Below are 57,581 nucleotides of genomic sequence, written 5' to 3'. Positions count from 1 at the left end.
TACTATCGCTCAAGCGATGGAAGAGTAGGTCGTCGCCAGGCATTGAAGCCCGTGCGACATGCATCACACGATATCAAAACCCATTCACAATCTCATCTACCCTTACGTCCCTAACAGGACCGTCGCGGGGTGGAGCAGCCCGGTAGCTCGTCAGGCTCATAACCTGAAGGTCACAGGTTCAAATCCTGTCCCCGCAACCAACTTCTTACACCACAATCGCCGCCCTCACGGGCGGCGTTGTCGTTTGTGACAAAGGTGATCATGCCTGGAACCTTTGCTACGTCCACCGCTTCCGGGCTACTCGGGTTCGTCAAGATAGATCGTTACGCTCTCAATGAGCGTCGACAAGATTGAAGCGGGTTCCGTTCGCATCATTCAGCGACGTCCGCAGTTCTTCCGACCGAACTGCTCCTGCAGCGACGAGGGGGTAGGCATTCGTATCGCCGGTGCGCCGTACGTTTCGTTGCGCGTGCGGCCACTAAGCTGCGCCATCTCCGCCTCGCGAACGGCGATCATCTTCCGCAGCGAGGCGTTCCACTGTCCGCTAAGGGGCACGGCACACGTTCTTGATTTAGTCGCATAGCGATATGGATCGACGACACTCCGCCGGCGAACCATGTGAAGATCCGCCGGACGACCTCGGCCTGCGCTTCGTCGATTTCGAGCAGTTCGCGTTGCACCTCCTCGTTCGCGTCAAGTCGGACGATGTGCTTGTAACCATAGGCCCGCCCTCAAGCGAAGCGCTCGGCCAGCACGGCGGCTTGCATGTGGCGCAGCGTCTTGTCGACGAGATGCTTCAGAAAGATCGAACCAAGCAGGCCGGTCCACCGCGAACTTGATCTCGTCAACATGGCCTTCGCTCACGGTATGGAACGGGATGCGGTAATAGGCGAGCTTCTTGCCCGGCCAGGCCACGTCCTTTGCATTACGCGCGAGCCAGTCGAGTGCCTTGCAAGCGATCATGTCGATCTCGCCTGCTTCCACTGCGCGCAGAAAGTGCTGCAACCCCAGGCGGTCGCGGCGATAGCCCGCCAATTCGGGATCCGCCAGGTCGCCACGACCGTATCGCCGAGATAGCCGACCAACGGCGCACAGGATGCAATCTAATACGCGCTTGATGAGGCAGCTTGGATGGCGGTCGAATGACGACCGTACAGCGTGATACGGCGGGGCAGGGAGGTGAGCATGGGTTATTGTTTCACAGCTTCGACGGTACGGGAATCCCGCATGCATACACGATGTTCGATGGCCGCTTCCCTTGCCAACAGGCGCACAAGCTCGGCGAGCGCCTGTTGCGCTTCTGTCCCTGTGCCAATATTATCCGTGCAGCGGCCTTAGGGCCGTTCAGTCAGGAAGCACGTGCCTTCAGTGTGGGAATGACCCGCGTTGCCGTGTCGCGGATCGAGAATGGCCGCACCTGGCCGCAGGCGCAAACGCTCGACCGCATTATCCTCGAGTTAGACATTGATTGTCCGACGTGGCAGTGCGAGGGGTCGGTTCCGCGCCGTTGCGACAGTTCGATGGCACGCGGCAAGACACTCGAGTCTTTGAATTATGCCAGCGATTGCGTGCGGAACGTCGGGCGCTCGGATCGAGCCTTCCCGAACTGTCGCGGCAATCCGCGGTGTCGGCCTCGCACCTCTAGGATCGAGCACGCGGAAGCTGGTTGATCAAAGCTCTTCACATGGCACGACGATGATCTCGATCGTCCGCGCGAAGATCGCCGCGTCGCTTTCAGCAACACGGTCCTTGCCGATCGCGCCGCTGGTCGGTCGCGCAAGGATGAGGAGGAGTAGCGCGGTGCCCGATGTCGTGCGGTCGTACGATCTACCGCCGCGTAGTTTTTTTTTGAGCCATCCCGCGGTTTTCGGCAACATCAGACCTTCTGCATGCAAAACTGGAAGAGAGCAGCCAGTCTGCTTTCGGCCGGCGATCTGCATAAACGGACGTTCGTTCAAGAGACGGGGCGGGGGACCGAGTGTCGCTCCTTGGTGGAAAGCCGGCATTCCGCATTAGGTGGCACTTTTAACGTAGAGCGCCGTATATTCAGGTGTGCCCCGTCGCCCTTCAAAGCGTCCTGATCCGGACGTAGTTCTGAACATCAGGGGCGGCGACGCAGTCGCGCCCCATCATGACCTGCGTACGATCAAACGCGCTATCGTCCGATCGGACGCGTCATTTCCGGGAGGTTCCAGCCTCGTAACGTCACCGCCGCCGGTGCCGCGCCGACCGTCTTTGGATAGCGGATTTCAATGCGCCGGGTCTCACCGGGCAGGAGCGCGACATAATTGTCGTTGTAGAATGCCGGCAGGATGCGCTTTCCCGCCGTATCGACCAGCGTCAGCTTCGCATTGAGCGCGGGCACCTTGGTGGCATTGGTGAGCGTCACGGCAACCATCATGTCGTCACCGACCGATATCGGGGCGGCAACCGAACTGCTCAGGGTAACGCTCTGCAGGCTGTTGAGCATCTGATAGGCAGCCTCGTCCTTGCCGCGCCAGTAGAAATTCTCCGCAACCGTCGTGCCGGACCGATCGGTCATGTCGAGCTTGACCAGAACCATCGGATGCGATGCGAACAGGCGGTCGAGTGGTACGGCGGCAAGCGGGGTTGCCGCATTCGCCTTTGCATCGAGACGATCCTCGCGGCTGAACAGTTCGGCATTGTCGAGCCCGACGACCCGCGTGCGTACGAGAAGGCCGGGGCGTGGCTCGCGGGTGGTATTGAGTACGACCAGTTCGTTGCCCGGCAAGTTCAGCTGAACGTGGAGCGGCTCCGCGGCCTTTTTCGCCCCGTAATATGCCGCATGAGTATCATAGTCCCAGCTGTAGATCTGCCATGCGTTCGACGGCCAGGCCGGGTGGGTCATCCACAGGAGCCGACCGGAGTTCTTGGTCCAGAGATGGCCCAGAAACCCTTCATACATCGCCTTGTGCGTCTCGAGATTCATCATCTGTGCTTTCCGCTCGAAATCGGCGAAGCTCGTCGCAGGCCCGAACATCGTCGCCAGCGTCGTCATGAACGTCTTGGTGTCGCCGTTCCCGGCAAAATGCCAGTCGTGATAGGCCAGCGTGTCGCTGAGCGGCCAGGTCTCGCTATCGGGCATGGTGGCGCGGACGGATTCAAGCGTCGAGAGCGACGGCGTTCCCGTTTCGACTGAGAAGCCGCTGGCCAGATCGGTGAAATAGCCCACCGGTGGCCGGTAGTTGTACGGCCCCGATCCCTGCAGATTGACGACGTTCGAGCTGCCCGTGAACCAGCGCGTGCCATCCTCGCGCGCGATGAGATCGTCGAGCCCTTCGTTCAGCGTGGGATAGGGCACGCCTTCGTTGCGGCCGAACCACAGGATGATCGACGGGTGATTGCGATAGCGCCGCACGACGTCGTCCGCATTCTTGAGGAAGAGCTCTGGGTCCTGCGGCTCGACCTGGAAATTCTGCGTTGATTGCCAGAAATCGTTGAGCACCATCATGCCGGTCTCGTCGGCGAGGTCGAAAAACTCGGCTTCGGTGTTATTACCCATCCAGTTGCGGATGACGTTCATGTGCGCCTCCTTCTGGAGACGGAAATAGGGTGCCAGCCGGTCCCGGCCGACGCGTTTCATCGCATCGTCCATGCCCCAGTTGCCGCCGCGCGCCGCGATCTGCACGCCGTTCACGCGGATGGTCAAATGCGGCTCGGGCATCGTCTCCTCGACAGGCGTCACCGCCGGTGAGGTTTGGCCGGCGACGGTCAGCGACTCGGTCCACCCGTTCGGCGACTGCTTGATCGCTTCGTGACGGACGTCGATAAGACGTTCGCCGCGCAGGCTGCCATCGGTGAACTGCAGATTGACCCGCCGGAGCGCGCCCGCGGTATCGAACAGCGACAGGTCGTAGCTCACCTCACGGATCCCGAACCGGTCGGTACGCGTGTCCGACAGCCGGCCATCAGCCAGCGCCTCGAGCGACAATTGGTACAGCGCCTGCTCGCCATAGCCGTTCGGCCACCAGAGTTTCGGATTTGCGACGCGCAGCTGGGCGAAGTCCTTGGGCGAGAAGGCGACCTTCGTCTCGCCGGGCGATACGGTCACCGTCTTCTCGACATGCACATCGCCAAACGCCGCGCGAACGGTGACGCTGCGCGGCGTGGTGCCGTCGTTGCGAACGGGGACGGTGATGTAAACATCGGCACGGTCGGTCCGTGGCAGCGGCAGGTCGGTGACGACCTGTGGGTCGAGCAGGCGGACGTCGCCATGCGCCAGCAGTTCGACCGGACGCCACAGCCCGGTGTTGCGGTCGCGGATGCCGGGAATCCAGTCCCACCCTTCGGTGGCGACGAAGGTCGGACCGTCGATGGCGAGCTGCCCGCCATTCTCGCCGACGCCGGCGCTGATCGACTGTTCGTGCGGAATGCCGGGATGGGGCGGCGGCGACACGCGCACCGCGACGACATTGTCACCGGCGACGGGGATGAGATCGAATTGGCCGCGGATGAATGCGCCGCGTGTGCTGCCGAGCTTGCGGCCGTTTGCCCAGACGTCCGCGGCATAGTTGATGCCGCCGAAGACGAGCGTAAGCCGCTTTCCGGCGGCTTCGGGCGGGACTGTGAAGCTGGTGCGGTACCAGTAATCCTGCCGGGCGAGGCTTTCGGGAATCTTGAGGTTATTCAACCCGTAATAGGGGTCGGGATAGACTCCGCGATCGACCAGCGTGGTCAGCACGGTGCCCGGCACGGTTGCGGCACGCCAGGTGCCGCTGGGCACGCCCGGACGTGACAGCGTCGCACCATCGTCGCGCACGTCCGGCGCGGCGGCGAGCTGCCAGCCGTTCACCAGCCAGCGGCCGTCGCGTGCCGGCGCCAACCCCGTTGGCGGCAAGGGCATATTTAAGACCGGCGGCGTGGTGGCGTCGCCGCGTGCCTTTGGCAGCGTCCACGGATCCTGTTGCTGCGTCAAACCGATATTGGCTTGTTTCTGGAGCGGCCAGCCGACGCCGACCTGCCAGAACTGGACGAGCGCGAAGTCTGGCTGCGCGCGGGCTTCGTCGGCCAGTGCCGCGGCGCTCCGCGCGCGCGCGTCGAACGTCGCGTTGGCCAGCGATCCGCCGAAATGCTGCTTCGCGCGGCCGGTGCCGGTAACGGGTGCCAGTGCCAGACGGGGCGTGACGGCGACCGAGCGGCCGGCGCGCGACGCGACCGGCCGGCCGTCGACATAGAGCGTCAGCGTGCGACCGTCCGACACGGCGGCGACATGCGTCCAGCGACCGGCGGCGAGCATGCTTCCGCCGGTGACGCGGACGCTGCCGTCGGCGCCGGTGACGCGGCCATCGACGAGCGAGAGACAGCGGCAGGCCCCCAGCGGACCGCCGACGGCCAGCAGGGTGCCGGTCATGCGCGTTGCACCGGGCCGGACCCAGGTCGACAGTGTCCAGGGCGCATCGGCGGCGACCCCTGCCTGCGCGCCGGTCAGGTCGCGCTCGACGCCGATCCCGCCGGCGAGGATGTCGACGTTATAGGGGCCGGCGTTGCCGATCGCTGCTGGCGCGTCGGCTGGCGTGGTTTGCGCTGCGACCGCGCCCGACAGGGCCGTTCCTAGCAGTAACAGGGTGGTGAGTGTCGCCAGTCGCATGAATAGTCCCTCCTGAGGTGCCGGCTTGGCAGTGCTGCCGGTCAGTTTTGAGCCGCGGTATGCCGGGTCAGTGACCGACCTGCGGATCTTTTGTCCACAATCTTGCGGCACCGCGAACGCCGGAGGCGTCGCCCCAGCGTGCGGGCACGATACGGCCGTCCCACAGGTCGGAAAATGTGTGGTGGCGCACGACATCGGGCAGGCCGGCGTAGATTTCGGTGACGTTCGACATGCCGCCGCCAAGGACGATCACCTCGGGGTCGAGCAGGTTGACGACGAGCGCGAGCACACGCCCGAGGCGATCGACATAGGCACTTAGCGCGGCGCGGGCCGCGGGGTCGCCGGAGCGCGCCGCGGCAACGATGTCGGGCGCGCTGAGCGCCAGCCCGTGTTCGGTGGCCGCGGCCCGCGCAAAGCCGGTACCCGAAACCCAGCTCTCGATGCAGCCCGACAGCCCGCACCAGCATGTCGGAGCATCGGCCTCGCGTCCGCCGGGCCAGGGCAGGGGCAGATGGCCGATCTCGCCAGCGATCCCGTGTGCACCATCAATCGCGGCGCCGGACAGCACAACGCCACCACCGACTCCGGTACCGATCACCAGCGCAAAGACGCTCTGCGCACCCTCAGCGGCACCATCGATCGCCTCCGACAGGGCCAGGCAATTGGCATCGTTGACCAGCCGTACGGGGCGACCGAGCGCCCGGGCGAGGTCCTCGCGAAAGGGGCGGCCATTGAGATAGGTAGAGTTGCTGTTGCGCATGATCCCGGTTCGCGGTGACGGCGAGCCCGGTGCACCGATCCCGACCGTGCAGCGCGCGCCCCCGGCGTCGTCCGCCGCGGCGACCAGGTTCGATATCGCGGTCAGCGCGCTGTCGTAGCTGCCGGGATTGGGAATGCGTTGCCGCCACGCAGCCGCGCCGTCTTTCGAGAGCAACACGGCTTCGATCTTCGTACCGCCAAAATCGATACCGAGCGCCGGCGCGGCATCTTCGCATACCAGCCCGCCGATGTTGGCAATGGTACCACTCTCCCCCACGATATCCTCCCCCCATGGTCGTGACCGCTGCACGGCCATCCCGAACGACAATGCCAGTTCGAAAAATAAACGCAAATTGATTATCCAATTGACGGCGCTTTGCGGCGCGGTAGAACACGGGTGGCAAGACAACGGTAAGTTGCGGCTGGCACGTGGGAGAGGGGTAGGGCGCCGCGGCGCCGATCAACTTCATTCTCGCAGGCTAAAGCGTTCGCCAATCGCTGGCGGTGTTGATTGTGAGGGAGAGGGTCGGAATGTTGCGCGCAAAATCCAAGAACATGTTGATGGTCGCCGCGTCGGTGACGGCGTTGGTCAGCAGCAGTACTGCGCTCGCGCAGCAAACATCGACGACGCAGGGGGTGTTGCAAAGCGCGCCCACAGATCAGGCTGCATCGCCGTCCGCCGCTGCGGCCGATCAGGCGAGCGAAACGCAAACCCCGACCACCCCGACGAGTGATGCCGCCGCAGAAAGCGAGGACATCGTCGTTACCGGCATTCGCGGCGCGCAGCGGCGTGCGGTCAACCTGAAGCGCGATGCCGCGTCGGTCACCGATTCGATCTCCGCCGAAGACATCGGCAAGCTGCCCGACGTGACCATCTCGGATTCGCTCCAGCGTATCCCTGGCGTGCAGATCCGCCGCGACGCGGGTGAGGGGGCCGCAATCAACATTCGCGGCCTGCCACAGGTGACGACGCTGCTCAACGGCGAGGCCTATCTCGGCGCGCAATCGATCACGACGATCCAGCCGAATTTCAACGACATCCCGTCGCAGCTGTTCGCCGGCGCCGACGTCATCAAGTCGAGCACGGCGGACCTGCTCAACGCGGGCATCACCGGCACCGTCAATCTGCGCACGCGCCGTCCGTTCGACCTGAAGAAGGGCTTCACCTTCGCGGCTGCCGCCGAGGGCGCGTACGGCGACAAGACCAAGGAATTCGATCCAAACCTGAATGGCTTGTTCGGCTTCCGTGGTGAGAAGGTCGGCTTCCTCGTGTCCGGGGCCTATTCGAACCTGCATCTGTCGAACTCGCACAACGGCATCCAGGAAGGCTATGGCGCAGCGCTCCACAACGAGCAGTTCAACACCGCCGCCAACCCGACTGGCGACGTCAACCTGAGCAGCGGCTTTTCGCCCGCCAATCGTCCCAAGGGCACGATCGTCGGTACCGGCCGCGACGTGAACGGCGATGGTGACTCGAACGACGCGTTCATCGTCCCACAGGGTTTCACCGCCTGGGACAAGGTGAACCAGCGCGAGCGGATCGGTATCAATGCCTCGGCGCAGTGGGAGATCAGCGATGCGCTGACCTTGAACGCCGACGCGTTCTTCACCCGCCAGAACGAGAACGACCGGACTGCCGGCATCCAGATGCAGAACGTGAACTGGCAGGCGGCCGAATTCGTCCCGGGACAGTCGCGTAACACCGGTTCGGTTGTTTCGCTCAGCAACGGCGGCGTGACTCGCGACTATGACCTGAACACCACACAAGTCTATAATTACGATCTCGGCAACTTCGACTCGTACGCGCAGAATGATCGCTTCAAGTCGCAGTCGCAGAACTACAATGTCGAACTCAAGTACGACAATGGCGGTCGCTTCAAGGCAAGCCTGCGCGGTATCTACGGCAAGGCCTATTCGAACTACGACCAGAGCTATCTGCAGTTCAGCCCGTCCAACGGCGCGCAGTGGCAGCCGGGCGGGATCGGTCATTATCCGACGGGAGACGTCGCGTTCAATCCCGGCGGCTATGTGGTCAACACCTTGGCGGGCGCGGCGTCGCTACCAGCGACGGTCGATTTCACCGGCAACCAGCCCGTGTTCACGCTGCCATCGCAGCTGACGAACGCGCTCGGCAATATCGACAGCTACACGATGAAGACGACCTCGTCGGAGGGCAATTACCGGCGCAAGGGCGACCTCAAGCTGATCCGCGGTGACGTCTCCTACGAGGCGAACGACAATGTCAGCCTGGCCCTGGGTGGCCGGTATAGCGAGCGCACGGTCGACGATTTCGAATTCGATCGCGCGGCACCGCTCTATGCCGGGCAGGCGTCGCAGGCGGGTGGCTGCCTGGTCAAATGGAAGGCATTCGACGTCCCCCTGAACGATGCCTCGTGCCGTGCCGGTACGGGCACGTTCGGGACCGCCAGCTTCGCTCCCTACACCGCAGGGCAGGTCCGCAAGGCGAGCGATCCGATCTTCAACGGGCAGGTCAAGCAGTACAACCTGCCGGGCGCTGGCCTGCCGCCGATCTACGTGCTGGATCCCAAGGTGATGGACAACGCGCTGGCGTTCCAGAACAGTTTTTATCCCGGCAACGTGGAAGTGCAGAACCCCGGCGCGTCGTTCAACGTCGGCGTGAAGCAGATTTCGGGCTACGCGCAGCTCAACGTCAAGGGCGACGTGTTCGGCATCCCGGTGTCGGGCAATGCAGGCCTCAAGGTCATCAACACCAAGCTCGACATCACGCAGTTCGTCACCGGTTCGCCACAGCCCTATGGCCTGGCCAATCTGAGCAACGGCACCGTCGAGACCAAGCGCAGCTTCACCGACTTCCTGCCCGCCTTCAATCTCGCGTTCAACCTCGCCGAGAATGTGAAGCTGCGGCTTGCCTATTCTAAGACGATGACGTTGCTCGACCTCAACCAATGGGGCGGCGGCCTTAACCCGACCTATGCGATCGACACGAGCAACCCCGGTTCGCCCGTGTTCCGCGTCACCGGCGGCAGTTCCAACGGCAACCCGCAGCTCGATCCGTGGCGCGCCACCAACGTCGAGGGATCGCTCGAATATTATATCGGCGCGAGCAGCCTGATCAGCGTCGGTGCCTTCTACATCGACGTTGCGAGCTTCATCCAGTCGGGCAACATCGTCCGCACCGACCTGCCCGACAATGACGGCGTCGTCCGCAACCGGACGGTCTCGATCAGCACCCCGGTGCAGGGCGATGGCGGGACGCTGAAGGGCGTCGAGGCAGGCTGGAAACAGTCGTTCAGCGACCTAGGCTTCATGCCGTCGATCCTGACCAACTTCGGTATCGACGCGAACATCACCTATTCGCCGTCCGACTCCGGCGCGGTCGATCTGAAGGGCGATGCGATCCCGTTCCAGGATAATTCGAAGATCCAGACCAATCTGGCGGGCTTCTACCAGGACGATCATTTCCAGGCGCGTGTCGCGTGGAATTATCGCTCCAAGCGCGCGGTGCAGCAGAATTTCGGCGGTATCCAGGGTCTCGAACTCTATCAGCAGCCAACCAACTATGTTGACGCGTCGATCAGCTACGACTTCACGCCGAACCTGACGCTGTATGCGCAAGGGTCGAACCTGACCGGAGAATACGAGAAATACTATCTGACCTTCCCGGACGAGAAGGCCTACAACAACATTTACGAGCGCCGGTTCATGGCGGGTGCACGCTTCAAGTTCTGAGGCGTAATGTGTGACGCAGATGCCCGCCGGCTTTCATCGGGGTGGCGGGGACCTGTACGCCGGACAGCGTTGACGGGGAGTTGGTCATGACGGGCAGAACACCGGGTCCGGCATCCGCCCGCGGGCCGCTGCGCTCGATCGTCATCGTCGGGGGCGGCACGGCGGGATGGATGGCGGCAACGTTGCTCGCGCGCCGGCTCGAGCGACAGCCTGTCAAGATCACGGTCATCGACTCCAGCGCGATCGGCACGGTCGGCGTCGGCGAGGCGACCGTGCCGGGCATCCGCGATTTCTTCCGCGAAATCGGCGTCACCGAGCAGGAGGTGATGGCGGCGACGCAGGGCACGGTCAAACTCGGCATCGAGTTCGTCGACTGGAAGCGCGAAGGCGAGCGCTTCTTCCACCCGTTCGGCCTGTACGGCATGCGATCGCGCGGCGTGGCGTTCCATCATTACTGGCGCAAGATGAACGTTGCCGGCCACGCTTCGCCGCTGGCCGATTTCTGTCTCGCGACCGCGCTGGCGGAGCGCAACCTGTTCATGCCGCCGACCGACCGGCCGGTTCATGATCTGCTGTTTTTCGACTGGGCGGTGCACTTCGATGCGGGGCTATTCGCACGGTTCTTGGCGCAGAAGGCGATCGCATGGGGCGTCGAACACATCGATGCCACTATCACCGATGTGCGCGTCGACGGTCGTACGGGGTTCATCAGCGGGGTGGACACCAGTTGCGGCAAGGCGATCGATGGCGATCTGTTCGTCGACTGCTCGGGGTTCCGGTCGCTGCTGCTCGGCGGCGCGCTGGGCGTGCCGTATGAAGACTGGACGAACCTGCTGCCGTGCGACCGGGCAGTGGCGATGCCGTGCACGCGATCGGGGCCGCTGACCCCGTATACACGCAGCACCGCGCTCGAAGCCGGTTGGCAGTGGCGCATCCCGCTCCAGCACCGCGTCGGCAACGGCTATGTCTATTCGAGCCGTCACATCTCTGACGACGAGGCGGTCGCTACGCTGAAGAGGAGGCTCGAGGGCGAAGGGCTAGGCGAGCCAAACATGATCCGCTTTCGCACTGGGCGGCGTACGGCCTTCTGGCAGGGGAACTGTGTCGCACTTGGTCTCGCCGCGGGCTTCATGGAACCGCTCGAATCGACCAGCATCACGCTGATACAGACGGGTATCGAGAAGCTTCTCGCCTTGCTGCCCGATCGCGGGTTTGATCCCGCGCTGGCGGAGGAATATAATCGCACGACCGGATTGGAATATGAGCGGATCCGCGATTTCCTGCTGCTCCATTATTTTGCCAATGTCAGGCGTGGAGAGCCAATGTGGGATCGCTGCCGCGACACGGCGCTTCCCGAGGCGCTGGCGCACAAGCTCCGGTTGTTCAAGGCGCGCGGCCATCTGGTCCGGTATGAGTGGGAATCGTTCCAGGATCCGAGCTGGCTGTCGATGTATGCAGGCTTCGGGATCGACGCGGCCGCGCATGATCCCGGTGCCGACCATTTCTCGATTCCGGCCCTGGAATCGGCGTTTGCCCGCATGAAGGAGTCGATTGCACAGGCAGTTGCGCTCGCGCAGCCGCACGACGCGTTCCTCGGCCTGTCGGCGCGCCATCCGGCGCGCGCGCAGGCTGCCGAGCCCGGCGGCGCTCCCGATCGCCTGATGATGCCGGCGCGTTAGGGAATGTCGCGCAGCGTGCAGATTGGCCCGCGCAGGTCTCGCCGCGCAGCCGGGCCGGTCTGTTCGAACGCCATGTAAGCGCGCGTGTCGGCCGAATAGCGCGCCCATAGGGGCAACCCGCCGCTGTTGGGATTGCCGGTTCTGACGAAGTTGACCCAATAGCGTTGCAGCGGCGGCTGGCCGGGTTGCGGCGGGTTGAACACATAGCCGATCTCGCTTGCATGGCTGACCGTGCGGCCAGTCGGCGCGTAGTCGAACTGATACTGCCACACCGGTACGCCTGCGCGTGCGAATGCCCTCGAGACGGCGATCGTCGGACAGCGAAAGGTCACGTCATCGGCGATCTGCGTGGTGACGTCACCCAGGCGCGGGTCGTCGACAGGTATGCCGCCGCGCTGGAGCCCGTAGAGATCGAGCGCCCGGTCGGCGCCCGCACCGAATTCGCGTCGAACCGTCGCCTCCGCCGCAGCGCCACCGCCATGCAGGGGCAGTTCCTTTGCGTTGACGCCGATGACGAGCGGCGTGCGCGCGAACCGGCCGCTCGCCAGCAGCTTGGCGGGCGTATCGGTCAGGACGCGACCGTCGATTATCGCCTGCAACCAGATGAAGCTGTCATCGTCCAGATCGGGAACATCGACTGCGTCTTGCGCCTCCAGGATTTTGGCGACGGACAGGTTGCGGAGCTGGGCGGTCGGGGCCGTATCCGGCAGTCCGGCGGCCCTTATGAGACGTTCACCCAGGCGTTCGTTCTGCACTAGCGTGCGCGGAGCGACACCGAAGCCGGGCGTTCCGCTTTCCTGGATCGCCTGCGCGAACAACCCGCGCGAAGCCGGGGCCAGCTGGTGAAGCGCGACGTCCTGCGCGCCGGCAGATTCCCCCGCAATCGTGACGCGCTTTGGATCGCCGCCGAAGCGCGCGATGTTGCGCTGGACCCAGGCGAGCGCCGCCTGCTGGTCCATCAGCGCGTAATTGCCCGAATGCCCGCCCTGTTCACGGCTGAGGGCGGGATGCGACAGGAAGCCTAGCGCGCCGAGGCGGTACTGGACACTCACCAGCACGACGCCCGCTTCGGTGATCCGCGATTCGACGGTGCCGCCCCCGGCGCCCGCGCGATTGCCACCGCCGTGGATCCATACCAGCACCGGCAGCGCCGCGGTCGCGCTCGACGGCGGCGTGCGTACGTCGAGGAACAGGCAATCCTCCGAGCTATTGATCGCCGCGTCCCGGTTCCAGTCGCCATAGACGGGTTGCGGACAGGCCGCATGGGTCGCAATTGCCTCGACAGGTTCAGTCCAACGCGTCGGCCGTTCGGGCGCGCGCCACCGCAGCGGTCCGGTCGGCGGTTTGGCGAAGCGGATGCCGCGGAACACTGCACCGCCGTTCGCAAGCGCCTCGCCGCGGACCGGACCATCGTCGGCGCGCACCACCGGGCCGGCGGTGACGGCTGCGAGCGCCAGCGCGAGGACGATCACTGGGCGAGCGCCTTTGGCGCCGGCTTGGCGAGCGACGCGCGGATCGCCGCTTCGGCAACCGGTCCCATGACGGCATATCCCGCCTTGTTCGGATGGACGCCGTCATAGGTCAGGCTCGCGCGGAACCCCTTGCCGTCGTGTAGCGCCGTCCAGTAATCGGCATAGGTAGCGCCGGTCTGCGCAGCATACCCCTTCAACCAGCTATTCATCGCCACGATCTTGTCGGCGGTTTCGAGGCCGGGCCGCCACGGAAAATTCGCGGCGGGCGGGATCGAGGCGAGGATCACACGGATCCCGTGCGCGCGCGCAAGTTCCGCCATCGTCATGATATTGGCCTTCGACTGGTCGGGCGTCATCGGCCCGGTATTACCGGCAATGTCGTTGGTGCCGGCCATGATCTGTACGACTGCGGGTTTCAGATCGATCACGTCCTGGCGAAAGCGCAACACCATCTGCGGCGTGGTCTGCCCACCGATCCCGCGTCCGATGCGGTTGTTGTCGGTAAAGAAGGTAGGGGCCATGTCGAACCAGCCCTGTGTGATTGAATCGCCGATGAAGACGACGCGTGGGCCCGCCATGCCGGCCGGCAACTCCGCATTGGCCTCCGTGTAGCGGCCGAGCCATGCCCAATCGGTATGCAACCGCTCCTCCGCTTGGCGCGCGGCGCTGGCCTTCACATCATCCGTCTTCGCGATTGTCGGTGCGGCCACTGCTGCCAGAGACAAGCTGAGTAAGATCGTTTTCATATTGCGCTCCGGAACTCTCGCAGCGCTATCGCATAATGAGACGGCAAAGCTAAATTTTGTGCGACCGGCCAACTATGGGTTGTGGTGCCTTATCCTCACACTGATCCAGGGCAGCGTGGGTTTCGCAGAGCGTGGGGCCACGACGGTCTCCAACTTGTTGCCTGCAATCTGGCAGCACGCTTGGGGCGGCGGTGCTGGTCATTGAGCTCAATGACAGCCTAGCACGCTGACCCGCTGGGCCGCTGCAACAGATTCAGTAGATACTCGTAGGGCAGGGGTCGGCGGCAAGCACAGTGGCGAAGTGGGCAGGGCTAGCGCGCGGCCTGCACCTGACGTTCTAAGGCGTCCTGATAATCGTAGGCGTCACGCTCGCGCTCTCCGTGTTCGTGCCGCAAGCGACCAAGGAGCACAGCGTGCCAACCTAAACCGATGTCTGTTTGCGGGCCGCGGAAGGAGCGGCTTGAAAGTCTGCCCGTGGGTCGCCGCAGCCGCAGCTGCTGAATATGACGTTGTTGAGCTGACTTCCGATACTGGAATGGGCAAAATATGCGAATTAAGCCCTAGCTTCAATCGCCGCCAAGATTGCGGATCCTGTACGGTCCTGAGCGCTTTGCAAGCGGCTGTCCCTTCCAGCTGAGCTGTACCAGCCCGTTGCTCACTAGCTCGTCTATCGCTTCATGGACTGCAGGCATTGCGCTACGCCAATCCTGTGCAATTGAACGGGCCACTTCGCTTGGGCATATCGTCGCCCCCGGTGCGCGGCGCTCGAGCAGGGAAAGTGTGGCTGCCTTCGGATCCGTCATTCAGACTGCGTCGACCGGGCGCTCCGGCTGGTCAAGGTGCTATTGGCATTCGGTGCCTTCCTCGGGCAGCTTATCCGTGCAGAACGTGGCAGGATGGTCGTGAGAAACTCGCGGCAAGCGGAAATACCTCTGGTCGACGGATTCGACGAAGAACCGGATATTACCGACTGCGCGCGCCGATGTGATCTCGGGTCCGTTCTGGAACGACCTCCGCGCGGCAGCTGCAGCGATGGGTGTGTGGAGCTTCTATCGCAAAGAGCGGATGGGACCCCGGAGCGAGCTTGGCCAAGATCTCCGCCTGCGGGTGCAGGCTGGGTTAGACGTCTCGGCGCCAGTCCGGCGGTTGTTCGCCGTCAAGAAGGACATCTCGGCGGAAGTACTCGGCCGGTTCCAGCGGAACTGGTCGGACCGGGCCGACAAGGAGCATTCTCGCCTATACTTTGGGCCGAGCATCACTTTCGGGACGAGGTTCTAGCCGATCGGATGCAGCCGGCGTGGTCGACGAGGGCCCCATTGGGCCGCCTGCTCGGCTAGCCTGTCGCGGCGGGCGCGTCGGCTAGAATACGAAGCTAAACGAACGTCGCCTCTTCGGGCGAAGGTAGGACGGTCTGAGCGTCGCCTTATGGGTCTTTGCGGATTCGGTGGGAAGGCGTCGCCGAGCTCGGCGTCTACCGGATCGATATCTTGTTCGGGCGTTCCAAGGATTGGCGGCGTATCGGCACCCGCTACGACCAGTAACCGACGGACTTGCTCTCCGCCGTCGCTCTCGCGGACACCGTCATTTTGGCTATGATCAACGTCTCATAACCTTAATGGCGCAGCGCACCGATCAGAGCGAACAAGCGCCGTTGTTTGGGTCAGAAAATCAGACGCACAATGTCGCGTTGCCCTTCTGATGCGGTCTCGCCATTATAGCAAGGACTGGGGAGAGTGACGTGCGCAAAAGCATCTCGAGAGCGTGTGGTTTGGTGATGCTGCTCGGGTCGATTTCGGCAGCCGCTCAGCAATTGCCGCCCCCTGCTGATTCCCCGACCGCCGGAACGGCGCAAGGCGACGTGTCGGTCACCATCTACACCAACGACGTCGCCCTGGTGCAGGACATCCGTCCGCTGAACCTGGCGAGCGGGCGGGTTCGCCAGAATTTCCCCGACGTGAGCGCAGCGATCCGACCGGAAACGGTGTCGCTGACCGTGCCCGATGCCGCGATCGTCGAGCAGAATTTCGACTATGATCTGCTCAGCCCGTCGAGCCTGATGGAGAAAGCGATCGGCGAGACGATCACGCTGGTGCGGACCAATCCGGCCACCGGCGCGGAAACCCGCGATCGCGCGAAAGTGCTGGCGGTGAACGGCGGCGTGGTCATCGAAGTGAACGGTCATGTCGAGGTACTGCGCGACGACGGCCTGCCGGTGCGCGCGGTGTTCGACCGGGTGCCCGACGCGCTGCGGGCGCGCCCGACGCTGTCGGTGACACTGACCAGCACGCGCGGAGGAACCCGCCCGGCGACGCTGTCCTACCTGAGCCGCGGGCTCGGCTGGAGCGCCGATTATGTCGCGCTGTTCGACGACAAGAGCGGCACGGTCGATATCCAGGGCTGGGTAACGCTGAAGAATAGCAGCGGGACGACGTTCGCTAACGCCAAAACGCTGCTGGTCGCCGGCGAGGTCGGCAGCGCCGACGATGACGGCAGCGGCGGCTATGCGCCGCGTCCGCGCCACCGAACGACGAAACGCCCCGGCACCGAGAGCGCCGCGCGCGAGCAGCTCGGCGACTTCTACCTCTATCCGCTGGCCGAACGCACCACGATCGCCGACAAGCAGACCAAGCAGGTCAGCTTCCTCGATGCCAAGGGCGTGGCGGCGGGCGCGGGCTATCGGTTCGAGAATGGCTGGCTCGGCAGTTCGGACGAACCACGCAGCGCGCAGTCGGTGCTGCGGTTCAGTAACTCGGGTGCAGCAGGCTTGGGCGACGCGCTGCCGGCGGGGGTGGTCCGGGTCTATGTCCGCGATGCACGCGGGCAGCCGCAGTTCACCGGCGAAAACCGGATCGAGCATACCCCGCAAGGGTCGACCATCGCGCTTCCCACCGGCGACGCGTTCGATGTGAAGGTGCAGCCCGTCACCGTGTCGCGCACGCGGCAGGGCGACCGCCGCTGGCGCACGGCGATGCAGTACAAGCTGACTAACGCCCGCGCCCGTCCGGTCACGGTCGAGCTCATCCAGGGCGGGCTCGACTGGGGCGACGTCCGGGTCGTCGAGGACAGCGCGAAGGGTGAACGTCGCACCGCCGGCACGCTGGCGTGGCAGGTATCGGTGCCGGCCAATGGCAGTACCACGGTGACGGCGACCTTCGACACGCGCTACTGATGCGCCATCTGCTGCTCCTGGCGGTCGCGCTGCTGGCGGGCAGGGCGGAGGCGCAGACGACCGTCACCTCGTCCGCGCCGGACCGCGTCTCGCTCACGGTGTACCGGGCACCTTATGGCCGCGGGGCGATGACCCTCCAGTATCTCGGTGGCTTTGCACTGGTGACGGAGACGCGTCGCGTCCGGCTGCCGCGCGGACCGGCGGTTCTGCGGTTCGAGGGCGTGGCGCATGGGATCGTGCCGGTCAGCGCAGTCATCGACGGCCTGCCCGGCGGCACGATCGAGAAGAACCGCGACGCCCGCCTGTTGTCGCCGGCCTCGCTTGTCGACGGTACGCTGGGTCGTGACGTGACGCTGACCCGAACGGACAGGGCGACCGGACGACCGACCAGCGAGCCCGCGACCATTGTCGCCGGCCCGGCACCGGGCGTCATCCTCCGCACGGCGACGGGGATCGAGGCTTTACGCTGTTCGGGTCTCGCGGAGCGGCTGGCGTTCGCCGGCGTCCCAGGCGGCCTGTCGAGCAAGCCGGTGCTGAGTGTAACGACCATCAGCCCGGCGGCGCGCACGGTCACGGTGCGTCTGTCCTATCTCGCGTCCGGGTTCGACTGGCGGGCGAGCTACGTCGCTGCGCTCGCCGCGAACGGGCGAACGGTCGACCTGTTTGCCTGGCTGACCCTCGCCAACAGCAACCCGGAAGTGTTCCCGAAGGCCGAGGTGCAGGCCGTCGCGGGCCGGCTCAACCGGGTGGCGTTGCCCGCGGTTCCGGCGGCGGCGGGCGGGCTGCGGCTGGTCTGCTATCCGCTCGGCACGACGACGTCGGATCTGCCCGAAACGGAGTTTGAGCCTGCCGACGAGATAGTGGTGACGGCGTCGCGCGCGATGGCGCCCCCCCCGCCGCCGATGATGGCGCCCCCGGCACCACCCCCGCCGCCGCCCCCTCCCGAAGATCTTGGCGATCTCAAGCTTTATCGCATACCGACGCCCACGACCGTCGCCGCACGCGCGCAAAAGCAAGTTGCTTTGCTCTTTCAAAAGGGCGTGCCGGTTGACCGTCGCTACCGACGCGCGGTGTATCCCGGCCAGCAGCTCGACGGCGTGCCGACGTCGATCGTGCTCGTGATGAAGAACGATACACCTGGCGGCCTGGGCGTGCCGCTGCCAGCCGGCAGCACCGCACTCTACGCCGAGCGGGCTGGCGGACGCCTGCTGCTGGGATTGGGCGCGGTCACCGACCGCACGGTTGGCGAGACGGTGCGCCTAGCGGCAGGTATCAGCAGCCAGGTTATGTTGACCCAGGCTATCGTTGCGTCGCGCGTGCCGGTGGCGGCTCCGGGGGAAGCATTGTCGCGAGAGGTCGTGCTGACGGCGACTAACGCCAACCCGTTCCCGGCGACGCTCGACGTCCCGATCGGGGCGGCGGGCCAGGCGATCGAGGCCGATGACAAGGCGCTCAACCGAACCGACGGGATCCTCACCTGGTCGCCGACCCTGCCGCCGGGCGGTCGCGCCAATTTGCGTTACCGTTACTGACCGGCCCACTTCGACCTCCCAGGTCGGGCGATACCGCATACGCCTGATTTCAAGATCTATATAGGGTCAGGAAGCCTGTACTGGTAGCAGCTACGATGCCTCGCCGTCCCCGCCAGTTGCGGCACATGAATGGATGACAGGTTTCGGCGAGCGGAAGGGGCGTTCGGAACGTCGCCTTTTGGGTCGTGACCGCCGAGACAGCCATCGACCAGTTCAAGCCATCGCTGCGTTAGCCGGCGAACGGCTGCTCCCGACAGATCCTTCCGTTCGCGTGGCACAAACCGGACAGGCAGCAACGGGCCCGAATTGGCCGCTCGCGACGCTCTCGATCGTTCCTGCATGCGGTCGTCCGTGCAAATCGGTTGGCGCCACCGATGGGTAAGCTGGAGCGAACAGCGCCCGGTCGACCGTGATGCAGTGGTAGTCCAGTTGGTTCTACCGCAGGAAAAAGCCTCCTGGGCTGGCGTTGGCCCGGCGGGCATCCATGCCGCCGAATAGTGATGCGAAGCCGTCGCCTGCTAGAATCGAAAGCCCAGCGTTGCCATAACGTTGCGCGGTGCGGCCATGAAGCAGTCCCCACGCACGAGGCAGGAGGCGAAACCACGGTTGTCCAGCAGGTTGGTCGCGTTGATGGCCAGGCGCCATTTGTCCCAGCTGATCTCCGCCAGCGCATCGACCGTCGTCCGCGACGGGGTGACGATCGTGTACAGCGTGCCGGGCGCGATCCCGGGGTTGAGACCATAGGGGTCGAGCGGCCCGGTCGACTTGCTCTTGCCGCTATACACCACGCCCGCACCGAACCTTAGCTGCGGCCCGCTGGTGTCACCGAAGGTCTTGGTCGACCAGACCGACGCGGTGTGGCGCGGCATATAGTCGAGACTGGTGTTAACGTCGGAATCGAGCTGGCTGTAGCCATAGTTCAGCAGCAGCTCGAAATTGCCCGGCAGCACGCGGCTCGCCTCGAACTCGATGCCCTTGGTGGATAATTCGCCGGATTGGGTCGTCACGTTGTTGGCTAGATAGAGGACGCGGTTGCGCTCCTTGATCTTGAAACCGGTCACGGTGACCAGCGTCCGGGGATCGGGCTGCCATTTTACACCCGCCTCGTATTGCATGCCCATCTGCGGTTTGAAGGGGTCGGTCGGGACGCCGCCAGGCCCCGTCAGCCGGCCGGCGATCGGCAGGAAGCTTTCGGTGTAGCTGAAGAAGGGCGAGACGCCTGCGCCGAGCTCTCCAATGATGCCGGCGCGGAAGGTCGTGGCATTGTCCTCCTGGCCCGAGGAGTTGGTCACATGGTCGCGGCGGGCGCCAACAATCACCGACATGCGATCGAAGAAGCGGATCTGGTCCTGGACATAGACGCCGAGCTGCTTCTGCGAATCATAGGCAAACGGGCCGCTGGGGTCGTAGGTCTGCAGCGACGCATAATCGATGTCGTAGAGATCAACCGTCTCCAGCGCCGTGGTCGCGAACCTCTTGCCGACCTTGTTCCAGCTATAGTCGAGGCCGGCCAGCAGCGTGTGCTCGATCTCTGCGCCGGTATTGAACTTGAGCTGGACGTTGTTGTCGGTCGAGAAGACGTTCATCCGCGCATCGCTGGCGTCTGCATACAGCCCGATAGTGCGGCCATCGGTGCCATAAACCGCGAACGGATCGGTCGGGTTGGTATAGCTGTCGGCGTAATGGGTAAAATATTCGAGGTCGCTGTCGATGTATCGTGCCTTCAGGCTGATACGAAGATTGTCCGAAAAGCGGTGGACCAACGACCCGCCACCCTGGAGCGAGCGGCCGGCATAGCGGTCCCAGCCGGCCTTGCCGACGAATGTATAGGAATCGAGCTGCCCGCCCGGATTGCCGGGATTAGGTACGAAGGTACCGACGATCGGCAGGAACTGCGAGGTCGAGCCGGTGTCGTCCTTCTGGTACAGGCCGGTCAGGATCAGATCGGTATCCGGCGTCGGCTGCCAGCGGATCGACGGCGCGAACATCACGCGGTCGTCGGGAACATGATCGATGAAGGTGTCGGAATCGCGCACGCGTCCGACTGCACGAATCGCCAGCGTGTCACTGAGTGCCAAGTTGATATCCCCTAGCGCCTCCTTGCGGTCATAACTGCCATAAACGAGGTTAAGCTCGCCGCTGGTGTGGAACTCGGGCGTCTTGGAGACGAGGTTGATGAGACCGCCGATCGAGCCCTGGCCGAACAGCACCGATGCCGGGCCACGTACGATCTCGACCCGCGAGAAATTATACGGGTCCGAGGGGATGCTGGCATAATAGGAGAAAATGTCTCGCATGCCGTCGCGGAACTGCAGCGCGCTGATGCCGCGGACGTTGAAGCCATCGACTCGCGTATCGCGGCCATAGGGATTGGCGAGGACGCCGGCGGCGTACTTCACGGTGTCGCTGATGTTGATCGCGCCCTGCGACAGATACTGGTCGGCCGGGATGATGGTGAGCGGCTGCGGTAGCTCGATCAGCGGGGTTTCGGTCTTTGTGCCGGCGATGGTGCCAGTCACCACAATGTCGTTTTCCGGTGCGGGCGGCTCCGCATCCTGAGCCCAGGACGCAGAACTGGCCAGCATGCTCGCCACCCCGGCCGCAACGATCAACTTCCCCATATTCCGCCCCTTCGTCTCACTGCAGTCCGATTGTGGGCGCTCTTATATATTTGCGAAAGATTATCAATAGCATTAAGATTGCCTTCCTTGACGCGCACGTACCCAATCCAGTCGTCGTCGATGGGCGCGAATTCTGCTGGCCGGGCCAGGCGCGTTCGTGGTGACACTGATGTTGCTTGCCGGCATGCCGCCGCACCCGCCGCTGCGCCCGCCTTGGGGGAGGCCCAATGGTCCATCTGAAGAAGGAAGAGACCAAGGCGATGGTCGCGGTGCGCGGCTGGTCTGGCATCCTGCTTGGCCTACTGCTCTATGCCGTGGTGCTGACGGGCGCCGTGGCGGTCTTCGCGCACGAAATCGGCGCATGGTCGGCCGGCCATCTCGCCACGCGCTTGTCGTTCCAGCAGCCGATCGACGCGACGATGCGCCGCCTGACCGCGCAGACCCCGCCGCACTATCGCGAGGCGGTCAATCTGTTCGAGATCGGCGATCACGGCCTGGGCGTGTTCTTTCACCGCCACCAAACCAATGCGAAGGGCGTCCCCGCTGAGAAAGGCGTCCCAGGCCAGCTTTAGTGGCCGGTCGAGCGACCGTCTGGCTAAGATTAACGGGCGTCTGAAGTTGGGAAAGCCGGGGAGGGCATTTAACGGCGACTTATGGGTCTCGCCCGACTTCCCCACGGACTAGAACGTATAAGCAAGTCCGATCGTCCCCAGCCACTGATTGCGCGATCCGGCGATCGCAACGAGCGGACTGCGGGCGATGTCGCCTTCCATGCGTCCATAGGTGCCGCCCGCGACGACCTTGATACCGTGCAATAGGTCGCCGGTGAGCGAATAGCTGCCGATCGCGCCGAACGTCCAGTTCTTGAGCCCACCGCGGGCTGTGTAGACGGGGAGTCCACTCGCCGCGCTCTGTGCCGCGGACACGCTGTAATAGGTCTGCGCATAGCCGCGTTCGACGATGTCGGCGGAGGCGAACACGCCGATCGCGGCCTTGCGCGACAGCGGCGTGACATAAGTGATGCCGGGGCTCCAGATGCCGCTGTCGTGAACCCCGCTGACGTCGTGGCGATAGCCGAGCGTCACCGACAGCGTGTCGTAGGGGCTGGTCAGCACGCCGGTCTTGCCGAGGCCGACATAGCCGCCGAGTTCGACCGCGACGCCAAGCTTGCCGAGCGCGCGGATGCGGCGGTCGTCGATGCTGCCGAGGGCGCTACGGTTGAGATTGAGCTGTGCGATCGGTCCGGCCTGGACGTCCCAGACCGCGCCTGGCGCGTTCTTAATCAGATCGACGCTCAGCTGGTTGCCCGCCAAGGCGAAGCCATAGCCCTTGATCGTCCCGATCGCGGCGGGTGCCGGGGTGATCCGATAGTCGATCGAGCCTTCGTAATCCGGGAGTGCGGCGACCCCGACACCGACGGTGACGGTATCGCGGTACGGATCGGCGGGTGCGTCCTGCGCATGGGCAGGTAGCGTGGTGAACGCCGCCAATGTGCTGCCGAGGATGAGCGACGAAGTTCGGATATAGGGCATGAGAAGGTCCGTGATTAAAATGTGATCGGCGCGGCGAGCGGTCAGCCGCCGAGCGCGCGGTGGAGCTGGACGTTCGCGAGCGCGGCGGCGACGCGCTGGCGAACGACGGCCAACTCCGCGGACAAGGCCGCTTGGCGGGCGTCGAGCAGCGGCGCGGCCGCGATGTCGCCGCGGGCGTAGCGGGCCTCGACCATCGCCACCGTCCGGTTACGCGATGCGAGGTCGCGGTCGAACAGGCTGGTGCGGTCGGCGTCGGCGCGGCTCGCCGACAGCGCGTCGTCGACTTCGCGCCAGGCATTGAGGACGGTCTGGCGGTACGCGAGCGCGGCGGTGCGCTCCTCCGAGCGGCGCAGGTCGAGCTGCCGCTGCAACCGGCCGCCGGAGAAGATCGGCAGCGACAGGCTGGGGCCGATGCTCGTGCTGCGCGCGTTCCAGCCGAAATCGGCGAGGTTCAGCACGTCGATATCGAACAGGCCCGTCAGGCTGATCTTGGGATAGAAATCGGCCTGCGCGACGCCAATCTGCGCGGTCGCTGCGTGGAGCCTTGCTTCGGCTTCGACGATGTCGGGACGTGTGCGGGCAACCTCGGAGGGCACGCGCACCGCCGCCGCCGGGAGCGGGCTTTGCGGCCGCAGCGTCGTGCGATCGAACCGGGCGGTATCGGGCGTGCCACCGACCAGTATCGCCAGCGCGCGCTGGGTCGTGGCCGCCTGGTGGTCGAGCTCGACGATATCGCCGTGCAGAGCGCGTAGCTTCTCGTCGATCGCGGCGAGATCGATCGGTGTGGCGAGACCGCGGGCCAGCAGCACACGCGCGATCGATGCGTTGTTCTCGGCGAGTGCGACCCCGTCCTGCGCGATGCGGCGCTCGTCCCAGAGGCCGCGCAGTTGAAAATAGGTGCGCGCCACCTCGGCCTCGACCGACAGGCGCACGGCGCGCGCGACGGCTTCGGTGGCCTCAACCGAGGCCTGCGCGGCCTCGGCCTGGCGACGATGGCCACCCCAGAGATCGATTTCCCAGCTAGCGCCGACGCCGACGCTGTAGAGATCGAAGTCGACGCCCTTGGGCGGGGTCGTCGTCGGGGTGAGGCCGAGCAGCGTCTGCGTGACCGAGGCGATCCCCGCGGTGCCGATGCGCTCGCGGTTGTACCCCGCCTGCAGTTCGAGCTGCGGCGCACCGGCGGCGCGAGCTTGGCCGCGCTCGATCCGCGCGGCGGTGATCCGCTCGATCGCCGCGGCGATATCGAGATTTGTCGAACCTGCGCGTGCCTCCAGCGCGTCGAGCACCGGATCGTCGAAGCTGCGCCACCAGCGCGCATCGGTGGTAGCCTGCACCGGGGTCGTGCCCTGCCAGACCGGCGGCAGGATTGCTGCGGGCGGTGCAAAGTTCGGGCCGACCGTACAACCCGCCAGCGCGACGGCAAGCAGCAGCAGCGCCCGCCAGAGTTTCGGATCATGCATTTTCGTGGTCCTCCTCGGGAAGGCCGGATGTGCGATCGAACGCGAGCGCGTAGAGCGCGGGGAGGGCGACCAGCGTGAGGATCGTCGCGCCGATCAGCCCGCCGATCATCACGATCGCCATCGGCCCCCAGAAGATGTTGAAGCAGAGCGGGATGAACGCGAGTACCGCCGCCAGTGCGGTCAGCACGACCGGACGCGAGCGGCCGATCGTCGCGGCTCGGATCGCCGCGTGCAGGTCCATGCCGTCTGCCTGGTTGTGCGTCACCTGATCGACCAGGATGATCGAGTTGCGCATGATCATCCCCGCCAGTGCGATCAGTCCAAGCAGCGCGACGAACCCAAACGGCGCGCCCGTCAGCACTAGCGCGACCACCGCGCCGATCAGCCCGAGCGGTGCTGTCGCGAGCACCAGCAAGGTCCGGCTGATGCTCTGCAACTGGATCATCAGCAGCACGAGCATCAGCGCGAAGGTGACAGGCAGCAGCGCATAGATCGCGTCGTTCGCCTTGGCCGACAACTCGCTGTCGCCGCCATCCTCGATCCGGTATCCGGCGGGCAGCGATGTCACGATCGCGGCGACACGCGCGGCGGCGGCGTCAACGACTTCGGACGCCTGCACGTCGCCGGTCATGTCGGCCTGCACGGTCATGCAGAGCTCGCCGTTGCGCGTCCATAGGATCGGCTGCTCGGTGGTCGCGCCGATCTGCGCGACCTGGCCGAGCGGGACCGGCCCGCCCGGCGTGCTGACCGCCATATCGGCGAGCCGCCCCGGATCGGCGCGATCTGCCGCTGTGCCGCGCACGACGATGCCGATCCGCTTGGTCCCACGGAGCACGTCACCCGCCGGCTGGCCCGACATCATGGTCGCGACGTCACCCGCCAGCCCCGCGCGATCGAGCCCCAGCCGCGCGACCCGCTCGGCGTCGAGATCGAGCCGCATCGCGACCGACGGCGTCCCCCAGTCAGCCTGGACTGCAGTCGTCCCCGGCGTGGCGCGCAGTACCGCCTCCAGCCGTGCGGCGATGGTCCGCAACATTTCCGGATCGGGGCCAATCACGCGGTATTGCACGGGGAAGCCCGCACTTGGCCCGAGCGACAGGCGGCGGATGTGGAGCTTGGCCTCGGGGGACGCGTGGTTCGCCAGCAGCCGCGCGATGACGCGTTCGCGCGCGTGAAGGTCGGTCGCGACCAGCACCATCGTCGTGGTCGCCGGGTCGGGCAGCGAGGGGCCGTAGGGCAGATAGAAACGTGGCGATCCTTGGCCGATATAGCTGTCGGCCTGCGCGATATCGCGGTCCTTGGCGATGCTGGCCTCGATCTGCTTCACCGCCGCCGATGTCGCGGACAACGAGGACCCCGGTCGCAGGCTGACGTCGACGATGATCTCGGGGCGGTCCGATACGGGAAAGAATTGCTGGCGGACCAGCATCGCGCCCGCGAGACTCGCTATCAACAGCGCCGCGGTCACCGCGACCACCGTTTTGCGGCGCGTCATGGACGCATCGACGACGCGGCGCAGTCGTCGGTAGACCGGCGTGTCGTACATCGCTTCAGCGTCGTGATGCGCGTGCGCCTCGGGGAGCAGCCGCACACCCAGATACGGCGTGAACACGACTGCGACGACCCAGCTGACCAGCAACGCCGAGCCGGTCACCCAGAAGATCCCGCCGGCATATTCGCTGGTGGTCGATCGCGCGAACCCGACCGGCAGGAATCCGACGATCGTCAGCAGCGTGCCGGTCAGCATCGGGAACGCGGTGTGCGTCCAGGCATGCGCGGCAGCATCGGCCCGGCTCGTGCCCTTTTCGAGCTGGACGACCATCGCCTCGACGCTGATGATCGCGTCGTCCACCAGCAGCCCGAGCGACAAGATCAGCGCGCCGAGCGAAATCCGCTCGAGCCCGATCCCGCTCGCCCCCATGAACAGCGCGACGATCGCCAGCGTTAATGGCACCGACAGCGCGACGACCACGCCGGTCCGCCAGCCCAGCGTCACGAACGCGACCAGCAGGACCACCGTCAGCGCGCAGAAGAACTTGATGAGGAACGCGTTCACCGCCTCGCGAATGTTCTGGCTCTGGTCCTCGACCTGGGTCATCGCGATCCCGGCGGGCAGCGTGCGGCCGAACGTGGCAGCGACCTGTGACAATTGCTTGCCGAAGCCCAGCCCGTCGGCACCAGGCGCCATCGCGACCGCCAGCACCACCGCAGGTTTGGCAGCATGGCGGACCAGCAGGTCGGGCGGATCGGCATAGCCGTTGCTGACTGTGCCGACGTCGCCGATGCTGATCGTCCCGTTCACGGCAGGGATGACGGTGTTTTCGACCGTATCGACGCCGTCGACCGTACCGCGGATCCGGACGGGGACTCGCACCGACCGCTCGACCACGCCAGCGGGTGCGACGCTGCTGCGCTTTGCCAGCGCCTGCACGACGGCGTCCGGCGACAGCCCCAGCGCGGCAAGCCGGCGCGAGTCGACATCGACGAACAGCCGGCGCGGTACCTCGCCGGTGATCTGCACCTTGCCCGCGCCGGGTATGCGCAGCATCGCGTCGCGCACCTGCTCGGCCAACGCCACCAACCGCGCATTGTCCGCACCGGTCAGCGTGAAGACATAGCCGTAGACCTCGGCATAGTCGTCATCGGCGGCAACCGTCGCCCCCGCGGGAAGCCCCGGCTCGAGATCCTTCAGCTGCTTGCGGACCTGTTGCCAGATCACCTCCACGCGGTCCTTCGGCGCGCTGTCTTTCAGCGAAATGCGGATCGCGCAACGACCGTCGACGCAGTAGGTCTGGAGGAAATCGAGGTCTTCGGTCGCCCGCAGCCGGCGTTCGATAAGGTCCGCGACCTGGGCGCGCATCTGCGCCGGCGACGCACCCGGCCACGCCGCCGCGACGATCATCTCCTTCAGCGTAAAGGTCGGATCGTCGTCGCGCCCCAGCGCGAAGAAGTGCGCAGCGCCGGCCGCGAACAGCAGCGCCATGAGAAAGCCGACGAGCGCGGGATGACGGATCGCCCAGCGCGACAGGTTGAGGCGGTCCATCGCTCAGTTGCCGCCCGCGACTAGGCCGGCCATGACAACGCGCTGCCCTTCCGACAGCGTATCGCCACCACTTGCGACGATCTGCTGGCCATCGGACAGGCCCGAGACGATCGCATCGTCGCCGCGCAGTTCGACCAGATGCACCGGCTGGCGGTGGACGCGATCGCCGCCGCCGCTGCTGGCCCCGTTGCCGGCCTTATCGCCGCCACTCGACAGCGACCAGACGTGCGGCTGGTTGTCCCGTGCGCCGAGCGCGGTCAGCGGCACGCGGATCGTCGCCTTCGGATCGGGCATCCGCAGCGCGAGCGTCGCGGAACTGTTGAACGGGATCTGCGAGACGTCGCCGAGCACGCTGAACCGCGTGGTCCGCAACCGCAGCGCACCGCCAGCCGCCGGTCCGATCAGTCTCAGCCGCACCTCGGCGATCGTGTCAGGCGCGGACCAGAAGCTCGCGTTCGCCATCGTCCCGGTGGCAACCTGCACGCGCTCGGGCAGGAGAACCTCGATTTCGGGACCGCCCGCGGCCAGCCGGACGACGGTGCTGCCGGCCTCGACGACGGTACCCGATTCGACCGTGCGTTCGGTCACGACGCCGTCCTCTGGGGCGATCAGCACCGCGTCGGCGAGCGTCGCTCGGCTGTGGTCGAACGCCGCGCGCGCCGCATCGCGCTTCGCCGCAGCGGCGCTTGCCGTCAGCGCGCGGTCGCGGACCTCGGCGGCTGACAACGCGCCGATCCCGTCGAGGCTGGTGGCACGCCGCGCCGCTTCGCCCGCGCGGATCGCCTCGGCGGTCGCGGCGGCAAGCTCGGCGCGTGCCTGTCCGGTATCGGCGATCGCCTCGGCATGCGAGAGGCGGGCAAGGACCTGCCCGGCGCGGACGTGGTCGCCGACCTGTACGTTCAGCGCGAGCACCCGGCCGCCGGTCTTGAACCCGAGCGCGATATCGCGGCGTGGGCGCAGGACGCCGCCGAGCGTCACGGTCTGTCCGCCGGCGTGATGGATCGTGACCACGTCGACCAGCGTGGCGTCCGATCTGGGCGATACGACCGGTTCGGAGGAACAGCCGGCGCAGGCGAGGAGGGCCAGACCGGCGGTGATCAGTGTGGTCGGCAGCCCGGTCGGGGCAGTGAAAATCATCGGCATCGTCGCGTCCCGTTGTGAACGCGGTTGCCCTGCCTATCCGGGCCGATCCTGGCCTGCAGATCCTCGAAACCGACCAGTCAATTTCGAAAACGACCGGTCCCGATGCTTGTGAACCGGCTTCGCTAGCCTTTGAGGTGCCGCCGTCGAAACGCGCTGGGGGTTTCGCCGAGGCGGTCCTTGAACACGCGGTTGAACATCACGAGGCTGCCGAACCCGGCGTCCATCGCGATCGTCAGGATCGGCACGTCCGCCTGGGCCGGGTCGGCCAGCGCGCTGCGGACTTCGGCGATCCGGTGTTCGTTGAGGTAGTCGCTGACGTTGCGATAGCCGAGCCCGCCATTGATGTGCCGCCGCACGCGATATTCGGGCATCTCGACCCGCGCGGCGATCATTCCGATCGTCAGGTCGGGATCGCGGTAGGCGCGGTCCCGCGTCATTATTGCCGCCAGCCTCTCGCCGAGACCAACGTCGAGCGGTTCTGGCGCTGCAGCCGCTTGAACTTCGCCGACCACTGGGGCGGCGTCCGTGCTCAGGAAAACCTCGGGGTGATGCAATCCAAACAGCAGCGCGGTGATCACGAACGTGCCCATGAACAGCCCGGCGGCGGCGGTCATCTCGGATACGGCCAGTTCGCCGGTTGCACGGCCGACGATCTCGCTGCCAAGCAGCCACAGGATCATGAGCCCGATCGAGACCACGAAGATCGTCCGCGCCTGCCGCCGCGCCTCGACCAAATCGCTTTGCCGATTGCGCCATGCCAGCCACTGCGCATGGATCGCAAACGCCATTCCCCCTAGATAGACCGCGATATCGAGCCCACGGATCGGCGTGGCCAGTCCGCGCCCCTGCAGGCTGACGTACAGCGTGCAGGCCAGGAACGCCGCGGCCAGCGCCACATCGATCGGCTTAGGTCTGAACGCATCGTCGAACCAGGCGCGCGCGAACAGCCAGAACAGGGGAATCGCGGCGCTCGAGCTCAGATCGAGCAACGGATCGAACGCGATCGGCGCATGCGGCAACCCCGCCAGTGTACCCACCACCGTACACAGCGTCAGCGCCAATCCGAACCGGCTCGGCAAGGACGCCGGCGACCGCGCGAACACCACTGCCGCCAGCATCAGCAAGCCGATCGCGCCGCCACGGAGCAGAAGGTCGAGTTCTAGGATCACTGTCGACGATACTGGGTAGTGCTTAACATGAGCGGCCGAAACCACGGCGCCGTCGATATGTCGAGCATTACCGTTTCTCGTTAATTAGCGTTGAGCGGCAACTGTCTTTGCTAGTTGGCGCGAGGTTACCCGGACCCTGGGGCTACTCAAGGTCGACCTCCGCATTTCGCGTCCTAAGACGAGGCATCTTAATCGTCGGAAGTAGACCGGTAGGGAGCTTAAACCGTCACCGTCTCAAGCTGAACGAATGGCGGAAGTTGGTAGCCGGGAAGGGCACTCGAATGGCCAATTATGGGTCGTCTCTCGGCATCAGAGTGGACTACGCTTCGTACTTTTGAGCACGGGTTAGGCGCTTTGCAACCCCGGCTTGCCACGCTCGGTAACGAAGGTGATGTGCGTCGAGAGCGTGCCGTTCCGCGTCGCGATCGTGTCCAGAACCTTCAGGTCACCGCGCCACAGATCGCGGCCGACGTCGCACAAGACATAGCCACGCCTGTCGGTGAGCGCCTTGAGATGCGGATTTTCCGTCCGGGATGAGCGGGTATAGTCGTCGTCCTCGCCGACGCCGTCCGCCCCCGAGCTGATCGAGGTCGCGAGATATTCGCTGCTGATGATTTTGCCGTTGCCGTGATCCTGGATCAGGTCGCCGGCGTAATGGCGGTGCGCGTCGCCGCTGACGGTCATGACGTTACCAGGGCACCGCGCGTCGATATGTGCGAGCAGGCGGCGGCGGCTGTTCATGTACCCTGACCATTGGTCCATCGAGACAAGCTGCTCGGGCTGCCCTGCCTTGTGGTAGCCGAGGTTCATCAGGCACACCTGCTGCGCGATCAGGTTCCAGCGTGCCTTCGAGCGATCGAGGCCTTTGAACAGCCACGCTTCCTGCGGTGCGCCCGTGATCGACCGGTCGGTCGCGAAGGCGTCCGGCCCTTGCGGCGCATCGCGATCGCCATAGACCTGATCGGAACGATATTGCCGTGTATCGAGGAAGAACGCGTCCATCAGATCGCCGAAGCGTGCGCCGCGGTACATTTGCATGTGCGATCCGTCGGGCATCGATGAGCGGCGTAGCGGCATATGCTCGTAATAGGCCTGCATCGCCATCGCACGCCGCGTGCGGAACACCTCCGGCGTGGTGTTCTCCTGATCGATGTCGCCGGCCCAATTATTGTCGATTTCGTGATCGTCGAAGCTGACGAACCAGGACGCGGCGGCGTGCGCGGCCTGGAGATCGGGATCGCTCTTGTACTGGGCGTAGCGCTGGCGGTAATCGCCGATCGAATAGATTTCGTGGCCGAGGTGGCGACGCACCAGCGGCTTCTTCGCGCCGCGCGCCTGTTCGCCGCGGTCCGGCCCCTCGTAGATATAGTCGCCGTAATGGAACACGAAGTCGATCGGTTCGGCGGCGATGTGACGCCATGCGGTGTAATAGCCCTCCTCGTAATGCTGGCAGCCGGCGACGGCGAAGCGCACGCGGTCGAGCGGTGCGCCTGGCGGGGGCAGGGTCGCCCCGCGCCCGGTGCCGCTGCGCTCGCCGCCGCAGGTGAAGCGGTACCAATAGGGCCGTGCGGGAGCGAGTCCGGCGACCTCGACATGGACCGAATGCGCCAGCTCAGGGTGTGCGATCGCCTCGCCGCGCTGAAGCACCTGACGGAAGTCGGGATCGGCGGCGACCTCCCAGGCAACGAGCACGGGGGCCATCATCATGCCGCCATCGGGCTGGAGCGGTAGGGGCGCGAGCCGCGTCCAGATGACGAAGCCCGTGGCATCGGGATCGCCGGCCGCGACGCCCAACGTGAACGGCGGGGTGGGGAAGCGCGGGGCCTCGATCAGGTTGCGGGGCCGCACCTCGGCGGCGGAGGCCCGCCAAGGCAGGACACCAGCGGCGGTCAGGCTTCCCAGGGCGGACAGAAGATAGCGGCGATCGACTTCGTACATGGTCGTACCTCTGTTCGGCTTATCAGCGCAGCATGATGTGGAAAAAGGCACCCTGCCCATAGTCGTCGACTTCGCTGACGTAGCGAAGGCCGTTGCCGACCAGGAATTTCGGCTGGTCATTGAGCAGGTTGGTGATCTCGTATTTGAACGTCACGTGTTTCGTCACGCGGTGCCACAGGCCGAGGTTGACGGTGGTCAGCTCCGCGCGGCCGTTGTCGTCCTGCGCGGTCTCGCCGATGCCCTCCATGTAGCTGCCGCGGTGCGTGACGGTCGTGCGGAACGCGCCGTCGATCGCGGGCAGGCGAAGCGTCGCGCCGCCGTTGATGATCCATTTTGGTTGGTAGATCAGCCGGTCCAGGGTCCGCGTCCCCGCATCGCTGGTGATCGACATCCGTCCCTTCAGCCAGGTTGCGTTGAAAAACGGATCGATCCGCTGGCCGAACAGGTTGACGTCGTGATCGGCGGCCTGGAACTCGACGCCGTACAGCCGCGAATTGTCGGCGTTGAGCGGCTGGCGGACCCGGTAGTTCACGTCGTCAATCAGCTGCGTCGTGGTCAGCGTGAAGATATCGTCCTTGATCCACTTGGCGAACGCGCCGAGCGAGATGATGCCGTCTTTGTGGAAATACTGCTCGAACTGGACATCGAGATTGTCCGACCGACGTGGGCGCAGATCGGGGTTGCCGCGGCTGATCGAGCAATCCGCCCCGCCGCTGTCCTCGTCACCACAATTGAGCGATTCCGGTTGCGCGATATTGCCCGGCGTAGGCCGGCCGAGCGTGCGGCTGTACGATAAGCGCAGCTTCTTGCCGCCGGCGAAGTCCTGGATGCCGGTGAACGACGGCAAGAGGTATTGATACCCGCCTTTGTTCCGCGTCATCACCGCCGACGCTGTGCCGCCGGTGATCGTCGGCTGGAACGCGGAAAAGCGCGTATGGTCGTAGCGGACGCCCGCGACCAGCGTGGTATCGTCGGTGGCGTAATGGAGCGACAAAAACGGCGTTACCAGCCGCTCGGTGTATCGATAATCCCCGGTGATGCTGTCGTAGGTCGAGTTGGGTACGTCCTTGACGAACTTGGGCCACAACTCCTTCTTCACGCGCGCCCAGTCGACCCACGGGAACGATTGCGGTGCGCCCACGGGCACATAGCCTGGATCGTACAGATAGGCGTTCATCGCCTGGCCAAGCTTGTATTCGGTCATATCGACGTTGCGCGACAGTTCCAGGTTGCGGAATTCGATCCCTGTGACGAACCCGAAGCCACGATCTTCGGGCTCGGCGTTCCAGCCATAATCGACGCGCGCATTCGCCAGCCCCTCGTTGGCCATGCGGTATGTCGTCTGCGCTGTGCTGAGCTTGTACGGCGATCCGAGCACGAGGCCCGGCTTGTCGATCCCGGTGACGTAAGGCAGCCCGCCGGTGCCGTCATTGCCCGCCGCCCAATCTAGCGAAAGGCCAGTCGGATAGGCGCGGACACCGATATAGGGCTGCGTATTGTCGTACCGGGCGCGGGTGTAACCGCCGCGAACGCGCAACGACGAGCGGTCGTCGTGCCATTCGACATTGCCGATCGCGCCGACCGTCGCCTTGTTCCAGGTATCGTAGCGATAGCGTGAATAGAGGCTGTTGATGTCCGATCCGCCACCCTCCGCGGTCAGGTCGCTGACACTGTTCTTGGTGTAGTAATCATTCTTGTTCATCGTCGAGGATTCCCACTGACGATAATTGAACCCGAGCAGCGACGCATAGATGTCGGTGCCAAGCGGACGCCATTCGAACTTCGCCGAACTGCCCGCGGTCTGGAGGCGGTTGGTATAGCTGCCGTAACTATGGTTGTACGGTACGGCGATGCCGTTCCACGCGGGATCGTCGGGGCCGGCCAGCTTCTTGCCGGCGTCGCTGAAGTAATATTTGGTGTCCTGCCACCATTTGCGCGAGTTGCGGATGCGGTTCTCGTAGCGCGCCGACAGGACCACGCCGAACTGATCGCCCGCGCCGAACTTGTCCGCGAACACCATCTTGCCACCGGCGCCGAAATGCGGCGTGCTGCCGTTGCCGGCGTTGCTGCCGCCATCGCCCTTGAACGACGAATAGATACCGTAGCCGTCGACCATGACATAGCGGCGCCTGAGGGCAAACGCGCTGCGCGTGACGATGTCGACGATCCCCCCGATCGCCGCACCATCTTGTTCGGCGGTAAAGGTCTTGTAGACGTCGTTGTGAAAGGCGAGTTCCGACGGGATCTGCTGGAGGTTGACCTTGCGCGATCCTTCGCCGTCGTTGCCGATCGTCGCGAGCGTGATCCCGTCGATCGTGGTCTGGTTTAGATCTGGCGAGATGCCCCGGATGCTGACGAAGCGCGGCGCATCGCCATCCTCGATCGCGCTGATACCGGGCAGCAGGATCAACTGGCCTGCGACGCTGCCGTCGGCTGACAGCGTTTCGAGATCGTCGAACACGATTGAGTCACGTACCGACGTCGATTGCTCCTTGTCCGAGCGGATCGCGCGATCGCCCATGACGATGATGTCGGACTTGGTCTGCTCGGGGTCAGCGGTCGGGTCTTCGGCGTTTGCGGCGCTAGCTACGAACAACAGCGGAAGCGTATAGGCCGCGGACGCGGCCAACCGGACGCGTCTGGCGGGCGAAAGGAACAGCATTGAGCCAGCATCTCCGAAAGGGGCGGGCAGAGAGGCTTCCCCAGAACGGAACGGCTGGCCCACCCAATATAAGACCAATCTGCGGTCTAGAGCGCCTCGCCTATGATATCAACGCGACATAATCGCGTCAGTTATGATGACCTTTTATGACAGTCGGCATTATTAAAGCGCACTGTTCGGCCGCGTATCAAACCTGTTCAGTACTGAGCTACGCCCGTACTCAGGAGCGCGACCAGGCAAGGCGGCTAATCTTGCATCGTTCGGGACGACTTTCGGAAGCCATCGATTTCCAGGCAGTCATTTCGACCGACCGCTTGAACGGATGGCAAGCGTTGCCGTGGAACTCCATGAAACAAGGGCGGAAGTTGGGAGGCGGGGAAGGGCACCCGAACGGCGACTTATGGGTCATTCCTGGGCTAGTTATAAATCTAGATTAATTGTCATATCTTAGGTCACAATTGCGGCAAATCGCCTCAATTTTTGAGTGGGACCTAAACGTTTGGCTGAAATTGCGCGTCAAAATCCTGAAGCGGCTATCTTAATCGTTTAGGATAGCGACCGCTCGTGTCCAGCCAGCGGAGCCATTCTTTATCTTTGCTGGAAAACAGGAAACCATGAAGCCGTTGCAGGGTAGGCGATCAAGGTTAGTGAGCTTTTCCATGTGGCAATAGCCGATGTCTCGGCCTGCCTTATGCCCCTCCCAGATCAGCGAGGTGTCGCCCGTCTCCTCAATCCGCTTGGCGGTGTGGCCGAACGGCGCGTCCCAAGACCATGCGTCGGTACCCGTCACGCGAACGCCGCGCGAGGTCAGGTACAGCGTAGCTTCGTAGCCGATGCCACATCCTTTCGCGAGAAAGTCGACTTGGCCGAGCGCCGCGCCAGCGGCCGTATTGATCAGCACGATATCCAATGGCCGAAGCGTGTGACCGGCCGCGTTGAGCGCTGCCGCCATCTCGTCCGCCGTCACGACATGACCGTCAGGGAAGTGCCGCATGTCGAGCTTGACCCCCGGCTGGAAGCACCACTCCAGAGGCACTTCATCAATCGTGATCGCACGTTCGCCGCCGTTCATCGTCGGATGGTAGTGCCACGGTGCATCGAGATGCGTTCCGTTATGCGTCGACAGCGTCAACGTCTCCGATGCAGCGAACCCCAGCCCGCCGGGAACTTGTTCGGCAGTGACACCTGGGAAGAAGGTTTGAAGCTCAGCGACGGTTTGGTCGTGCGTCTGATATGCGATCGAGGGTCGCATGAACGGTGGATCCGTTATCACGTCGGGATCGAGCGTGATCGACAGGTCGATGAACGTCCGCGTCATGCGACATGTCCTCCCAATGCTTCTGCGAGCCAGTCGGCGATGAAGTCGCGGCCGAAGCTCATATTATCGACGCCGACATGCTCGACACCGCCTTCGCGTTCGGTGAAGAACTTGAGTTCGCGTTTGGGGCTGTTGACGAGCTGGTCGTAGGTCCGGTGCGCATAGTCGCGGCCGATTTGTCTGTCATTGTCGCCGTGCGTCACCAGGAACGGCACCGTGATCCGGTCCAGTATGCCCTCGAGCGTCATGCCGGCAGCCTTGTCGAGGAACTCGGCCATGTCCTTGGCACCGAACACCCACATGACGTGATTCCAGTAGTGCGGCACGGGATTCTCGCCCTCGCGGCGCAGGCGCTTCTGCTGCACTTCCGCCCAGTCGTGGTTGGCGCCCCAAACCGCCGCTGCAGCGAACCGTGGTTCGAAGGCGACCGCCCTTGGTACGAAATACCCGCCGAGCGAGATGCCCGAGAGCCCGATCCGCGTAGCATCGACGCCGGCTAGCTTTTCCAGCCAGTCGACGACAGGGGTCGCCCAGCGCTCGCTTTCGTGGGTGGCGTGCAGCCCGCCTGAGCGCAGCGCCTCACCCGACCCTGGCTGATCGATGCACAAGGTGGATATTCCACGGCGCAGCAGGGCCTGAGGCAGGCCGGTCCAGTAGAGAAGCTCCTTGCAGCTATCGAGTCCGTTGACGAACACGACGACGGGCGCCTTGCCCGGCGCCTGGGTGAACACACCCGGCACCATGCCGCCCGGAATCGCGATCTCGACGCGCTCCGCGTTTTCCTTGCCCAGCGCCATGGCGCGCCGGAAACTGTCCTGACCCTTTGCGAACGTGGCGTTGCGCTCCGGCGTGCCTTGTCCCTGCATCCGTTCGGCGGTGATGTAGTACAGGCTTGCCCGCTGGAGTTTGGTGCCGGCGGATAAGTGCCGCCCCAATGCCTCGTCCTCGGCGGCAAGAACGACCAGCTTGTCGGCCATCTTGACCCATTCGCGCATGAACTGCGGGGTACCCGCGTCCTCGCCCGACTGTGCCGCTTCCAGCAGAGGGCGGCACATCTCCTCGATCTCGCCGATCCGCGCACCGCTTTCGATCGCGATGTCGACCGAGAGGTTCCAGACGTAATTATTGGGGAAATATTGGAACATGGCCATGGTGCAGATACTCAGAACATGGGGTGGGGGTTTTTGGACGATTGCGGCATTGGCTGGATGACATCCCAATGCTCGACGATCTTACCGTCCTTGAGGCGATAGATATCCGCTACGGCGCCGCCAGCCGTCTTCGGATCGCCGCGACCGAACAAATGGATGATCGCCAGATCGCCATCAACGACGATCCGTTTCACGACGAATGTCGCGCCGGGCGTCGAAAACAAGGGCTCCAGCGACGTTATGGCCGATGCGCGACCGTCGGCGATGCCGGGATTGTGCTGGACGTAGTCCGGAACCACGAAGTCGTCGAACGCTCGCCGCACGTCTTTCGCGCGGTACAGGATATCGGCGAACCGCGTCATGATCGCGCGATTTCGTTCGGTCTCGTCGGCTCGACGGGCCGCGACCGGCATCGCGATCAGGGCGATGCCGGCCATGGCTATACCGGCCCGGATCATGCCGCGGCTGGTGTCCATAGACCTGCATCGGGTGCGGGCTTGGGCATGGTCTGTGGACCGCCAACGCCCGTACCCCATTGGTCCATCGTGTCCGGCGAGGGGACATGAACCGTATGCTGGTGATGATCGTCGTCGACCTCTTCCAGCTCCGACGTGTATTCGACGACGTTCATCGCCGGCGTCGTGAAATAGCTGAATGTGTTGTTACCCGCGGTATGGCGGCCCGGTCCCCATTTGATGTCGACGTCGTTCTTTTTGAGGCGAGCGATGCCCTTCATCATGTCGTCGATCGTCAGCACGTCATAGGCGACGTGGTTGAGGCACGGCGGTCCTGGTAGGAAGGCGAGACGGTGATGCCACGCATTGCAGCGCATGAAGCACATAAAGTCGCCGAGCCAGTCTGAGACACGGAAACCGAGTGCCTTCTCGTACCACGCCACGGTCGCCCGGTGGTCGGGCGAATGCATGACGATGTGACTGATCTTGACCGGGATCGCCTCGCCGCGCTTCAGATCGCGTGACTCCCCGCGCTCGACCTCCGCCGAGACCTCCAGCGTGTGGCCATCAGGATCGAAGAAGCGGAAGCCATAGCCGCCACCCAGGGTCGTCTGCTCGTGAGGCTCGGTGATGATCTTGCCCCCCGCATCGTTGACCTGCGCGAAAAGGGCATCGACGTCGGCGCGCGTCTCCGCTGCCCATGCTATGACGTCGATCCGTTGCACCGCGTCCCGACGAAGACGTACGACATATTTCTCGGGCGTACCTGCGGCGGCGAAATACACCATGCGGTCATCAGCTTCGACCTCCGTCAGACCCCAAACGTCGGCGTAGAACCGCCGTTCAGCTTCCAGGTCTGGAACTGCATAGCCGACGTAACGAACTTCTGAAACGCGTGCCATATCCACTCTCCTTGCCTGCCGATCAGCGCCGGCATTGTGAATTCATCGTCAGTCGAACGCGACGGTTGCCGACAGCGGAAGGTCCAGCGACGATCCGCCAATGCGCAGCGTGGTCGGACCCGATGCGAACACCCATCGATTGCCGCTCCATCGCCGCAGCGCGATCGGATTGACGACGAGATGAATGTCCACCGTGCTGCCCGCAGCGACGACCTGTTTGGCGAAACCGGCCAGAGGACCGTCGGCCCGATATGCCTGGACGACGGCGGCGCTGTCGCGCGAACCGTCGTTGCGCACGGTCACGGCCAAATCGACGCAGTGATCGGACCGGGTAGTCGCGGTTGCGGCGACGTAGGTGAAGCGGCCGTAGCCAAGCCCTTCGCCAAACGCGAACGCTGGACGGATGCCCGCCGTGATCATCCCGCGGTAGCCAATGCCGATGCCCTCGGCATAAGGCAGCCGGTCGTCGGCGTCGGGGGTCGCATGTAACGCGGGATACTGGTCCTCCGATGCCGCCAGTGCGACGGGCAAGCGCCCCGATGGTTCGAGATCGCCTGCGACGACCGCGGCGAGCGCAGGCCCAAACGCCTCGCCTGGATACCAGACCGCCAGCAACGCCGCGGCGTCGGTGGCGAACCTTGTATCGAAGGCGTGCCCGACATTGACCGCTACGATCGTTCGCGGGTTGGCGGCGATCACGCGCGCGGCGAGTTCCTGCTGGTCGAGGGGGATCGCAGTGGTATCGCGGTCCTTGCTTTCAACGCCGGCATCCGCGGTCTCGCCGACGAGCAGCAGCACCGCGTCGGCGCCCCGAGCGATTGCCTCCGCCTCGGCCAGCAAGGTCGCCGCGTCGTTCGGTACCCCAAGCCCGAACCATAATCCATGGGCACGTGCGGGCGTGTACCGAAGCTCTGCTTCGATAAGTACAGGTATCCCTGCTTCGAGCAGGACTTCAACATGGTCGCTGTCGCCGCTTTTCAGCGCGCCCATGACGTCGCTTGCCGGGATCTCGCGTTCCGCAGCGAACACCTGCCGGCCATCAACGACCAGTCGTACCGATCCGGTGCCACCGATGTGCAGGCGGTGCATGCCCGTGACCGTCGGCATTATCCGCCCACTGGCCCGGATACCGCCGTTGCGGTCGAACGCGCCGAGGTCATGCATACCGTGAAACCAGGTCAGCGAATTGGTGTTCCGCGTCTCACTGCCGAGCAGGCTTGCAGAGAAATCATGGCCACCGAAGTAATCGACGGTCATGCCGACGTCGCAGCCATCGCCGAGATCGCGCGCAGGGAGCGCCGGCATCGCCGGCAGCCGCGGCGAGGGGGGGCAGCCGGGCGCGAAGACGATCGTCTCCACGCCGAACCGCGCGCGCAGCGCCTCGATCGGCAGGATCGCATCGGGGCGGAGCGCGATCTTGGCGAACGTGCCACCCTGAAAGCAGGGGGCGAGCGCATTTGGTCCGATGACCGCCAACTGGCGAACGCTGCCCGGCGCAACCGGCAACAGGTCGCCATCATTGCGCAGCAGCGTGAAACCAGCGGCGGCTGCCTGGGCCAGGATGGTATCTCGATCCCCTGGCTCATCGCCTGCATCGCCGCCGGCCCAGGTTCGGGCAGCGATCTGGATTCTGTCGACCGCTTCCTCGACCCGGTTGACACCAACTGTCCCATCAGCCGCTGCGTCGCGCAGCTTCGTGCCCATGAACCGAGCGGGGCCAGGCATTTCGAGATCAAGCCCCGCGTTCAGGGACTCCGCGCCGGCATGCGTACCGAACCAGTCGCTTACCGTGAAACCACCGTAGCGCCATTCGTGGCGCAGGATGTCGGTCAGGACGGGCGCGTTCTGCGCGCAATAGTCGCCGTTGACGCGGTTATAGGCCGTCAGGATGCCGGCACAGCCAGCCCGGGCCACCATTTCAAACGGAAGCAGATAAATTTCGCGCAACGTCGTCTCGTCGACGATCGCGTCGTACCGATCGCGCTGCGTTTCGGAGTCGTTGCAGACCAGATGCTTGGCGATGCTGCCGACACGGCGGCTCTGCAAACCCCTGCTCCACGCGACGCCGAGCGTTCCGGCAAGCAGGGGATCTTCGCCGAACATCTCGAACACCCGGCCGGCGTTCGGCGAGCGAGCGAGATTGAGATTGGGCGCCAGCACCATGTCAACGCCCTTGCGCTTCGCTTCGCCGCCGACCAGCGCGCCGACGACGCCGGCGAGTGCCCGGTCCCAGCTTGCCGCCAGTGCGATGCCGCTCGGAGTCAGGATCGATACGTCGCGCTCGTCGACCCGGCCGCTCGCGATGCCCATCGGACCGTCGGCCATCTTGGCGGATGGGACGTCGTTCGCGGCAACGGTCGACCACATGTCGCGGCCCGCCGTGAACGATAGCAGCGTGTCGTTGATCATCGCGTAGCTCCGGCAAGCAACAGGATCTGGTCGGCCTGCATCGCGACCTGACGTCGCAGGCCGTCGTCGGCGAGCGATCCGTCCTGCGCGAACGGTTGCTGCTCGAAGGTATTCACCGCAATACCGATCGGGGTCGGCCAGCCGCGCATCGCATGCACGATCCCGCGCAATGCCTGAAGCGTGACGCCGCAGGCCTGCCAGCCTGCTGCGGTGACGACCAGCCCGACGGCACGGCCATCGAAATAGACCCGGCGGTCGTCCCGTAGATCCTCGAGGAGATCTATGGCGTTCTTCACCAGACCCGACACGCCGCCATGATAGCCCGGCGAGCCGATCACGATCCCGTCGGCGGCGCGGACGGCTTCGACGAATTCGCGCTGGGCATCGCTGCGCTCGGCGTCTTCAGGGGCGAAATGGGGGAGCGCAGACAGTTCTGCACCACCGAACATGCGCGTCGTCGCCCCGTTCCGCTCAGTCGCGGCAAGAACCGCTCTGACCATCCGTTCGCCGGATGATCCTGGCCGCGTGGTCCCCCCGATTCCGACGATGTACGGCGCGATCATTGCGCGGACTTGAACTGTGGCATGACGTCGCGTGCCAACAGGTCGAGCGTGCGGTTCGCCCATTCGAGCCGCTGCGGATCGAGCGGCCCGGTCGTCGTGCCGCATAGCACGTTGCCGATGCCGAGCTCTGCATAAGGGGCGAGATGGTCGGCGACCGTCTTTGGACTGCCGTGCAGGCACCAGGTCGCGATCCAGTCCTCGGTAAGCGCCATTGGCGTGTCGTCGGTCTTATGGTTCGCGGCATCGCGCTCGGCTGCGTCGTTATAATATTTCTCGCGATCGACCGCAGCCTGGTAGGCGCGCAGGATGATCTCCAGTTCCTCGCGTGCCTGGTCGTCGCTTTCGGCGATGTGGACGCATTGATAGGTGTGGGTTGTCCAGGACAGGGCATCCGCGACGATCGCCTCGTCATGACCGGCCGCCTCGAGCATGGCGCGATAAGCGGTGAAGTATTTGGTGACGTGCTTGAGCGGCTCGGTACCGCCGATGTTCGGCGGCGTGAACGCGGGAATGAACGCCGGCCAGCCATGCTCCGCGGCACGGCGTGCGCTGGCCTCCTTCATGGCAACGGGCATGAGCCGCGCGTGACGTTTGCCGTACATCGCAGGCGCAATGCGCTGCAGCACCTTGCCCTTATAGGGTCCGTTCTCGAATTCGATCGGTGCGTCGTCAATCTGCTTGGCCCAGAGCTTCTCGGCGATGGCAAGGTTGGCCTCCGCAATCGCCGAGGCTTCCTTGTAGTTCACGCCGAAGCCGATCATCTCCTCGGGCGTGGTGCCGGACCCCACACCAACCAGAAGCCTGCCCTCCGTCAACTGATCCAGGATGTTGACGCGTTCGGCAAAGCGGACTGGACTGTGAAGCGGAACCGAGGTGACCGAGAAGCCGAAATGCACTTTCTTCAGCTGGCCGGCCAGATAAGCGGCGAACATCATCGCGTCGCTCGCGACGGGCATGTAGCCGGTGAAGTGATGGTCGGGAAGAAAGATTGCGTCGAAGCCAAGGTCCTCGGCTTTCTTCGCGTGATCGACGAGATCGAGGATCAATTGACGGTCCTGGTCCGCAGCCGTGGTGCGGGCATTCAAGAAAACCGAAAATCGCATCAAATCTCTCCCGAAGTGGCGGGTTTGTCCCCTGCCGATTTGCCTTTCGCCCGTCACAAAGTGTAACTGACTAGTAGCGGTTCAGAACTAGAACCGTCATTCTGAATTGAGTGATAGCGGCCTGTTGCGCCGCGTGTCAACGGGGACGTTCGCGATGCCTGCAAAAGCGATGACGATAGAAATGGAGCTTGCCGCCACGCCCTCGCGCGTCCCGCAGCAGGGGCGTAGCCGAGCGTCGTACGACCGGATGATCGCTGCGGCTGAAGACCTGCTGCGCGAACGCGGCAGCGATGATTTCACGCTTCTCGAGGTCAGCAAGGCTGGCAAAGTTTCGATCGGTTCGATCTACAACCGGTTCGACAGCAAGGACGATCTGATCCGAGCGGTGCAGGGCCGTGTGCTCCTCGCCGTCGACAAGGCGCAACGCGAGGTCGTCGACCGTGCCGAGTCGCAAGCCGATGATCTCAGGACACTCGTTCCCTTGATCATCGATGGGATCGCCGAATGTCTTCACGAACATGCCGATCTGATGCGCCCGATGATGCTGCGTGCCGGATCGGATCCCATCGTGCTGGCTGCCGGCAAACGCAGCTACATGGAGGTGGAGAACCTGGTCTGCACGGCGCTTCTGGCGCATCGTGACGAGATTAAGCGGCCCGATCCCGAACGCGCCGTCGCGTCTGCTTATCGCATCGCCTATTCGGCGATTGCACGTGCGCTTGGTTTCGGCGCTACCCCTGGAAATGGGGTGGAAGGGGAATGGAAGGTCCTGAAAGAGGATCTCGGCCATATGGCGTCTGCGTATCTTCGTTCAGCCGACTGATCGCAGGGAACGCTAAGAATCGCGCCGGAGCGCCGGCGCGACTGCCTGGACCACAAGGGCGACCCCAAGGCGTGCAGCAGTTCGCCGATGCTGCCGGCGCTCGTGCAGAAACTTGTCATTCGTACGACGGGCATCGTCCAAAACCAGTTCGCCGTCACGACTACGGGTATGGCGCTGGTCGACCACGTAAATATCTGATGTCGCCGGCTCTTGCGGCCCTGATGCCACTGCTTGACAGCCCTAACAAAGCATCTATTAGAACCATAGTTCTTATTCGTACCAGCGCGGGGAAAAACCCGCCGATCGAGAAGGGAGAGGATCATAATGCGCAATGCACCCGTAATCCGTGTTCTTTTGGCCGGAGCCGCAACGCTGGCGATGACCGCGACCGCGCAGGCTCAGCAAACGCCACCATCCGAAGCTCCCCCGGCTCCCATCGAAGCGACACCGACGGAAGGCGCGGCGACAACGGCAGGCACAGCGCAGGACGATGCGGGTCAGTTAGGCGATATCATCGTGACTGCGCAGAAGCGCGCTACTGGAATCCAGGATACGCCGATCGCGATGCGTGCGTTCGACGGGGATCAGCTCATCAAGAGCGGCGTCGGCGATTTGAACGGACTTACGCGCCTCGCACCCGACCTCAACCTGACGACCGAAACCCTGTTCACGCGCATCAGCATCCGCGGAGTTGGAAGCCAGGATGTCTCGGAAACCGCAGACGGTGCACTGACGATCAACATCGACGGGGAGTACATCAACCGCCCGGTCGCGTTGAATGCCGCCTTGTTCGATCTCGAGCGGGTCGAAATCCTGCGTGGCCCGCAAGGAACACTGTACGGTCGCAACTCGACGGCGGGCGCTCTGAACGTGATCGCCGCCAAGCCGTTGCTGGGTGACGTTTCCGGCTTCGCAACGGTCGGCTACGGCAACTATGATTCAAAGACGGCGCAAGCTGCCGTCAATCTGCCACTTGGTGACAAGGTGGCCGTCCGCATCGCGGGCCTCCATTCTGATCATGACGGCTATACGAACAACGCCCCCGGCGGAAAGGGCGATACGGGCAACTCCGACGCACTTCGAGCCTCGATCTATGCCGAGCCGTTCGACCGCCTTAAACTCTACCTCGCCGGCGAATATGTCGACGTGAACCAGAGCGCGCCGTCGCAATTCGGCGTTCAGGTCTCGGCGACCTCGCCTGGCTTGGTCACGCTGCCGTCCGGTGCGATCGTGCCGTCGCAGTTCAAGCCGACGTTCGACCGCGACAGCTATCCCCTGGCCGATGTCGGTTTCTTTCGGACCAAACAATATGCGGTCCGTGGTCGCGCGGATCTGGATCTGGATTTTGCGACGCTCAGCTATATCGGCGGCTACCGCGACGTGAACGTCAGCTCTCGCCAGCCCCTGAACGGGTACGTGCCGGCCGTCTTCACCTATTACAACAACCGGATCGACTCCGACACGCAGAGCCATGAAATCCGTCTTGCCGGCGGCAAGGAAGGCGCCTTCATCTGGCAGGCTGGCGGGTTCTACTACAAGGAATCGCAGGATATCGCCCGCGGCCTGTTCCTGCCGCAAGCCGGCGCGAACGGCAGCTTCCTGAACTTCTTCTATCGGCCTTATGTCGACTCGACGTCGAAGGCCGCATTCGGCCAGGCTACGTATTGGGTGCTGCCCGACACGCTCAGTCTGACGGGTGGCATTCGCTACACCGACGACCAGAAGCGGGCCCGCTATGACAATTACGGCTTCCAGTTCAATTCCGGGCCGACGCCGCCCGCTGACGGATCGGCCGGTGCCGTCACCACCTTCCCGCGGCAGGACTCGAGCAAAGTCACGTGGAACGCGGGTGTCGACTTCAAGGCCGCGCGTGACAACCTTCTCTACGCAAAGGTCTCGACCGGCTACAAGGGTGGCGGCTTCGACAATGTCGGAGACTATGCGCCAGAGACGCTGACGGCGTATGAGATCGGGTCGAAGAACCGGTTTGCGGACCGGACGGTCGAGTTCAATGTCTCGGCCTTCTATTACAAGTACACCAACCAGCAGGTTCAGGTGCTGCTCGACACGTCTGTGGGCGCCCGGACGCTGAACGCGGGCAAGTCGCGGATCTGGGGTATCGAAACCGACAGCACGTTCGTCCTGTCCGATCGCGATCGCGCGCATCTGACGTTCAATTACCTCGATGCGAAGTTCACCGACTTCCCGGGTGCGGTATCCGGTCTGAACGGCACTTTCCCAATCGATCTGACCGGCAACACGCCACCCCAGGCACCCAAGGTCACGATCGCCGTCGGCTATGATCACACCTTCCCGATCGGCGACGGCAAGCTGGTCGCAAGCGGCTTCTCGCGGTTCAAGTCGCAGTATTTCCTGACGCCGTTCAACTGGGAAGCCGAACGCCAGCAGGCCTACACGCAGACCGATCTGAGCCTCGAATATTCGGCACCCGGCGATCGCTTCTCGATCCAGGGCTTTGTACGCAACCTCGAGAACGAACGGCCGCTTGGCTATGGTTTCTTCACCGGGGGCGGCATCAACGTCTACAACTTCAGCTTCGGCGCCCCGCGGACCTACGGTGCGCAGGCGACCATCAAGTTCTAGGAAACGGCTACGTGGCGGACAACGGGCTCGGTGAATTCGACAGGCGGTCCGCGATCGGCGGCGGGCTCGTGCTCGCCGCCCTCGTCGGGACACCACTGTGGATCTGGGGCAAAGCCCGTCAGGGCGAGAAGGGGGAGGCGACCGAGGACCAACGCCGGATGATCGACACCGTCTCCGATCTCGTCATTCCGCGCACGGACACGCCGGGTGCGTCCGACGTCGGCGTTGGGGACTTCGTCGTTTTGGCGCTTAATCACGGGCTCGACGGGACGCGTGAACCCGCATCCGGTGCCGCGATCCAGGGTGGTGGTCCCGCACCCACGCCACGGGGCGGATTATATCTGCTCGACGATCTCGCGATCATGCTGCGGATCAAGGCGGGGGGCGATTTCAACCAGGCGACACCCGCTGCCCAACGCGCTGCGCTGACGGCGATAGACACGCGCGCGTTCGCGCCGGGCAACGACAAGGATCCCTGGCACAAGATCAAGGACCTGATCTTGACGGGATACTACACGTCGGAAGCGGGCGGTTCGAAGGAGCTCCAGTATGAACTGGTTCCTGGACGCTGGGATCCCGACGTGCCGTTGAAGCCGTCGGATCGGGCCTTTTCAAGCGACTGGACAGCGGTGGAGTTCGGATGATGCAGGAATTCGACGCCATCGTGGTCGGGTCAGGAATAACCGGTGGCTGGTCGGCCAAGGAACTGACGCAGGCGGGGCTGAAGGTCCTGATGATCGAGCGTGGCCGCGATATCGAGCACGGCACCGGGTACAAAACCGAGACACTGGCACCCTGGGAACTCCCGTTCCGCGGGATGGGCGATGCCGAACGCTATTGGGCGGAGTATCCGGTCCAATCGATGAACCGGCATTTCACCGAGTTCACCGAACATCATTTCGTCAACGACCGCGAGAATCCCTACGCCGTTCCCGCCGGCAAGGACTTCAACTGGTGGCGGTCGTACCAGATGGGCGGACGGTCGCTGACGTGGGGCCGACAATGCTATCGCTGGTCGGACTATGATTTTGGCGCGAACAAGGCCGACGGGCACGGCCTCGACTGGCCGATCCGCTATGCCGATCTCGCGCCTTGGTACGACCGAGTCGAGGACTTCATCGGCGTATCCGGCGCGGCCGAAGGGCTGGCGGTTCTGCCGGACGGACGTTTCCAGCCGCCGATGGCGCTCAACGCGGTCGAGCAGCATTGCCGCGACGTGTTCATGAACACGTTTCCTGACCGCCGGCTGACAGTCGGCCGAACCGCCAATCTTACCGAGGCGAAGGAAGGGCGGTCGAAGTGCCAGTATCGCTCGATCTGCGCGCGTGGCTGTTCCTACGGCGCCTATTTCTCGACGCAGAGTTCGACGTTGCCAGCCGCCAAGGCCACCGGCAATCTGACGGTCATCACCGACAGTGTCGTCGAGGGCGTTGATCACGACCCGGTAACGGGACGCGCGACGGGCGTGCGGTATCTTGACGTCAAGACCGGCAAACGCGGTACGGCGACGGCCCGCCTCGTGTTCCTCAATGCCGGCACGTTCAATTCGAACCATATCCTGCTGCGGTCGACCTCCGAACGCTTCCCCAATGGGCTCGCCAACAGCTCGGGCGTGCTCGGCACGCACATCATGGATCACGCGACCACGCTGTCGGGCATCGCGGCCATGCCGGGTTTCGAAACGCATACCAGCTACGGCAACCGCCCGACCGGGATCGTGGTGCCCCGGTTCCGCAATCTGGACCAACAGGACGGTGCCGGCTTCACGCGGGGCTACAGCTTCCAGGGCGGCGCGCTGCAGAGCACATGGACGGCCGGTAAACGGGCGGCAGGGCTCGGCGTGGACTACAAGGAGTCGTTGCGGCATCCGGGACCCTGGCGGATGATCTTCGTCACCTTCGCCGAAAGCCTGCCACGCGCCAGCAATCGCCTGACCCTCGACCGCGTGAAGACCGATCCGCACGGTGCCCCGGTGTTGAACATCGCGTTCGAACACGGCGCGAACGAACATGCCGCGCTTGCCGATGCCAAGGGCCAGGCCAAGGTCATGCTCGAGGCTGCAGGCGGTCATGTTTTCCTCGGCTTCGATCAGCCAGGCGCGGGCGGGTCGGCGATCCACGAGATGGGTGGCGCGCGGATGGGGAACGACCCGGCCCGGTCCGTCCTCGACAAGTGGAACCGTGCGCATGACGTACCGAACCTGTTCGTGACGGACGGCGCAGCAATGAGCTCGTCCGCCTGCCAGAACCCGTCGTTGACCTACATGGCCTTGACGGCGCGCGCCTGTGCCAACGCGGTATCGATGCTTCGAGAAGGCACGATCTAGCCATGACGACCGTGGCGAGCGCACGCGATCAGGCGTCATCGCTCGCGCCGCGCGCCCGCACGCTGGCCTTCGCGACGCTGACGGTGGCATTCGTGATGGACGTGCTCGACAGCACGATCGTCAATATCGCGATTCCCGCGATCCGTGCCGACCTCGGCGCCGGACCGGTTGCGGTGCAATGGATGGTGGCCGGATATTCGATGGCCTTCGCAATGCTGCTCGTCAGCGGTGGCCGCATGGGAGATGTCTTTGGGTATCGCCGGATGTTCATCGGCGGCATGCTGGGCTTTACGCTCGCATCCTTGCTGTGCGGCGTTGCGCCGACGCCGACCGCGCTGATCGTGGCGCGTCTGGTACAGGGGGCGACCGCGGCGTGCATGGGGCCGCAAGTTCTTGCTTTGGTCCAGCTCCTCTATCCTCCGCATGAACGGGTCGGGGCCCTGTCGTTTTTCGGCATATTGGGCGGTCTGACCGCGGTATTGGGGCCGGTCATCGGTGGCGCATTGATCGAGGCGAACGTCGCGGGGCTCGGCTGGCGGGCGATCTTCCTGATCAACCTGCCGATCGGTGCGGCCGGCATCGTCGCCGCCTGGTATCTCCTGCCCAAAGGCCGCTCGCCCGACCGTCTGCGGATCGACTGGGCGGGGAACGCGCTCGTCGTCGCCCTGCTGTTTGCCCTCGTCTTCCCGCTGATCGAGGCGCGCGCGCTCAACTGGCCATGGTGGTGCTTCGGACTGTTCGCGACGACCGTGCCGCTCGGGATGGTGCTGTGGTGGCATCTGCGCCGGCAGACTGTACGCACTGGCTCGGCGTTGTTGGATCCGGCGATGTTTCAGGATCGCAGCTTCTCTAACGGCCTGCTGACGTCGCTCGTCTTCGCTGTGGCGGGGGGAGGGTTCCTGTTAGTGTTGACGCTGGTACTGCAGGTCGGGCTCGGCCTTGACCCGCTGTCGGCCGGATTGCTGCACATTCCATTCGCGGTCGGCGTAGGGCTGGGGATCAGCCTGCTTGGTCGCCGTATCCTGCCACGTCTGGGCCGTTCCGTGCTGGCGTTCGGTTCCGGGGCAATGGCGCTGGGGGTGGCCGGGGTGACGGTGACCGTGGCAACCAGCGCGAGCGTGCCGCTGATCGGTGTTGCACTCCTGATCGCCGGTCTCGGCATGGGAACTTGTGCGGGGCCGCTGTCGCCGATCGCGCTCGCGCGGGTGGACACCCGCCATGCCGGCGCTGCAGGCGGTGCGCTGAAGACGGTCCAGCAGCTGGGAAACGCCGGCGGTGCCGCAACGGTCGGAACGCTGTTCCTCGTCATGGCCGGTGGGGCGACGTCCGCGCCCGAGACACGTGCCGCGCTCATCCCAGCAGCGATCAGCATATGTCTGCTGCTGTTCTGCGTCGCCGTGCTCAGCCGACGGTTTCCCCAGCGCCTATTCGACACCGATTGAGAGGATCAAGATGCGGTTTGCGACTCTGAATGACGGCAGCCGCGACGGCAGGCTGGCCGTCGTCTCGATCGACCACGCCAGAGCGCTGCTAGTGGAAGGCGTCGCTACGCTTCAGGTGCTGCTCGACGATTGGGATCACCTAATCCCCGTGTGCCGTGCGGCTCAGCAGCGAGTGGAAGCAGGACAGGGGGAAGCTTTCGATCCGTCTGCCGCGATGGCACCACTGCCACGCGCCTGGCAATGGCTGGACGGGTCCGCCTACCCGTCGCACGGCGAACTGATGGATCAGGTCCTAGGTATCGTTCCGGAGAAAACCGGGCGGCCTCTGATGTATCAGGGACTGTCCGACCATTTCCTGTCTGGTCACGAGAATGTCGCATTTCCCGACCTTTCGCACGGCATCGATTTCGAGGGCGAGTTCGGGGTCGTTCTCGGCAATGTCGCGGTCGGTACACCGGTCGAGGAGTGTGCAAGAGCGATCCGGCTCGTCGTCCAGATCAACGACTGGTCGTTGCGCGCGCTGGCAGGCCCCGAAATGAAGACCGGGTTCGGCTGGATACAAGCCAAGCCGGCGTGCAGCATGGCGCCGGTCGCGCTGACGCCCGACGCGCTCGGAACGGCATGGACCGAAGGCGGCGTGGATCTGACACTCGAAGTCGATTGGAACGGCCGCTCGTTCGGACGCGCGCAAGGCGGGGCGATGGCGTGGAGTTTCGCTCAGCTGATTGCGCATGCCGCTGCTACCCGAAAGTTGCCGGCGGGGACGATCATAGGATCGGGCACCGTCTCCAACGCGAATTTCCGGGACGTCGGTTCGTCCTGCATCGCGGAGCGACGCGGTATCGAGATCGTCGATACCGGCACCGCGACCACCGGCTTCATGACGTTCGGTGACCGGGTCCGCATGGAGGCACGCGCCAGAGACGGAGCGCCGCTGTTCGGTGCGATCGACCAGCGGGTCGTACAGGCTTGACAGCCCGATCAATAACTAGAATGCTAGTTCTATTAAAGCCGTGGCGAAACATGGCGGGAGAGGCGGAATGCGTTCGATACTGGATTCGATACGACGGTTAACGATGGTGCCTCAGGGCATCACCATCGTCACGGCGGCTTTCCTGCCGATCTTCGCCATCGTATCGATGTTTCCGGCGGTTCCGTCGATCATCGACCATTTCTCGGCCGACCCCGACGCACGGTGGAAGGTGCCGCTGATGGTGTCGGCGCCTGGCCTGACCATCGCACTGATCGCGCCGTTTGCAGGGTTCTTCATCGACAAGTTCGGGCGGCGGCCTCTGCTGATCTGGGCGACGTTCTTCTACGGCATCTTCGGCACCGCGCCTTTCTTTCTCGACAGCCTGAACGCCGTGTTCGCCTCGCGCCTGCTGCTCGGGGTTGCGGAGGCGGCGATTCTGACGATCGTCAATACGCTGCTCGGCGATTACTGGGATGACCGCGGGCGCCGCGACTGGCTGTTGTTGCAGGGCCTCGCCGGGCCGCTGATGGCATCGGGCGTCATCCTGTTGTCGGGTGCAGCCAGCGGCGTGCGGTGGAACGGGATCTTCCTCGTCTACCTGGTCGCCTTTCCGATTTTCCTCGCGATGCTCGCCTTTCTGTTCGAGCCAAAGAAGGATGGCGCGACCGTCAAGGAGATCGTCGCTGCGCCCGATATCTCTACGCCGTTCCCGTGGGCTGTGATTGCACTGATCGGCGGCGTGACCCTGCTGGCCTCGGCACTCTACTACGTCTTCATCATTAACGGCGGCCTCGCATTCCGCGAAGTGGGTGTACAGGGCGGCGCCCGGCTCGGTCAGCTAACCGCTATCCCCAGCCTCTTCGTCGTGCTCGGCTCGATCATTTTTCGGTTGATGAGCGGCCGCTCCAATGCGGTGCAGATCGGTACGCTGTTCCTGCTGGTCGGCGTAGGACTGGCGGGTATCGGCTTGGCGGTCGACTATCGCTGGATGATTGCCGGGTTGGTGATCCAGCAGACCGGCGTCGGCATGGCGGTCCCGGTTCTGATCGCCTGGGCCAGCTCGAAGCTCACCTTCGAACATCGCGGCCGCGGGATGGGTATCTGGACCGCCTGCTTCTTCTTTGGCCAGTTCTCCAGTCCCTGGTTCGTTCACAAGCTCAACGACGCCTTCGGCACGATGCAATCGGCTTTCCTCGCGATGGGCGTTCTCGGCATCGTCGTTGCGCTGATCGCCTTCGTCGCCAGCCGTCGCACGCCATCAGCCCTTACCGCCGCCACGGCCTGACCCTTTAGACTGAAACGAGATTCAGCATGACCGGAACTATAAAGCGAGGCGTAAGCCTCTACAGCTTCCAGAACGAGACGTTCCTCGGCAAGATGACCTTAGAGGACTTTATCCGGACCTGCGCGGAAATGGGCGCGACCGGAATCGAGGTCATCGGCGAACAGACATTCTGGGGGTGGCCCGAACAGCCCGTTCCGGAGAACAAGATCACCGACTGGCATGCCCTGATGACGAAGTACGGGACAGTGCCCGTCGCGCATGATGCGATGCTCGACTACAAGCGCTACAACGGCCGCGTCATGGCGCTTGACGAGCAGGTCGCCAGCATGAAGCGCGATATCGATTTCGCCGCGGCGCTCGGTATGCGCTTCGTCAGGTCGCTGGTCTCGGTGTCTCCTGAGGTGCTTGTTGCCAGTGCGCCTCATGCCGAGGAGAAGGGCATCAAGATCCTCCTCGAGGTGCACGCGCCTCTGCACTTCGATCATCCCTGGATCGTCCGGCATGCCGAGGCGTACGAGAAATCGGGCAGCGGCGCGCTGGGTTTCCTGCCCGACATGGGCATGTTCCTGCATCGCTTCCCGCCCGTCTGGAAGGAGCGCTTCATCCGTAACGGCGCACCGCGTCACATCGCCGATTACATCGAAAAGGCATATGAGGACCGTACGCTCAGCGAATACATCGTGATGAACGTGCGCGAGATGGGTGGCGAGGGGGCCGCGATGGCGATGGCCGAGACGCTGCGTCACAACGCAGCCTACGAACCCAAGCGCATGCTCGATTTCATGGGACGCATCCACAACGTCCACGGCAAGTTCTACGAGATGACCGAGGACCTTGTGGAACCGTCGATCCCCTATGACGAAATCGTCCAGGTTCTCAAGCAAGGCGGATACTCCGGCTACATCTGCTCCGAATACGAAGGCAATCGCTGGATCGAAGACGCCCATCCGGTCGAGTCCGTCGAGCAGGTCCGCCGCCAGCAGGCGATGCTTGCCCGGTTGATCGACGAGCCCGTCGCCACGACCAATTCCTCCGCACGCGCAGCCTGAAGGTAGATACGATGTTCGATCAACACATGATCTGCGAAGACACCGTCGCAAACGTCGCGGAAAACGGCGCGGCTATCGGCTTCTCGTTCGGCGCAAGACTGCCCTATTACCGGGGCCTGGGCCTCTCGATGGTCGAAGACGTCGCAGTGACGCTGGACGGCGAAGCGATACCGCGGGAAGCGGTGCGGTTGACGCTGCGCGGCCGCACCTGGACGCTCGACGAGATGGAGAACGAGCATGGCGACCGCTGGAATTTCGGCGAGGTCGCCACGGTGACGGTGCTGCAGGACGGTGGACTGTCGGCAGGCGAGCATCGGCTGGAACTCGCGGAACGGATGCGGATCTCGTACCTGCCGTTCGTACCGACGACGCGGTGCGTGAAGACCATCTCGCTGGCCGCCTGACGGGGCCCGACGACAGGATCGACAGGCATGCGTACCCAGATTGCCATCATCGGCGCCGGCCCCGCCGGCATGTTTCTCGCGCATCTTCTCCGCTTGCAGGGCATCGACGCCGTCGTCGTCGAACGGCGGGACCGCGCGTATGTGGAAGGGCGTGTCCGCGCAGGCGTGCTCGAACAGGTTACGACGGATCTGATGCGTCAGCTCGGACTGGCCGACAGGCTGGTCCGGGAAGGCCTCGTTCACGGTGGCACGAATTTGTCGCTTGATGGCCGGATGTTCCATATCGACATGGCAGCGCTGACCGGTGGTTCGACAGTCACCGTCTATGGCCAGCAAGAGGTGATGCGCGACCTGTTTGACGCGGCGGAATCACGCGGCCTGTCGATCGTCTGGAACGCGAGCGATGTCGCACTGCATGATCTGGAGGGCGCGCGTCCCGCGGTAACCTGGTCGTTGCACGGCCGAGAGCAGCGGCTCGACTGCGATTACATCGTCGGCTGTGATGGCTATCACGGCGTAAGTCGCGGCGCGATCCCGGCGGACGTGATCAAGACGTTCGAGCGGGCCTATCCCTTTGGATGGCTTGGCATTCTCGCCGACGTGCCGCCGGTCGATCACGAACTTATCTATGCGAACCATGAACGCGGTTTCGCACTCGCATCGATGCGTTCGACCACGCGCAGCCGCTATTATGTGCAGTGCGCGCTCAACGATGACATCGCCAACTGGTCTGACGACCGGTTCTGGGATGAACTATGCTTGCGCCTCGGCCCTGAAGTCGGTGCGAAGGTGACGCGGGGGCCGTCGTTCGAGAAGGCTATCGCGCCTCTGCGATCGTTCGTCAGCGAGCCGATGCGGTGGGGAAGATTGTTCCTTGCAGGCGATGCAGCGCATATCGTCCCGCCAACCGGGGCGAAGGGCATGAACCTGGCGGTATCGGACGTGACGATGCTCGCCGAGGCACTGGTCGAGAAATACAAGGATCGATCGGACGCCGGCATCGACGGCTACTCGGCGCGCGCGCTAGCCCGGGTCTGGAAGGCCGAGCGGTTCTCGTGGTGGTTTACGTCCGTCACGCACCGGTTTCCGGCGATGGACGGATTCGATCGCCGGATCCAGATCGCCGAACTCGATTACATTCGCGGCTCCGAGGCGGCGCAGCGGTCGCTCGCGGAGAATTATGTCGGACTTCCCCTGGGGGCAGCATGAAGAGCAAGATCTACGACAGCCCTGCGAACGCGCTTGAAGGCGTGCTGTTCGACGGCATGACCGTCATGTCGGGCGGCTTCGGGCTGTCTGGCAACCCCGAAAGCCTGATCCCCGAAATTCGCGCAGCAGGCGTTACGGGACTGACCGTCATTTCCAACAATGCGGGGGCGGACGGGTTCGGCCTGTGGATGCTGCTGGAAAGTCGCCAGATTGCAAAGATGATCTCGTCCTATGTCGGTGAGAACAAGCTGTTCGAGCAGCAATATCTCAGCGGTGAGCTGGAACTCGAACTGACGCCGCAGGGGACGCTTGCCGAGCGTATCCGCGCGGGCGGTGCGGGCATTCCGGCGTTCTACACCAAGACCGGTGTCGGCACGGTCGTCGCGAAAGGTAAGCCGGTCGAGACCTTCGACGGCGAGGACTATGTGCGGGAGACGTGGCTAAAGGCAGACCTGTCGATCATCAAGGCGTGGCGTGCCGACCCGGCCGGCAATCTGATGTTCCGCAAGACCGCGCGCAACTTCAACCCGAACATGGCGACCGCGGGCAAGGTGACGGTGGTAGAGGTCGAGGAGATCGTCGAGCCAGGCGCGTTCGATCCCGACTGCATCCACGTTCCCGGCATCTATGTCGACCGCATCGTGCTGTCCACGATCAACGAGAAGCGCATCGAGAAGCTTACCGAGCGCCACCGGGAGACGACATGATGGCCGACCAAACCAAAGGCTGGACCAGGGAGCAGATGGCCGCGCGCGCGGCGCACGAATTGCAGGACGGCTTCTACGTCAATCTTGGCATCGGCATTCCGACGCTGGTCGCGAACTATATTCCGGACGGCGTGAACGTCACGCTGCAGTCGGAAAACGGCATGCTGGGCATGGGACCATTCCCCTTCGAGGGCGAGGCCGATCCCGACCTGATCAACGCGGGCAAGCAAACGATCACCGCGCTGCCGACGTCGAGCTTCTTCTCCAGCGCGGACAGCTTTGCGATGATCCGCGGCGGGCATATCGACATGGCGGTGCTTGGTGCGATGGAGGTCGCCGCCAACGGCGACATCGCCAACTGGACGATCCCCGGGAAGATGGTGAAGGGGATGGGGGGCGCGATGGACCTGGTCGCCGGTGTCCGTAAGGTCGTGGTGGTGATGGATCACGCCAACAAGGCGGGCGAACCCAAGATCCTGGAGGCGTGTACGCTGCCGCTCACCGGCAAGGGGGTGGTCGACCTGATCATTACCGACCTGTGCGTGCTCGCCTGCGACAAGCAAGCGGGCGGCCTGACGCTGGTGGAACTGGCGCCGGGCGTGACGCTGGAGGAGGTGCGGACGAAGACGGGTGCGGCATTCGACGCGCGCGCCTTCGCGCAGGGGAGCGCGGCGTGATCGCCTATTCGCCGGATGAGGCGGGGCTGTCGCCCTCGCTGCATCCCGACTATCGCTCGAGCGTCGATCGCAGCCCGCGCCAGCCTCTGATCGCGATCCCACCGACACTGACCGAGACGACCGGCCCCAGCGCGTGGGACCGCCTGATGGTCGGGCCCTCGGGAATCGATCTTACAGCGCAACATCCGGGCGTACCGCAAGGTCAGCGGATCATCGTCTCCGGGCGCGTGCTCGACGATCGCGCACGCCCGGTGGCCAACACCGTCATCGAGATCTGGCAGGCCAATGCGGCGGGCCGCTATATTCATTCCGCAGACACTTGGGACGCACCGCTCGACCCGAACTTCACCGGGGCCGGGCGGGTCGTCACCGATGCCGACGGGCGATACAGCTATGTCACGATACGGCCCGGTGCCTATCCGTGGGGCAATCACAAGAATGCGTGGCGGCCGGCGCACATTCACCTGTCGCTGCTGGGCCCTGCGTTTGCGACGCGGCTGGTGACGCAGATGTATTTCCCGGACGATCCGCTGGTCGAGATCGATCCGATCGCCAACGCCATACCGATGCCCGCCCGGCAGCGGATGGTCGGCCGCTTCGATAATAAGAGCACGAAGCCCGCCTGGGCGCTTGGCTATCTGTTCGACATCGTGCTGAAGGGGCGTGACGAGACGCCGTTCGAGGATGACGACCATGACCATTGAGATCTCCCCGGGGATCGCCTTGGGGATCGCCATCGAGGACCGAGAGGCACCACCGCGGATCGATAACCAGGATCCGGCGATTTTCGGGCAGACCCCGTGGCAGACCGTCGGACCCTTCTTCCATTACGGCCTGCCATGGAAAGGCGGCGCCGATCTCGTCGGCAAGTCGGACATGGGCGCCCGTACGGACCTGTTCGGCGAAGAGCACTATTTGCTCAACCTGTCGTCACCGACCGGCACGCCCGAGGGGGAGGTGATCGAGATCGCGGGGCAGGTGTTTGACGCGAAGGGCGTGCCGATCCTCGATGCGATGATCGAGATCTGGCAGGCCAATGCCGCGGGCCGCTATGCGAGCGTTGAGGATCGACGGGAGACGGTGCCGATCGACCCCCATTTCATTGGCTTCGGCCGCGCGTCTGTTGATCAGGACGGGTTCTACCGGTTTCGCACCATTCGACCGGGGCGCGTGCCGGGACCCGGCAACACGCTGCAGGCGCCCCATCTCGCTGTGTCTGTCTTCGGGCGGGGTATCATCAAACGGCTCGCGACGCGGCTGTATTTCGCTGATGGCGATGGCAATGACGAGGATCCGGTGCTCACCGCGGTTCCGGCAGACCGTCGCAATACGCTGGTGGCTAACCGGCGAGACGGCGGGCGTTGGTGGTTCGACATCCGGTTGCAAGGCGATGCCGAAACCGTTTTCTTTGCGGTATGATGGCGGATGACTGATCGCCTCCGCATGCGGCCTGCAACGACCCCTGCGATGCTGGCCGTCTTCGACGACGACGCCACCATCGCTCACGCACTCGCATTCGAAGGTGCTTTGGCGAAAGCGCAGGCGGCGGAAGGAGTGATCTCGGACGAGCTAGCGGTGGCAATTGTCGACGCCTGCATGACGGTGGTGATCAATTCTGCGAAATTGGCCGAGGAAGCGGCGCTGGCTGGCACGTTGGCGATACCCCTCGTCACGCGCTTACGTGCCGCATTGGATGGTGATGCCGGGAAAGCGGTCCATAAGGGTGCGACCAGCCAGGATGTCGCCGATACCGTATTGATGATGCAGACGCGGAGAGCGACCGACCTGGTACTCCTGGACCTCGACCGCATCGTCGATGCGCTTGGTCGTTTGGCCCTGCGTCACGCTGAGACACCGGCGGTCGGCCGCACGTTGTTGCAGGATGCGTTACCCGTCGCGTTCGGTCTGCGGATCGCGCACTGGGCGGCCAGCGTCGC

43 protein-coding genes and 1 tRNA gene (1 of these 44 only partly in view) are annotated in these 57,581 nt (G+C 64.3%); 22 read left to right on the top strand and 22 right to left on the bottom strand.

Annotation, left to right across the window (positions count from 1 at the left end; translation table 11 throughout):
- Positions 1-123: 123 nt before the first annotated feature.
- A tRNA-Met gene (locus tag C8J24_RS16815) sits at positions 124-200 on the top strand.
- Positions 201-693: 493 nt separating this feature from the next.
- Here C8J24_RS16815 and C8J24_RS18005 read toward each other — a convergent pair.
- Positions 694-1,233, bottom strand: coding sequence for a recombinase family protein (locus C8J24_RS18005; RefSeq protein WP_107934338.1), 540 nt, complete (start codon positions 1,231-1,233; stop codon positions 694-696).
- Here C8J24_RS18005 and C8J24_RS16800 point away from each other — a divergent pair.
- Positions 1,143-1,670, top strand: coding sequence for a helix-turn-helix domain-containing protein (locus C8J24_RS16800; protein WP_107934168.1), 528 nt, complete (start codon positions 1,143-1,145; stop codon positions 1,668-1,670). The genes C8J24_RS18005 and C8J24_RS16800 overlap by 91 nt on opposite strands.
- Here the strand turns inward: C8J24_RS16800 and C8J24_RS16795 are convergent, their stop codons facing one another.
- The 3 genes from C8J24_RS16795 to C8J24_RS16785 form a co-directional block, all read right to left on the bottom strand.
- On the bottom strand, positions 1,671-1,940 hold the full coding sequence (locus C8J24_RS16795) for a hypothetical protein (RefSeq protein WP_146163730.1): 270 nt from the start codon (positions 1,938-1,940) through the stop codon (positions 1,671-1,673).
- Between the two features lie 215 nt (positions 1,941-2,155).
- The gene (locus tag C8J24_RS16790) at positions 2,156-5,608 is read right to left on the bottom strand and encodes a glycosyl hydrolase 2 galactose-binding domain-containing protein (protein ID WP_107934164.1); all 3,453 of its coding nucleotides are present in this window, start codon (positions 5,606-5,608) and stop codon (positions 2,156-2,158) included.
- A 67-nt stretch (positions 5,609-5,675) separates the two neighbouring features.
- The gene (locus C8J24_RS16785) at positions 5,676-6,719 is read right to left on the bottom strand and encodes an ROK family protein (protein ID WP_244180824.1); all 1,044 of its coding nucleotides are present in this window, start codon (positions 6,717-6,719) and stop codon (positions 5,676-5,678) included.
- A gap of 179 nt (positions 6,720-6,898) precedes the next feature.
- Between C8J24_RS16785 and C8J24_RS16780 the strand changes: the two genes are divergently transcribed.
- Complete coding sequence (locus C8J24_RS16780) at positions 6,899-10,078, top strand: TonB-dependent receptor (RefSeq protein WP_243845751.1); 3,180 nt, start codon at positions 6,899-6,901, stop codon at positions 10,076-10,078.
- 86 nt (positions 10,079-10,164) lie between these two features.
- The gene (locus tag C8J24_RS16775) at positions 10,165-11,757 is read left to right on the top strand and encodes a tryptophan halogenase family protein (RefSeq protein WP_107934160.1); all 1,593 of its coding nucleotides are present in this window, start codon (positions 10,165-10,167) and stop codon (positions 11,755-11,757) included.
- Here C8J24_RS16775 and C8J24_RS16770 read toward each other — a convergent pair.
- The 3 genes from C8J24_RS16770 to C8J24_RS16760 all read right to left on the bottom strand — a co-directional run bounded on the left by C8J24_RS16770 (position 11,754) and on the right by C8J24_RS16760 (position 14,778).
- A complete protein-coding gene (locus C8J24_RS16770) occupies positions 11,754-13,229 on the bottom strand; it encodes a carboxylesterase/lipase family protein (RefSeq protein ID WP_107934158.1) in 1,476 nt (491 codons plus the stop codon). The genes C8J24_RS16775 and C8J24_RS16770 overlap by 4 nt on opposite strands.
- Entirely contained in the window at positions 13,226-13,975 is a 750-nt protein-coding gene (locus tag C8J24_RS16765) for an SGNH/GDSL hydrolase family protein (RefSeq protein WP_107934156.1), read from the bottom strand. Before C8J24_RS16765 ends, C8J24_RS16770 begins: the two co-directional genes overlap by 4 nt.
- Before the next feature lie 566 nt (positions 13,976-14,541).
- Positions 14,542-14,778, bottom strand: a complete 237-nt coding sequence (locus C8J24_RS16760) for a DUF3253 domain-containing protein (protein ID WP_107934154.1) — start codon at positions 14,776-14,778, stop codon at positions 14,542-14,544.
- A 971-nt stretch (positions 14,779-15,749) separates the two neighbouring features.
- Between C8J24_RS16760 and C8J24_RS16750 the strand changes: the two genes are divergently transcribed.
- Both C8J24_RS16750 and C8J24_RS16745 read left to right on the top strand, forming a co-directional pair.
- A complete protein-coding gene (locus C8J24_RS16750; protein WP_244180852.1) occupies positions 15,750-17,144 on the top strand; it encodes a DUF4139 domain-containing protein in 1,395 nt (464 codons plus the stop codon).
- Positions 17,144-18,676 (top strand): DUF4139 domain-containing protein, encoded by a 1,533-nt coding sequence (locus C8J24_RS16745; RefSeq protein ID WP_107934150.1) that lies wholly within the window; start codon positions 17,144-17,146, stop codon positions 18,674-18,676. Before C8J24_RS16750 ends, C8J24_RS16745 begins: the two co-directional genes overlap by 1 nt.
- A 518-nt stretch (positions 18,677-19,194) precedes the next feature.
- Here C8J24_RS16745 and C8J24_RS16740 read toward each other — a convergent pair.
- Positions 19,195-21,297: a TonB-dependent siderophore receptor gene (locus C8J24_RS16740; RefSeq protein ID WP_107934148.1), complete on the bottom strand. Its 2,103-nt coding sequence runs from the start codon at positions 21,295-21,297 to the stop codon at positions 19,195-19,197.
- Between the two features lie 227 nt (positions 21,298-21,524).
- On the opposite strand from C8J24_RS16740, the gene C8J24_RS16735 reads away from it, so the two are divergent.
- Positions 21,525-21,869 carry a PepSY-associated TM helix domain-containing protein gene (locus C8J24_RS16735; RefSeq protein ID WP_107934146.1) on the top strand — a complete coding sequence of 115 codons (345 nt, stop codon included), beginning with the start codon at positions 21,525-21,527 and terminating at the stop codon, positions 21,867-21,869.
- A 108-nt stretch (positions 21,870-21,977) separates the two neighbouring features.
- Here the strand turns inward: C8J24_RS16735 and C8J24_RS16730 are convergent, their stop codons facing one another.
- The 14 genes from C8J24_RS16730 to C8J24_RS16665 form a co-directional block, all read right to left on the bottom strand.
- The gene (locus tag C8J24_RS16730) at positions 21,978-22,829 is read right to left on the bottom strand and encodes a MipA/OmpV family protein (protein WP_107934144.1); all 852 of its coding nucleotides are present in this window, start codon (positions 22,827-22,829) and stop codon (positions 21,978-21,980) included.
- Between the two features lie 41 nt (positions 22,830-22,870).
- Entirely contained in the window at positions 22,871-24,289 is a 1,419-nt protein-coding gene (locus C8J24_RS16725; RefSeq protein ID WP_107934142.1) for an efflux transporter outer membrane subunit, read from the bottom strand.
- Positions 24,282-27,332, bottom strand: a complete 3,051-nt coding sequence (locus tag C8J24_RS16720) for an efflux RND transporter permease subunit (RefSeq protein WP_107934140.1) — start codon at positions 27,330-27,332, stop codon at positions 24,282-24,284. The genes C8J24_RS16725 and C8J24_RS16720 overlap by 8 nt, the downstream gene beginning before the upstream one ends.
- Before the next feature lie 3 nt (positions 27,333-27,335).
- Positions 27,336-28,475: an efflux RND transporter periplasmic adaptor subunit gene (locus C8J24_RS16715; RefSeq protein ID WP_107934138.1), complete on the bottom strand. Its 1,140-nt coding sequence runs from the start codon at positions 28,473-28,475 to the stop codon at positions 27,336-27,338.
- 122 nt (positions 28,476-28,597) lie between these two features.
- Positions 28,598-29,644 (bottom strand): AraC family transcriptional regulator, encoded by a 1,047-nt coding sequence (locus C8J24_RS16710; RefSeq protein ID WP_244180822.1) that lies wholly within the window; start codon positions 29,642-29,644, stop codon positions 28,598-28,600.
- 345 nt (positions 29,645-29,989) lie between these two features.
- Positions 29,990-31,582, bottom strand: a complete 1,593-nt coding sequence (locus tag C8J24_RS16705; protein WP_107934136.1) for an alkaline phosphatase D family protein — start codon at positions 31,580-31,582, stop codon at positions 29,990-29,992.
- 22 nt (positions 31,583-31,604) lie between these two features.
- On the bottom strand, positions 31,605-34,244 hold the full coding sequence (locus C8J24_RS16700) for a TonB-dependent receptor (protein ID WP_107934134.1): 2,640 nt from the start codon (positions 34,242-34,244) through the stop codon (positions 31,605-31,607).
- A 538-nt stretch (positions 34,245-34,782) separates the two neighbouring features.
- Positions 34,783-35,562 (bottom strand): cyclase family protein, encoded by a 780-nt coding sequence (locus C8J24_RS16695; RefSeq protein ID WP_107934132.1) that lies wholly within the window; start codon positions 35,560-35,562, stop codon positions 34,783-34,785.
- The gene (locus C8J24_RS16690; RefSeq protein ID WP_107934130.1) at positions 35,559-36,713 is read right to left on the bottom strand and encodes an alpha/beta hydrolase family protein; all 1,155 of its coding nucleotides are present in this window, start codon (positions 36,711-36,713) and stop codon (positions 35,559-35,561) included. Before C8J24_RS16690 ends, C8J24_RS16695 begins: the two co-directional genes overlap by 4 nt.
- Positions 36,714-36,724: 11 nt before the next feature.
- On the bottom strand, positions 36,725-37,189 hold the full coding sequence (locus tag C8J24_RS16685) for a nuclear transport factor 2 family protein (RefSeq protein WP_244180820.1): 465 nt from the start codon (positions 37,187-37,189) through the stop codon (positions 36,725-36,727).
- A complete protein-coding gene (locus tag C8J24_RS16680; protein WP_107934128.1) occupies positions 37,168-38,070 on the bottom strand; it encodes a VOC family protein in 903 nt (300 codons plus the stop codon). The genes C8J24_RS16685 and C8J24_RS16680 overlap by 22 nt, the downstream gene beginning before the upstream one ends.
- A 48-nt stretch (positions 38,071-38,118) precedes the next feature.
- On the bottom strand, positions 38,119-40,479 hold the full coding sequence (locus C8J24_RS16675; RefSeq protein WP_107934126.1) for a beta-glucosidase: 2,361 nt from the start codon (positions 40,477-40,479) through the stop codon (positions 38,119-38,121).
- Positions 40,476-41,042: an NADPH-dependent FMN reductase gene (locus C8J24_RS16670; protein ID WP_107934124.1), complete on the bottom strand. Its 567-nt coding sequence runs from the start codon at positions 41,040-41,042 to the stop codon at positions 40,476-40,478. The genes C8J24_RS16675 and C8J24_RS16670 overlap by 4 nt, the downstream gene beginning before the upstream one ends.
- Positions 41,039-42,202 carry an LLM class flavin-dependent oxidoreductase gene (locus C8J24_RS16665; RefSeq protein ID WP_244180816.1) on the bottom strand — a complete coding sequence of 388 codons (1,164 nt, stop codon included), beginning with the start codon at positions 42,200-42,202 and terminating at the stop codon, positions 41,039-41,041. The genes C8J24_RS16670 and C8J24_RS16665 overlap by 4 nt, the downstream gene beginning before the upstream one ends.
- 97 nt (positions 42,203-42,299) lie before the next feature.
- Between C8J24_RS16665 and C8J24_RS16660 the strand changes: the two genes are divergently transcribed.
- From C8J24_RS16660 to C8J24_RS16590, 15 genes are all read left to right on the top strand, one after another.
- Positions 42,300-42,968: a TetR/AcrR family transcriptional regulator gene (locus C8J24_RS16660; protein ID WP_042467529.1), complete on the top strand. Its 669-nt coding sequence runs from the start codon at positions 42,300-42,302 to the stop codon at positions 42,966-42,968.
- Between the two features lie 516 nt (positions 42,969-43,484).
- Positions 43,485-45,572, top strand: a complete 2,088-nt coding sequence (locus C8J24_RS16655; RefSeq protein WP_244180814.1) for a TonB-dependent receptor — start codon at positions 43,485-43,487, stop codon at positions 45,570-45,572.
- Positions 45,573-45,583: 11 nt separating this feature from the next.
- The gene (locus tag C8J24_RS16650; RefSeq protein ID WP_031441472.1) at positions 45,584-46,216 is read left to right on the top strand and encodes a gluconate 2-dehydrogenase subunit 3 family protein; all 633 of its coding nucleotides are present in this window, start codon (positions 45,584-45,586) and stop codon (positions 46,214-46,216) included.
- Entirely contained in the window at positions 46,213-47,898 is a 1,686-nt protein-coding gene (locus C8J24_RS16645; RefSeq protein WP_107934118.1) for a GMC oxidoreductase, read from the top strand. Before C8J24_RS16650 ends, C8J24_RS16645 begins: the two co-directional genes overlap by 4 nt.
- Positions 47,899-47,900: 2 nt before the next feature.
- A complete protein-coding gene (locus C8J24_RS16640) occupies positions 47,901-49,340 on the top strand; it encodes an MFS transporter (RefSeq protein WP_107934115.1) in 1,440 nt (479 codons plus the stop codon).
- Between the two features lie 10 nt (positions 49,341-49,350).
- On the top strand, positions 49,351-50,313 hold the full coding sequence (locus C8J24_RS16635) for a fumarylacetoacetate hydrolase family protein (protein WP_107934113.1): 963 nt from the start codon (positions 49,351-49,353) through the stop codon (positions 50,311-50,313).
- 67 nt (positions 50,314-50,380) lie between these two features.
- Positions 50,381-51,598, top strand: a complete 1,218-nt coding sequence (locus C8J24_RS16630; protein ID WP_107934111.1) for an MFS transporter — start codon at positions 50,381-50,383, stop codon at positions 51,596-51,598.
- Between the two features lie 26 nt (positions 51,599-51,624).
- The gene (locus C8J24_RS16625; RefSeq protein ID WP_107934108.1) at positions 51,625-52,647 is read left to right on the top strand and encodes a sugar phosphate isomerase/epimerase family protein; all 1,023 of its coding nucleotides are present in this window, start codon (positions 51,625-51,627) and stop codon (positions 52,645-52,647) included.
- An 11-nt stretch (positions 52,648-52,658) separates the two neighbouring features.
- Positions 52,659-53,051, top strand: a complete 393-nt coding sequence (locus tag C8J24_RS16620; RefSeq protein WP_107934106.1) for a C-glycoside deglycosidase beta subunit domain-containing protein — start codon at positions 52,659-52,661, stop codon at positions 53,049-53,051.
- Positions 53,052-53,078: 27 nt separating this feature from the next.
- A complete protein-coding gene (pobA, locus tag C8J24_RS16615) occupies positions 53,079-54,260 on the top strand; it encodes a 4-hydroxybenzoate 3-monooxygenase (protein ID WP_107934104.1) in 1,182 nt (393 codons plus the stop codon).
- Positions 54,257-54,967, top strand: a complete 711-nt coding sequence (locus C8J24_RS16610; protein ID WP_107934102.1) for a CoA transferase subunit A — start codon at positions 54,257-54,259, stop codon at positions 54,965-54,967. Before pobA ends, C8J24_RS16610 begins: the two co-directional genes overlap by 4 nt.
- Positions 54,964-55,644, top strand: a complete 681-nt coding sequence (locus C8J24_RS16605; RefSeq protein ID WP_208620983.1) for a 3-oxoacid CoA-transferase subunit B — start codon at positions 54,964-54,966, stop codon at positions 55,642-55,644. Before C8J24_RS16610 ends, C8J24_RS16605 begins: the two co-directional genes overlap by 4 nt.
- Positions 55,641-56,348 (top strand): protocatechuate 3,4-dioxygenase subunit beta, encoded by a 708-nt coding sequence (gene pcaH, locus C8J24_RS16600; protein WP_107934100.1) that lies wholly within the window; start codon positions 55,641-55,643, stop codon positions 56,346-56,348. Before C8J24_RS16605 ends, pcaH begins: the two co-directional genes overlap by 4 nt.
- Positions 56,338-57,063 (top strand): protocatechuate 3,4-dioxygenase subunit alpha, encoded by a 726-nt coding sequence (gene pcaG / locus C8J24_RS16595; protein ID WP_208620982.1) that lies wholly within the window; start codon positions 56,338-56,340, stop codon positions 57,061-57,063. The genes pcaH and pcaG overlap by 11 nt, the downstream gene beginning before the upstream one ends.
- Positions 57,064-57,111: 48 nt before the next feature.
- Positions 57,112-57,581, top strand: the 5' end (the start) of a protein-coding gene (locus C8J24_RS16590; RefSeq protein ID WP_244180808.1) for a lyase family protein. 631 nt of this gene lie beyond the right edge of the window; the window shows 470 of its 1,101 coding nt (coding positions 1-470); the start codon lies at positions 57,112-57,114; the stop codon falls past the right edge of the window.

Origin of the sequence: Sphingomonas aerolata (genome assembly GCF_003046295.1) — a bacterium.
GTDB lineage: Bacteria > Pseudomonadota > Alphaproteobacteria > Sphingomonadales > Sphingomonadaceae > Sphingomonas > Sphingomonas aerolata.
The sequence above is the reverse complement of the archived record's forward strand: the minus strand, read 5'-3'. Positions and strand labels throughout refer to the sequence as shown.

Excerpts from the sequence above, each read along its gene's own strand:
- C8J24_RS16800 (WP_107934168.1), top strand. The coding sequence starts at position 1,143 with ATGACGACCGTACAGCGTGATACGGCGGGGCAGGGAGGTGAGCATGGG.
- C8J24_RS18005 (WP_107934338.1), bottom strand. The coding sequence starts at position 1,233 with ATGCATGCGGGATTCCCGTACCGTCGAAGCTGTGAAACAATAACCCAT.
- C8J24_RS16795 (WP_146163730.1), bottom strand. The coding sequence starts at position 1,940 with ATGCAGATCGCCGGCCGAAAGCAGACTGGCTGCTCTCTTCCAGTTTTG.
- C8J24_RS16790 (WP_107934164.1), bottom strand. The coding sequence starts at position 5,608 with ATGCGACTGGCGACACTCACCACCCTGTTACTGCTAGGAACGGCCCTG.
- C8J24_RS16780 (WP_243845751.1), top strand. The coding sequence starts at position 6,899 with ATGTTGCGCGCAAAATCCAAGAACATGTTGATGGTCGCCGCGTCGGTG.
- C8J24_RS16775 (WP_107934160.1), top strand. The coding sequence starts at position 10,165 with ATGACGGGCAGAACACCGGGTCCGGCATCCGCCCGCGGGCCGCTGCGC.
- C8J24_RS16765 (WP_107934156.1), bottom strand. The coding sequence starts at position 13,975 with ATGAAAACGATCTTACTCAGCTTGTCTCTGGCAGCAGTGGCCGCACCG.
- C8J24_RS16760 (WP_107934154.1), bottom strand. The coding sequence starts at position 14,778 with ATGACGGATCCGAAGGCAGCCACACTTTCCCTGCTCGAGCGCCGCGCA.
- C8J24_RS16750 (WP_244180852.1), top strand. The coding sequence starts at position 15,750 with ATGCTGCTCGGGTCGATTTCGGCAGCCGCTCAGCAATTGCCGCCCCCT.
- C8J24_RS16745 (WP_107934150.1), top strand. The coding sequence starts at position 17,144 with ATGCGCCATCTGCTGCTCCTGGCGGTCGCGCTGCTGGCGGGCAGGGCG.
- C8J24_RS16740 (WP_107934148.1), bottom strand. The coding sequence starts at position 21,297 with ATGGGGAAGTTGATCGTTGCGGCCGGGGTGGCGAGCATGCTGGCCAGT.
- C8J24_RS16735 (WP_107934146.1), top strand. The coding sequence starts at position 21,525 with ATGGTCCATCTGAAGAAGGAAGAGACCAAGGCGATGGTCGCGGTGCGC.
- C8J24_RS16730 (WP_107934144.1), bottom strand. The coding sequence starts at position 22,829 with ATGCCCTATATCCGAACTTCGTCGCTCATCCTCGGCAGCACATTGGCG.
- C8J24_RS16725 (WP_107934142.1), bottom strand. The coding sequence starts at position 24,289 with ATGCATGATCCGAAACTCTGGCGGGCGCTGCTGCTGCTTGCCGTCGCG.
- C8J24_RS16720 (WP_107934140.1), bottom strand. The coding sequence starts at position 27,332 with ATGGACCGCCTCAACCTGTCGCGCTGGGCGATCCGTCATCCCGCGCTC.
- C8J24_RS16715 (WP_107934138.1), bottom strand. The coding sequence starts at position 28,475 with ATGCCGATGATTTTCACTGCCCCGACCGGGCTGCCGACCACACTGATC.
- C8J24_RS16705 (WP_107934136.1), bottom strand. The coding sequence starts at position 31,582 with ATGTACGAAGTCGATCGCCGCTATCTTCTGTCCGCCCTGGGAAGCCTG.
- C8J24_RS16700 (WP_107934134.1), bottom strand. The coding sequence starts at position 34,244 with ATGCTGTTCCTTTCGCCCGCCAGACGCGTCCGGTTGGCCGCGTCCGCG.
- C8J24_RS16695 (WP_107934132.1), bottom strand. The coding sequence starts at position 35,562 with ATGACGCGGACGTTCATCGACCTGTCGATCACGCTCGATCCCGACGTG.
- C8J24_RS16690 (WP_107934130.1), bottom strand. The coding sequence starts at position 36,713 with ATGGCCATGTTCCAATATTTCCCCAATAATTACGTCTGGAACCTCTCG.
- C8J24_RS16685 (WP_244180820.1), bottom strand. The coding sequence starts at position 37,189 with ATGGACACCAGCCGCGGCATGATCCGGGCCGGTATAGCCATGGCCGGC.
- C8J24_RS16680 (WP_107934128.1), bottom strand. The coding sequence starts at position 38,070 with ATGGCACGCGTTTCAGAAGTTCGTTACGTCGGCTATGCAGTTCCAGAC.
- C8J24_RS16675 (WP_107934126.1), bottom strand. The coding sequence starts at position 40,479 with ATGATCAACGACACGCTGCTATCGTTCACGGCGGGCCGCGACATGTGG.
- C8J24_RS16670 (WP_107934124.1), bottom strand. The coding sequence starts at position 41,042 with ATGATCGCGCCGTACATCGTCGGAATCGGGGGGACCACGCGGCCAGGA.
- C8J24_RS16660 (WP_042467529.1), top strand. The coding sequence starts at position 42,300 with ATGCCTGCAAAAGCGATGACGATAGAAATGGAGCTTGCCGCCACGCCC.
- C8J24_RS16645 (WP_107934118.1), top strand. The coding sequence starts at position 46,213 with ATGATGCAGGAATTCGACGCCATCGTGGTCGGGTCAGGAATAACCGGT.
- C8J24_RS16640 (WP_107934115.1), top strand. The coding sequence starts at position 47,901 with ATGACGACCGTGGCGAGCGCACGCGATCAGGCGTCATCGCTCGCGCCG.
- C8J24_RS16635 (WP_107934113.1), top strand. The coding sequence starts at position 49,351 with ATGCGGTTTGCGACTCTGAATGACGGCAGCCGCGACGGCAGGCTGGCC.
- C8J24_RS16630 (WP_107934111.1), top strand. The coding sequence starts at position 50,381 with ATGCGTTCGATACTGGATTCGATACGACGGTTAACGATGGTGCCTCAG.
- C8J24_RS16625 (WP_107934108.1), top strand. The coding sequence starts at position 51,625 with ATGACCGGAACTATAAAGCGAGGCGTAAGCCTCTACAGCTTCCAGAAC.
- C8J24_RS16620 (WP_107934106.1), top strand. The coding sequence starts at position 52,659 with ATGTTCGATCAACACATGATCTGCGAAGACACCGTCGCAAACGTCGCG.
- pobA (WP_107934104.1), top strand. The coding sequence starts at position 53,079 with ATGCGTACCCAGATTGCCATCATCGGCGCCGGCCCCGCCGGCATGTTT.
- C8J24_RS16610 (WP_107934102.1), top strand. The coding sequence starts at position 54,257 with ATGAAGAGCAAGATCTACGACAGCCCTGCGAACGCGCTTGAAGGCGTG.
- C8J24_RS16605 (WP_208620983.1), top strand. The coding sequence starts at position 54,964 with ATGATGGCCGACCAAACCAAAGGCTGGACCAGGGAGCAGATGGCCGCG.
- pcaG (WP_208620982.1), top strand. The coding sequence starts at position 56,338 with ATGACCATTGAGATCTCCCCGGGGATCGCCTTGGGGATCGCCATCGAG.